38 protein-coding genes are annotated in these 42,665 nt (G+C 60.3%); 14 read left to right on the forward strand and 24 right to left on the reverse strand.

What is annotated here, in order from left to right; genetic code table 11:
• Positions 1–390 precede the first annotated feature (390 nt).
• Genes thiO through BM132_RS27085 form a run of 7 tightly spaced genes read right to left on the reverse strand, consistent with a single transcriptional unit; the run spans position 391 to position 7,176 of the window.
• On the reverse strand, positions 391–1,491 hold the full coding sequence (gene thiO, locus BM132_RS27055) for a glycine oxidase ThiO (protein WP_092403393.1): 1,101 nt from the start codon (positions 1,489–1,491) through the stop codon (positions 391–393).
• A 54-nt stretch (positions 1,492–1,545) separates the two neighbouring features.
• Positions 1,546–1,947, reverse strand: coding sequence for a type IV pilin protein (locus tag BM132_RS27060; protein ID WP_092403395.1), 402 nt, complete (start codon positions 1,945–1,947; stop codon positions 1,546–1,548).
• A 10-nt stretch (positions 1,948–1,957) separates the two neighbouring features.
• Entirely contained in the window at positions 1,958–5,059 is a 3,102-nt protein-coding gene (locus tag BM132_RS27065; RefSeq protein ID WP_092459936.1) for a pilus assembly protein, read from the reverse strand.
• Positions 5,046–5,525: a pilus assembly PilX family protein gene (locus BM132_RS27070; RefSeq protein ID WP_092459938.1), complete on the reverse strand. Its 480-nt coding sequence runs from the start codon at positions 5,523–5,525 to the stop codon at positions 5,046–5,048. The genes BM132_RS27065 and BM132_RS27070 overlap by 14 nt, the downstream gene beginning before the upstream one ends.
• Positions 5,526–5,534: 9 nt before the next feature.
• On the reverse strand, positions 5,535–6,248 hold the full coding sequence (locus BM132_RS27075) for a PilW family protein (RefSeq protein WP_092459940.1): 714 nt from the start codon (positions 6,246–6,248) through the stop codon (positions 5,535–5,537).
• Positions 6,245–6,706 (reverse strand): type IV pilus modification protein PilV, encoded by a 462-nt coding sequence (pilV, locus tag BM132_RS27080; RefSeq protein ID WP_092403403.1) that lies wholly within the window; start codon positions 6,704–6,706, stop codon positions 6,245–6,247. The genes BM132_RS27075 and pilV overlap by 4 nt, the downstream gene beginning before the upstream one ends.
• Entirely contained in the window at positions 6,703–7,176 is a 474-nt protein-coding gene (locus BM132_RS27085) for a GspH/FimT family pseudopilin (RefSeq protein WP_092459942.1), read from the reverse strand. Before BM132_RS27085 ends, pilV begins: the two co-directional genes overlap by 4 nt.
• A 219-nt stretch (positions 7,177–7,395) precedes the next feature.
• On the opposite strand from BM132_RS27085, the gene BM132_RS27090 reads away from it, so the two are divergent.
• On the forward strand, positions 7,396–7,911 hold the full coding sequence (locus tag BM132_RS27090; RefSeq protein ID WP_143092397.1) for a GspH/FimT family pseudopilin: 516 nt from the start codon (positions 7,396–7,398) through the stop codon (positions 7,909–7,911).
• Here BM132_RS27090 and ispH read toward each other — a convergent pair.
• From ispH to murJ, 6 genes are all read right to left on the reverse strand, one after another.
• Positions 7,888–8,835, reverse strand: coding sequence for a 4-hydroxy-3-methylbut-2-enyl diphosphate reductase (ispH, locus tag BM132_RS27095; protein WP_092459944.1), 948 nt, complete (start codon positions 8,833–8,835; stop codon positions 7,888–7,890). The genes BM132_RS27090 and ispH overlap by 24 nt on opposite strands.
• Before the next feature lie 134 nt (positions 8,836–8,969).
• Complete coding sequence (fkpB, locus tag BM132_RS27100; RefSeq protein ID WP_092403409.1) at positions 8,970–9,407, reverse strand: FKBP-type peptidyl-prolyl cis-trans isomerase; 438 nt, start codon at positions 9,405–9,407, stop codon at positions 8,970–8,972.
• Positions 9,400–9,924, reverse strand: a complete 525-nt coding sequence (gene lspA, locus BM132_RS27105; RefSeq protein WP_092403411.1) for a signal peptidase II — start codon at positions 9,922–9,924, stop codon at positions 9,400–9,402. The genes fkpB and lspA overlap by 8 nt, the downstream gene beginning before the upstream one ends.
• Positions 9,917–12,748, reverse strand: coding sequence for an isoleucine--tRNA ligase (ileS, locus tag BM132_RS27110; RefSeq protein WP_092403413.1), 2,832 nt, complete (start codon positions 12,746–12,748; stop codon positions 9,917–9,919). The genes lspA and ileS overlap by 8 nt, the downstream gene beginning before the upstream one ends.
• A 13-nt stretch (positions 12,749–12,761) precedes the next feature.
• Positions 12,762–13,700, reverse strand: a complete 939-nt coding sequence (gene ribF / locus BM132_RS27115; RefSeq protein WP_177218225.1) for a bifunctional riboflavin kinase/FAD synthetase — start codon at positions 13,698–13,700, stop codon at positions 12,762–12,764.
• A gap of 129 nt (positions 13,701–13,829) precedes the next feature.
• On the reverse strand, positions 13,830–15,368 hold the full coding sequence (gene murJ / locus BM132_RS27120; protein ID WP_092459952.1) for a murein biosynthesis integral membrane protein MurJ: 1,539 nt from the start codon (positions 15,366–15,368) through the stop codon (positions 13,830–13,832).
• A 254-nt stretch (positions 15,369–15,622) separates the two neighbouring features.
• Here murJ and rpsT point away from each other — a divergent pair, with 254 nt between their 5' ends.
• Positions 15,623–15,901, forward strand: a complete 279-nt coding sequence (gene rpsT / locus BM132_RS27125; protein ID WP_003185593.1) for a 30S ribosomal protein S20 — start codon at positions 15,623–15,625, stop codon at positions 15,899–15,901.
• A gap of 209 nt (positions 15,902–16,110) precedes the next feature.
• On the opposite strand, the gene BM132_RS27130 is transcribed toward rpsT, so the two are convergent.
• The 5 genes from BM132_RS27130 to rplU all read right to left on the reverse strand — a co-directional run bounded on the left by BM132_RS27130 (position 16,111) and on the right by rplU (position 20,032).
• A complete protein-coding gene (locus BM132_RS27130) occupies positions 16,111–16,575 on the reverse strand; it encodes a CreA family protein (RefSeq protein WP_076386392.1) in 465 nt (154 codons plus the stop codon).
• Between the two features lie 9 nt (positions 16,576–16,584).
• Positions 16,585–17,703 (reverse strand): glutamate 5-kinase, encoded by a 1,119-nt coding sequence (proB, locus tag BM132_RS27135; protein WP_092459954.1) that lies wholly within the window; start codon positions 17,701–17,703, stop codon positions 16,585–16,587.
• 307 nt (positions 17,704–18,010) lie between these two features.
• Positions 18,011–19,234 (reverse strand): Obg family GTPase CgtA, encoded by a 1,224-nt coding sequence (gene cgtA, locus BM132_RS27140; RefSeq protein WP_047230163.1) that lies wholly within the window; start codon positions 19,232–19,234, stop codon positions 18,011–18,013.
• A 190-nt stretch (positions 19,235–19,424) separates the two neighbouring features.
• Positions 19,425–19,682, reverse strand: a complete 258-nt coding sequence (rpmA, locus tag BM132_RS27145) for a 50S ribosomal protein L27 (protein ID WP_003205738.1) — start codon at positions 19,680–19,682, stop codon at positions 19,425–19,427.
• A gap of 35 nt (positions 19,683–19,717) precedes the next feature.
• Positions 19,718–20,032 (reverse strand): 50S ribosomal protein L21, encoded by a 315-nt coding sequence (gene rplU, locus BM132_RS27150; RefSeq protein WP_003176051.1) that lies wholly within the window; start codon positions 20,030–20,032, stop codon positions 19,718–19,720.
• A 239-nt stretch (positions 20,033–20,271) separates the two neighbouring features.
• On the opposite strand from rplU, the gene BM132_RS27155 reads away from it, so the two are divergent.
• From BM132_RS27155 to BM132_RS27165, 3 genes are all read left to right on the forward strand, one after another.
• On the forward strand, positions 20,272–21,240 hold the full coding sequence (locus tag BM132_RS27155; RefSeq protein ID WP_076386394.1) for a polyprenyl synthetase family protein: 969 nt from the start codon (positions 20,272–20,274) through the stop codon (positions 21,238–21,240).
• Positions 21,241–21,479: 239 nt separating this feature from the next.
• Entirely contained in the window at positions 21,480–21,821 is a 342-nt protein-coding gene (locus BM132_RS27160; protein ID WP_076386396.1) for a zinc ribbon domain-containing protein YjdM, read from the forward strand.
• A gap of 205 nt (positions 21,822–22,026) precedes the next feature.
• A complete protein-coding gene (locus tag BM132_RS27165; protein WP_092459955.1) occupies positions 22,027–22,284 on the forward strand; it encodes a PA4570 family protein in 258 nt (85 codons plus the stop codon).
• A gap of 125 nt (positions 22,285–22,409) precedes the next feature.
• Here BM132_RS27165 and BM132_RS27170 read toward each other — a convergent pair whose 3' ends face one another.
• The 4 genes from BM132_RS27170 to BM132_RS27185 form a co-directional block, all read right to left on the reverse strand.
• On the reverse strand, positions 22,410–23,027 hold the full coding sequence (locus tag BM132_RS27170; RefSeq protein ID WP_025215564.1) for a BamJ family beta-barrel-assembly machinery protein: 618 nt from the start codon (positions 23,025–23,027) through the stop codon (positions 22,410–22,412).
• A 205-nt stretch (positions 23,028–23,232) separates the two neighbouring features.
• Positions 23,233–23,721 carry a TIGR00645 family protein gene (locus BM132_RS27175; RefSeq protein WP_025215565.1) on the reverse strand — a complete coding sequence of 163 codons (489 nt, stop codon included), beginning with the start codon at positions 23,719–23,721 and terminating at the stop codon, positions 23,233–23,235.
• Between the two features lie 132 nt (positions 23,722–23,853).
• A complete protein-coding gene (locus BM132_RS27180; RefSeq protein ID WP_092459956.1) occupies positions 23,854–24,195 on the reverse strand; it encodes a PA4575 family protein in 342 nt (113 codons plus the stop codon).
• 316 nt (positions 24,196–24,511) lie between these two features.
• Positions 24,512–26,950, reverse strand: a complete 2,439-nt coding sequence (locus tag BM132_RS27185; protein ID WP_092403429.1) for a Lon protease family protein — start codon at positions 26,948–26,950, stop codon at positions 24,512–24,514.
• A 275-nt stretch (positions 26,951–27,225) separates the two neighbouring features.
• On the opposite strand from BM132_RS27185, the gene BM132_RS27190 reads away from it, so the two are divergent.
• From BM132_RS27190 to BM132_RS27200, 3 genes are all read left to right on the forward strand, one after another.
• Positions 27,226–27,714, forward strand: a complete 489-nt coding sequence (locus BM132_RS27190; RefSeq protein WP_047230156.1) for a DUF3015 domain-containing protein — start codon at positions 27,226–27,228, stop codon at positions 27,712–27,714.
• An 89-nt stretch (positions 27,715–27,803) separates the two neighbouring features.
• Complete coding sequence (locus BM132_RS27195) at positions 27,804–29,657, forward strand: Lnb N-terminal periplasmic domain-containing protein (RefSeq protein ID WP_092459957.1); 1,854 nt, start codon at positions 27,804–27,806, stop codon at positions 29,655–29,657.
• A gap of 103 nt (positions 29,658–29,760) precedes the next feature.
• Entirely contained in the window at positions 29,761–30,252 is a 492-nt protein-coding gene (locus tag BM132_RS27200) for a GreA/GreB family elongation factor (protein ID WP_092459958.1), read from the forward strand.
• A 189-nt stretch (positions 30,253–30,441) separates the two neighbouring features.
• Here the strand turns inward: BM132_RS27200 and ettA are convergent, their stop codons facing one another.
• A complete protein-coding gene (ettA, locus tag BM132_RS27205; RefSeq protein ID WP_047230152.1) occupies positions 30,442–32,106 on the reverse strand; it encodes an energy-dependent translational throttle protein EttA in 1,665 nt (554 codons plus the stop codon).
• Positions 32,107–32,377: 271 nt separating this feature from the next.
• On the opposite strand from ettA, the gene BM132_RS27210 reads away from it, so the two are divergent.
• The 6 genes from BM132_RS27210 (at position 32,378) to BM132_RS27235 (ending at position 41,535) form a co-directional block, all read left to right on the forward strand.
• The gene (locus BM132_RS27210) at positions 32,378–36,226 is read left to right on the forward strand and encodes a bifunctional diguanylate cyclase/phosphodiesterase (protein ID WP_092459959.1); all 3,849 of its coding nucleotides are present in this window, start codon (positions 32,378–32,380) and stop codon (positions 36,224–36,226) included.
• 213 nt (positions 36,227–36,439) lie between these two features.
• The gene (gene glyA / locus BM132_RS27215; protein WP_047230150.1) at positions 36,440–37,693 is read left to right on the forward strand and encodes a serine hydroxymethyltransferase; all 1,254 of its coding nucleotides are present in this window, start codon (positions 36,440–36,442) and stop codon (positions 37,691–37,693) included.
• Positions 37,694–37,893: 200 nt separating this feature from the next.
• Complete coding sequence (locus tag BM132_RS27220) at positions 37,894–38,424, forward strand: hypothetical protein (protein WP_092459960.1); 531 nt, start codon at positions 37,894–37,896, stop codon at positions 38,422–38,424.
• Between the two features lie 291 nt (positions 38,425–38,715).
• Positions 38,716–40,029: a C4-dicarboxylate transporter DctA gene (locus tag BM132_RS27225; RefSeq protein WP_092402385.1), complete on the forward strand. Its 1,314-nt coding sequence runs from the start codon at positions 38,716–38,718 to the stop codon at positions 40,027–40,029.
• A gap of 59 nt (positions 40,030–40,088) precedes the next feature.
• Positions 40,089–40,793 (forward strand): FadR/GntR family transcriptional regulator, encoded by a 705-nt coding sequence (locus BM132_RS27230; RefSeq protein WP_092459965.1) that lies wholly within the window; start codon positions 40,089–40,091, stop codon positions 40,791–40,793.
• A 22-nt stretch (positions 40,794–40,815) separates the two neighbouring features.
• Positions 40,816–41,535, forward strand: coding sequence for a GntR family transcriptional regulator (locus tag BM132_RS27235; RefSeq protein WP_371264168.1), 720 nt, complete (start codon positions 40,816–40,818; stop codon positions 41,533–41,535).
• Here BM132_RS27235 and yjiA read toward each other — a convergent pair.
• Positions 41,527–42,495: a GTPase gene (gene yjiA, locus BM132_RS27240; RefSeq protein WP_092459966.1), complete on the reverse strand. Its 969-nt coding sequence runs from the start codon at positions 42,493–42,495 to the stop codon at positions 41,527–41,529. The genes BM132_RS27235 and yjiA overlap by 9 nt on opposite strands.
• Positions 42,496–42,665: the final 170 nt, after the last annotated feature.

Raw genomic sequence — 42,665 nt, forward strand, 5'->3', positions numbered from 1 at the left:
TACACCCGCAAGAAACAGGCCGGCTGTCAGGCCGCCTCGCTTTTGATTTTGATCTGGGGCGCCCCGTTAACCACGCTGGCCGAACGTAGGTATTGCGCAGTGGGCATCTCGGCATGGAGGCCGAGGTAGCCGCGCTGGGCCATGGATGGCCCTTCGCGGCGGGCCCACGGAGCAATGCCGGAGTGAGGGCACACCGAGCCTCAGCGAGGTGCCGAGTGGTGGGGCAAAGCGCTTTTGGTTACTTTTGGCGCTCTTCCAAAAGTGACCCGCTGTAAGAGCGGAACCATAAGCCGCCGTTACCGCAGCAATGGATATGTACCCAGCCAACAAAATCCTGGCCGGCTGTCAGGCCGCCTCGTCACCCAGCTCAACCCAAACCAGAGCCGAACCTTACAACCGCCCCGCCGGCGCATACGGCACAGGATCAATCACCGGCTCACGCCCCAGCATCAGGTCAACAAACAACCGACACGACGCCGGAGCCAACACCAACCCATTGCGATAATGCCCACAATTCAACCACAACCCCGAAAACCCCGGCACTTCACCAATATAGGGAATGCCCTCCGGCGATCCAGGCCGCAACCCGGCCCAATGCCCGACCACCTCGGCGTCGGCCAGCGCCGGAATCAACTGCTGCGCCGAAGCCTTCAGGCTATCGAGCGCTACATCGGTCGGGGTCTTGTCGAAACCCTCACGCTCCAGCGTACTGCCCACCAGAATATGCCCGTCGCGACGAGGAATCGCATAACGGCCCTTGGCCAGGACCATGCTCGATAAAAAATCCGACGCACACTTGTACAAAATCATCTGGCCTTTGACCGGCTCAACCGGCAATTTCAGCCCCAGCGTCTTGAGCAGTTCACCGCTCCACGCGCCCGCCGCCAAGACCACCTGTTCGCCACGAATCTGTCCTGCCGAGCTTTCCACCCCCACCACACGCCCACCGTCGCGGATGAACCCGCTGACCTCGCAGTGTTCATGCAAGGTGACATTGGGCAGCGCCAGCAAGGCAGCCTTGAGGGATTTCACCAGCCGGGGATTACGCACGTTAGCCACGTCGGCCATGTAGATCGCCCGGGAAAAACCCGCGCCCAGCACCGGCACCGCATCATGCACCGCAGAGATATCCACAGCCTCCAACGGGCGCCCTTCTCGCTCAGCCCAGGCCAAGGCTTCGACCTGATCGTCCAGGTCCAGCCAATACAGGCCAGTGACATGTACTTGCGGATCAATCCCGGTGGCCGCGAACAAACGCTGCCCCAGCTGTGGATAAAAGTCCTGCGACCAGTGGGCCAGTGCGGTGACCGCCGGGCTGTAGCGCCAGGGGTATAGCGGCGAAACAATACCGCCGCCGGCCCAGGACGATTCCTGGCCGACATTGGAGCGGTCCAGCAGCACCACATGCTGCCCTTCGGACGCGAGATTGAACGCCGTCAGCAGGCCGATAACTCCGCCGCCGACAATCACCACTTGCTGTTGCCTGGTCATGTTCTATTTCAACTCACAAGACAGAGGGCGCAGGACAGCACCCGAAAAATAAACTCAGCGACCCCAGCAATCCTTGGCGGTCAGCCCGGCAGTGGCGTTGATGATGCTTCGTGCGCCTGTGTTGTTGATTGTGAAATCACCGCACTTGTCGCTTGCCATGGACGAGCCGCTGTTGCGCACCGCGGTCAGGGTGAAACTCTGGTCCAAAAGCGTCTGGGTAATGGTGTAGAAATCATTCCCGCTGCTCAGCCCGGTCGCGTTGGTGTAGACGCCGGTCTTGGAATAATGACGCTCAAGGATCTGCGCCTGCTCTGATAACAGCCCGGCAACTTCAGCGCGCCGCCCCTTTTTCATGTATTCGGTCAGGCTCGGATAGCCGACGGTGATCACGATACCGATGATGGCGATCACGATCATGATTTCGATCAAGGTGAAACCCCGGTTGGATCTGCGCATACCTTATCTCTCACTGTATTTGCCGCCACATGATGCGGCGACTGCCGCCGACGGATTTTCCCAGCAGGTCGGTGATACCGCCACCGGAGTCGTTCACGATCATGTTGGTGGCCCCGTTGGCACTGACGACAGCGCTCAAGGTCGGGATCCCCCCCGTGAAAATCACCCCGCTGGAGATCGTGTCGAGGCTGTTGAGCAGGCCGTCACCGTTGGTGTCGAGCACCGCGTAATTGAGCATCTTACCGTTGAACGCATCTACCTGGATCAGTTTGCCGGTACCGAAGCTGGCGCAGGGGTCGGTGGTGTCCACGGCGGCCGTGGTGAAGACTATTCGCCCGAGCACCAGACTGGCCGGGTTGATCACCCGCTCCCCAGTCAATGCGTTGTTGTACACCAAGGGTAAATACCAACCTTTTCTCGCAGGATACGTCACGTCGGTCTGGCTGGTCGTCACGAATTGCCCGGTGCTGCCTGAGAACACCCCCGTGATCGACTGGGCTTGCAGGTTCGAAACTGTGATTTGTCCGGTACCGCCGACGGCGTCCCAGATCGAATAGAACCCCTGCAGATCCTTATTGAGCTTATCCACCGCTTCGTTGAATTTGCCCGTGCCGAAAAAAACCTGGGTCCCGCCCTGGGGGTTGTCCGCCAGCAGCGGCTGGACGGTGATTGGCTGGGTTGCACCACCGGGCGCGGTGAACAATGGCTGCCCGGCAAATGCAACGCCCCAGGTGGTGGGGGAAGTGCCACTGAGGTCGAACTTCCACATCCGCCCTTTCAAGTCGCCACCGTACGCGGCCTGCACCACGTTCTGGGAGTTGACCCGAAGTTTGACCGAAGACAGACCGTTACCCGTCTCGCTGTTATTGACCGTGATTTTCCTGATCAGCGAGCCATCACGGATATCCACCACGTACAGCGCCGCCACGCCGGTGTTGCTGCCATAGCCATTGGCGATGAACGCGGCCCAACGACCATCGGCCAGACGCGCTACTTCGGGACGCGCATAGGCGTAGCCCAGGTCATTGAAGACGTTGGCCGTATTGGCGACGGTCGGCGCGCTGATTTCCCACAACGCCCGAAGCGTATTGCCTGCCGCCGCATCGAACAATTGCACCGCATAGAACGCTTTGCCCCCGGCTCCGGTCCCGCCCAGGGCCACTGTCTTCCAGGCACTGCCCAATTGCGCATCGAACACGCCGATCTGCCCATCCACCAGGAATTTGTGGCTCACGCCATTGATGTAATTGGTGTCGGCGATGTCCCGCAGCGAGGGCAGGACGCTCGACGGCATGTAGGCGTAACGCCGGGTGCCGTTGGTGCTGTTGATGACGCTGAAGAAACCGTCGTTGGCATTCACCACAAGATTGGCGTTCATGTTCGCCGCCTTGGTGGCCAGGTAAGTGCTGTAGCTGGTGTCGTTCAGCAGGTCCGAGGCGGTCTGGTCATTGGGCGATGCCAGCACCAGCGGCGAGTTGATGATGTCGCCCAGCAACACGCTGCGCACCTTCAGCCCGGTTTTATTGACGCCTTTGCTCCATTCCACCAGATCGGTGCCGGTGATCCCCGTGGGCAGGCCCTGGCTGAGGCTGGTTTGCTGAGCCGGTGAAAAGTTGCCGTAGGCCAGGGTTACCGGCGTGTTGGTCGCGGTGTTCCAGGACTGATAGGTCGGTGCCGTGGCACCCGGCACGATGCTGGTGTTGGTGGTCCACTGCACGGCCGCCGTATCGACCGTTCCCGCCGAAGTAAAACCGAATGCCCGGATGGTGCCCCGCCAGTCCTTGGGGTCATAGGTGGTCTGGTAATAGCTGGAGGTGGTGGACAACGTTGCACCGTTGGTGGTGCCGCCGCCCCCCGATCCAGCCTTGGAGGTGATGTCGCTCAAGGCCAATGACAAGGCTGAGTTCAGGCCTTCGCTGTCGGACGCTGGATAATATTTACCCGCGCCGTAGCGAGCGGCGTCGGACAGCATCGTATTGGTGACCGCAAAACCCACAGTGTAGGTATTGAGGTACTGCCGGGGGAAATCCGTGGCATTCCAGCTCTGGCCGGTGGCATCGGTGCCGGTGGAGCGCATGTCGATGTCGAAAGCGAACTTGGCGATGTCGTCCAGGTAAAGCGTATCGCCCTCGGCGTCACCGTTGCGGTCAGCCCCATCGTTGGTACTGATGCCATCCCAGTTCGGCAGACGGGATCCACCTAGCGGATCGTTGGAGGGAAAGGTACGGTCGTAGGTGGGCAAGCCGTCGGTGATCACCACTCCGAAATTCTTCTGGCACCGATACTGAATCGGGCTGGTGTAGGTACTGGGGGTACTGTTGTGGTACGGCGCCATGCCCCTGAAATAACGGGTGACCTCGTAATAGCTTTCGGCCAATGGCGTATTGGCGACCGCGCCCAGACCGTTGATGGCGTTGATCAGGGCACTGTAGTTGGCGTTGGCCTGGGTCTGGGTCACGCTGCCACTGACGGGTGACAGATCGCTGACGACACGGGCAATGTAGCCCCCCGGGCCGGAGTTGCTGAAGTTGGGCGGGTTGAAGGTGGCAAGACCAATGCGCAGGGCACGGTTGTTGGCGACCAGGTCGTTGGAGACATCCCGTGCCACGTTGATTCGATAGTCCCTGGGGATTGAGCCGTTGGTGTAGTCCCGGTTCGAGCCGTTGGCCAGGGTTACCAGATACGCCAGATACTTGGCCGTGTACCGGGTGTTCTCGTCACCCACCGGGTCAGGCAGCCGCAGACAGACCCGACCAACGTTGCTGCGGTAAAAACCGTACCAGCCATTTGAACAGCCGCCACGGAACAGGCCCACCAACAAAATATTGGCGTCGTCCATATCCAGCTCGAAGATGCTGTTGCAGTTACTGTTGGAGGCGCATGCATAGGTGCGCAACTGAGTGGCAGAGGGATCAAACCCCGGCGCCCAAATGATGTTGTTCATACTCCCCGAGTCATCGATCAGCAGCATCACATTGGGGGTGACTGCGGCGGCACTCAGCAAGGGGGAATCCGAAGGTGTGAAAGCATAGGCCGGTGCAGCCAGATACAGGCTCAGCAGCACGCCCCAGAACGCCTGCCTCCAATCGCGACGCACCTTAATATTTCGCATAGATGCTCTCCACGACGCTGCGCTGGTTATTGCCTACCACAGCCACCGCCGTGATCCGGTACAGCGTTGCCGATGTATTGATCGGCACGTTGACCGCCGTGAGCGTGGTGCCCAGGTTCTGCACGCCGTAAAACCCGCCAGGGACGGCGATCCAGGTCACCCCCGACGATGAATTGCGCCCGGCCGCCGTGAGGGTTGCCGATTCAGCCGGGGGCGCACACTGGGTCGCAGTGGTGCACACCGGCAGGGAGTAGGCCTCGGCCTGTACCGCGCTTTCACCAACCCGCAGCGCTGCCTCGGCCACCTGGAAGGACTGGTTGCGCAGCATGACGCTACTGGTCATTTTTTCCTGAAGGGTAGCGCTCTGCATCGACGACAGGCCGATCAGCGTCAGGAGCAGCAGGAAAACCAGGCTGACCAGCAATGCCATACCGCGCTGGTGATGCTTGATGGGCGTCGAATTCATCAGTCGCCCTCACAAGAGCCGGTTGCGCAAAGCGGCAACCACGTTGAAGGTCTGCTCACGCACGTTGTTCTTCGGGTCAAAGAGCGTGAGGGTCAGGCGCACGCTGCGGATCAGGGCCGGATCGGTCGGGTTGCGGCTGTAGCTCGATGCCGCGATGTCTGTCGCGCTGCTGGCCACACCAAATGTCACATCGAATGCCCGGACGTTATCCACCAGTACCGCCTGGGTCGGGTTGCCAGCCCCGGTGCCCATCAATAACTGGTTATTGCTGAAGCTGTAGATCAACCGCCGTATCGGAAACGCCATTTGCCCGGCCGCCGGTAGCCGCGCCCCGGTATAGGCGGTCGCCGTGTTGCGACAGTCCGAGATCACGGTCCAGGTCGGCACGCCGCCACTGTTGCCGACATCCGTCGTCACCAGGGTCAGCTTCAGATTGGCATTGTCCCAACTGATCGGCGTGACCTTGCTGGCATTGAAGTCCCCCGCCGAGGACGCGTCGAGAACGCTCTCCAGACAACCGAACATGCCCACCATGCGAAGCTCCTGGACCATCTTGCTCAGGGCGAACCGCGCATCCTCCTGCATCACCGCCGCTGCGCTCTGACTGACGTAGGTATTCTTGGCGGCGATGAAAATCTGCACCACACCCAGCACGACAATCAGACTGAGCACCAAAGCGATCATCAGCTCAATCAGGCCGAATCCTCGGCAACGCCTGTTCATGGCGTCGCCCCTGGTGGGTCGACGGCGACGCGACTGGTCAGCACGAAACTGCGTCGCGCCTCGGCGGCGTTGGTCGTGTTGGCGGCCCGGGCGTCGTCCCAAGAGATGGTAATGGTGTAGACCCGCTGGTGCAGGGCAACAGTGCCGGTGGCCGTGGCGCCGCCGAAGCTGACGATGTTGGTCTTGAAATCGTAGAGATCCTGGTCCCGGGCTACGTTGAGATTGGGTGAACTGGGCGGCGTGACCGTGTAATCGGCGCCGGAGTTGGCGCGAATGCGGTCCAGCATGTCGTAGGCGATGAAGCTGGCCTGACTGGTCATGCGCGAGCTGTCGGTATATTTGAGCGCATTGAGCTGAACCATCGCCGCTCCCAGCAAGCCCACGCCAAGAATCAGCACCGCCACCAGCACCTCGATCAGTGTCATGCCCTCCTGTGCCTGTTTACTGCAACCCTTCATCCGCAACTTCCACCCAATACGATTCGTCCATTGAGGCAAACACTCAGCGTCCTGCTCTGCGCCCCCCTTACATAATTGAAAGTCACCGGCGTGGCCGGTGCCGACAACCCGCCGAGGTTGTTGAAATCAATGTTGGTCACCTCTGAGGTTAGCGTCAGAGTCGCGCCGCTGCTCATCGCCGGAACAACCCGCAATACATTGGGCTCAGCGCCAGTACTGTCATACACCGTCAGCTCGCTGCTCCATACGCTGCCCTGGGCCGTGGGGCGAATCCGTATGGTGACACCACGGTCGATCGCTGTCATCCGGGCGAAGTTCAGTGCCCGGCGCAGATCGCCAATATCGGTATCGGCCTTGGTGCCCTGCACCGAACCGGTAAGGGCCGGTACCGCCAGGGTGATCAGGAGCAGCAGCACGCCAAGGGCTACCAGCACCTCAATCAGCGTGAAACCTTTTGTACGAAGATCCATCGATGCCCTCCGTCGCCGTCGGCTATACCTGCTTCTACACGCTAGAACAAACCACTGCGTGTGGCGAGGGAGCTTGCTCCCGCTCGGGCGCGTAGCGGCGGTTATTTTGGGGCTGCTGCGCAGCCCAGCGGGAGCAAGCTCCCTCGCCACAACATGCTCCTGTCACACTGAGTTTCTTGCACTATCGCACCGCTTCACATTCTCCAGGGAGGAGATGTCATGCACCAACAGGGCTTCAGCCTGATCGAACTGCTCATGGGACTGGCGATTGCGGCAATTGTTCTGTCGTGGGCCGGCGCTGGCTACAAAGAGCTGATCGAATCCATCGAACGCGAGGACACCGCCCAGTTACTGATCAGCGGGTTGCGCAGCGCGCGCAGCGAAGCCATCGCGCGCAACCGGACGGTTGTGCTCAGGGGGATAGACAACGATTGGGGCCGGGGCTGGCGAATGACCCTGGACAACAAGGAGAAGACCGTACTGATGGAGCGCAGGGCAAGCGCTCGGGTGGTCGGCAACCAGCCGGTGAGACGCAGAGTGAGGTTCAGCAACCGGGGGGAAGCCTTGCACCCCGGCGGCGCATTCCAGGCAGGCACGCTGCATGTCTGCGCCAAACGTGGGCCGGTCAGCCACCATCAGGTGATATTGGCGCCCTCCGGCCGCGTCCACCTGGAAAGCGTCGAAGCCGAGCAGGCGCTGTGCGAAAAGGACTTAAAGCAAGGAGCGCACGCGTAGTTCCTTGGGCATGGAGAAAGTGACGTTCTCCTCGCGACCGGACAATTCATCGGCAGCGGTTGCACCCCAAGCCTGCAGTTGCTGGATCACGCCGCGCACCAACACTTCCGGCGCTGAAGCACCGGCGGTAATGCCGATACGCTCGACGCCATCGAACCAGCTGCGCTGCATGTCTTCGGCACCGTCGATCAGGTACGCCGGAGTGGACATGCGCTCGGCCAGCTCGCGCAGGCGATTGGAGTTGGAGCTGTTCGGGCTACCGACTACCAGCACGACATCACACTCGTCGGCCAGTTGCTTGACCGCATCCTGACGATTCTGGGTGGCGTAGCAGATGTCATCCTTGCGTGGCCCACCGATGGCCGGGAAGCGCGCACGCAGGGCGTCGATCACTCGACTGGTATCGTCCATGGACAGGGTGGTCTGGGTGACAAACGCCAGCTTTTCCGGGTTACGCACCTGCAGCGCGGCGACGTCTTCTTCATCCTCGACCAGATAGATCGCGCCACCGTTGCTGGCGTCGTATTGGCCCATGGTGCCTTCGACTTCCGGATGGCCCTCGTGGCCGATCAGGATGCACTCACGACCGTCACGGCTGTAACGGGCCACTTCGATATGGACCTTGGTCACCAAGGGGCAGGTCGCGTCGAATACCTTCAGGCCACGGCCGGCAGCTTCGGTACGCACTGCCTGGGACACCCCGTGGGCACTGAAGATCACGATGACGTCGTCCGGCACCTGGTCCAGCTCCTCGACGAAGATCGCCCCGCGGCTACGCAGGTCTTCGACGACAAATTTGTTGTGGACCACTTCATGGCGCACATAGATGGGCGGCCCGAAAACTTCCAGGGCGCGGTTGACGATTTCGATCGCCCGGTCCACGCCGGCGCAGAAGCCACGGGGGTTGGCGAGTTTGATTTGCATGCTGTGCCTCGTGTCTGTGGGAGCGAGCCTGCTCGCGATGCGGTGGATCAGTCAACTCGACGGTGGCTGTGGCTCAGCTATCGCGAGCAGGCTCGCTCCCACAGGTAATGTGGGGGCGGTCATTGCCGTTAAATTCAGAGCGCCTTGACCTCGATGATTTCCACTTCGAAATTCAAGGTCTTGCCCGCCAGCGGGTGGTTGAAGTCCACGGTCACCTGAGCGTCGTCGAAAGCTTTCACCACACCTGGCAGTTCCGTGTTGGCCGCGTCGTTGAAGATCACCAGCAGGCCTTCGGACAGTTCCATGTCCTGGAACTGGGAGCGTGGCATGGTCTGCACGTTTTGCGGATTGGGCTGACCAAAGGCGTTTTCCGGTGGAACCACCACAGTGCGCTTGTCGCCGGCCTTGAAACCGAAGATCGCCGCCTCGAAGCCTGGCAGCAGGTTGCCGTCGCCAACCTTGAACACGGCCGGAGCCTTGTCGAAGGTGCTGTCGACGGTGTCGCCGTTTTCCAGGTGCAGGGCGAAGTGAAGCTTCACTTCAGTGTTTTGAGCGATACGCTGCTCAGTCATGGACGGCTTCTCCGGTTTTCTTGCTCTTGAACATGTCCAGCGCGAGCATCACAGCACCCACGGTAATGGCGCTGTCGGCAAAGTTGAACGCCGGGAAATACCAGCGGTTCTGCCAATGCACCAGGATGAAATCGATCACGTGGCCCAAGGCAATCCGGTCATAAAGATTACCCAGCGCGCCCCCGAGCACCAATGCCAGCGCCACGGCCAGCCAGGTCTCATCGCGGCCCAGGCGTTTGAGCCAGACCACCAGCACGCCACTGACCACGATGGCGATCAGGGCGAACAGCCAGCGCTGCCAGCCCGAACTGTCGGCCAGGAAACTGAACGCCGCGCCCGTGTTGTAGGCCAGGGTCCAGCTGAAGTAGTCGGGAATGACCACGATCTGCTGGTACATGGTCAGCGAGTTCTCGAAGTAGTACTTGCTGGCCTGGTCAATGACCAGCACCAGCACGCTCAACCACAACCAGCTCAGCCGGCCGAAACGGCCCGCTGCGTTAGGCGCCACATTAGGCATAGTGACGAACCTCACCGGTGCCGCTGATGTTGTCGACGCAACGACCGCAGATTTCCGGATGCTCCGGGTTCACGCCGACGTCTTCGCGGCAGTGCCAGCAACGGGCGCACTTGGTGTGGTTCGACTTGACGATCTTCAGCTTCAGGCCGCTGACTTCAGTGACGACCGCATCGGCCGGCGCCTGCACCAACGGGGCGACACTGGCGGTGGAAGTGATCAGCACGAAGCGCAGCTCATTGCTTAGCTTGGCCAGGTCGCCCCCCAGGGCTTCTTCAGCGTAGAGAGTCACTTCGGCCTGCAGGTTGCCACCCACGGCCTTCGCCGCGCGCTGGATCTCCATTTCCTTGTTGACCGCCGCCTTGACCGCCATGATCCGGTCCCAATAGGCCCGGTCCAGCTCGAAACCTTGCGGCAGTTCGGTCAGGCCTTCATACCAGGTGTTGAGCATCACCGACTCGTTGCGCTCGCCCGGCAGGTACTGCCACAGCTCGTCGGCGGTGAACGCCAGGATCGGCGCGATCCAGCGCACCAGCGCTTCGCTGATGTGGAACAGCGCGGTCTGGCACGAACGGCGCGCCTTGCTGTTGGCGCCAGTGGTGTACTGGCGGTCCTTGATGATGTCGAGGTAGAAGCCACCCAGCTCCTGCACGCAGAAGTTATGGATCTTGGAGTAGACGTTCCAGAAACGGTACTCACCGTAATGCTCCTGCAATTCGCGTTGCAGCAGCAGGGTACGGTCCACGGCCCAGCGGTCCAGCGCGAGCATTTCCTCGGCCGGCAGCAGGTCGGTGGCCGGGTTGAAGCCGGTCAGGTTCGACAGCAGGAAGCGCGCGGTGTTACGGATCCGTCGGTAGGCGTCCGCGCTGCGCTGCAGGATCTGTTCGGAAACGGCCATCTCGCCGGAATAGTCGGTGGAGGCGACCCACAAGCGCATGATGTCGGCGCCCAAGGTGTCGTTGACCTTTTGCGGCGCGATCACGTTGCCCAGGGACTTGGACATCTTGCGCCCGGACTCGTCGACGGTGAAACCGTGGGTCAGCAGCTCGCGGTACGGTGCGTGGTTGTCGATGGCGCAACCGGTCAGCAGCGACGAGTGGAACCAGCCGCGGTGCTGGTCCGAACCTTCCAGGTACAGGTCGGCACGCGGGCCGGTTTCGTGGCCCATCGGGTGCGAACCGCGCAGCACATGCCAGTGGGTGGTGCCGGAATCGAACCAGACGTCCAGGGTATCGCTGATCTTGTCGTACAGCGGCGCTTCGTCGCCCAGCAGCTCGGCGGCGTCCATCTTGAACCAGGCTTCGATGCCTTCGACTTCGACGCGCTTGGCCACCATTTCCATCAGCTCGACGGTGCGCGGGTGCAGTTCGCCGCTTTCCTTGTTCAGGAAGAACGGGATCGGCACGCCCCAGTTGCGTTGGCGGGAGATGCACCAGTCAGGACGGTTGGCGATCATCGAGTGCAGGCGCGCTTGGCCCCAGGCCGGCACGAACTTGGTGTCCTCGATGGCTTTGAGGGAGCGTTGGCGCAGGGTGTCGCCAGTGGCTGGCTGCTTGTCCATGCCGATGAACCATTGCGCGGTGGCGCGGTAGATCAGCGGGGTCTTGTGGCGCCAGCAGTGCATGTAGCTGTGTTCGATGACGGTGGTGTGCAGCAGCGCGCCGACTTCGGTCAACTTATCGACGATGGCCGGGTTGGCTTTCCAGATGAACTGGCCACCAAAGAACTCCAGCGATGGCACATACACGCCATTGCTCTGTACCGGGTTGAGGATGTCGTCGTTGACCATGCCGTATTTCTTGCAGGTCACGAAGTCGTCAACGCCATAGGCCGGCGCGGAGTGAACCACACCAGTGCCTGCGCCCAGCTCCACGTAGTCGGCCAGGTACACCGGCGACAGACGATCATAAAACGGATGACGGAAATTGATCAGCTCCAGCGCCGAACCCGGGGTGGTGGCCAGCACCGAGCCTTCGAGGTTGTAGCGGGCCAGGCAGGACTCGACCAGTTCTTCGGCCAATACCAGCAGCTTGTCGCCAACATCGACCAGGGCGTAGTTGAATTCCGGGTGAACGTTCAACGCCTGGTTGGCCGGGATGGTCCACGGGGTGGTGGTCCAGATCACGATCGACGCTGGCTTGCTCAGCTTGCCCAGGCCAAAAGCGGCGGCGAGCTTGTCTTCATCGGCGATCGGGAAGGCGACGTCGATGGTCGAGGATTTTTTGTTTTCGTACTCGACTTCCGCCTCGGCCAGGGCCGAACCGCAATCGAAGCACCAGTTCACGGGCTTGAGGCCCTTGAACACGAAGCCGCCCTCGACGATTTTCGCCAAGGCACGGATTTCGCCGGCTTCGTTTTTGAAGTCCATGGTTTTGTAAGGGTTGGCGAAGTCGCCCAGCACGCCGAGGCGGATGAACTCGGACTTCTGCCCTTCGATCTGCTCGGTGGCGTAGGCACGGCACAGCTCGCGGGTCTTGTCCGCGCCCAGGTTCTTGCCGTGGGTCACTTCAACCTTGTGCTCGATCGGCAGGCCGTGGCAATCCCAGCCCGGGATATACGGCGCGTCGAAACCCGACAGGGTCTTGGAGCGCACGATCATGTCCTTGAGAATCTTGTTCAGCGCGTGACCGATGTGGATCGTGCCGTTGGCGTACGGAGGGCCGTCGTGCAGGACGAACTTCGGACGATCCTTGCCAATCTCGCGCAACTTTCCGTACAGGCCAATGCTGTCCCAACGCTGCAGAATCTGTGGTTCGCGCTGAGGCAGGCCGGCCTTCATAGGGAAGGCGGTGTCCGGAAGGTTTAGCGTGGCTTTATAGTCGGTCATTTAAGGCTCTTCATTAGCGATTGGCGCTGGTTGCGACAAGGGCACGGGCGGCGGCGATATCTGCATGGATCGCCGTCTTGAGCGCCTCCAGAGAGGCAAAACGCTGCTCTTCACGCAGCTTTTGGTGGAAAACCACCGTCAAACGCCGGTCATACAGATCGCCGGCAAAATCCAGAACATGTACTTCGAGGTGGGCCTTGCCATCCCCCTGGACCGTGGGCCGGACGCCGATATTGGCGACACCGGGCCAGGTCTTGCCGTCGATCTCGACACTCACCAGGAACACCCCGGTCAGCGGCACACGACGACGCTTGAGTTGCACGTTGGCCGTCGGCGTGCCCAATTGGCGCGCCAGTTTCTGCCCGTGCAGGATCCGTCCGGCAATCCGGTACGGCCGGCCGAGCAAACGCTCGGCCCATTCGAAGTCGGCAGCCGCCAGGGCATTGCGGACCTGGGTACTGCTGACGCGCATGCCATCCATCTCGACGGTCTGCGCCGCTTCGACAGTGAAGCCCCGGGCCTTGCCGGCCTGTTGCAGGTAATCGAAATCCCCTGCCCGGTCGCAGCCGAAACGGAAGTCATCACCGACCTCCAGATGTTTTATATCCAGACCGCCCACCAGGATGGTCTCGACGAATTCGGCGGCACTGAGCTTGCTCAGGCGCTGATTGAAGGCCAGGCACAAGACCCGGTCAACGCCTTCGGCGGCCAGCAGATGCAGCTTGTCCCGCAGCCGGGCCAGACGGGCCGGCGCGGTGTCCGGGGCGAAAAATTCCCGGGGTTGCGGCTCGAAGATCACCACGCAACTGGGCACGCCCAATTCCTGGGCACGCTCGCGCAACCGCGCCAGGATAGCCTGGTGGCCACGGTGAACACCGTCAAAGTTGCCAATAGTGGCGACACAGCCCCGATGCTGGGGGCGCAGGTTGTGGAGGCCTCGAACCAGCTGCATAACGCGCTTCTTGCTCATAAAGTGGCCGATTATAACCACACCCGGCGGCCGACGACAGGCAACACCGTAACCCAAAGTGATCGAGCCGACAAAACCACTGCCCGGCCCGGGATTATCGAGGGTAAACCCTCAGCTCAAGCCCTTGCGGTTGAAGTCGCGCAGGCGGAAGCCCATCAGCAGCAGCATGCCGAAATACGCCACCACGCCCGCGACGACCAGCACTCCCAGGCGCAGGAAACGCTCGAGCATCTGCCCTTCGCCCCAGGCTGGCATGAAATGCATCACCCCCAGCAACACCGCCGACATCACGCCCACGGCCACCAGCAGCTTGAGGCCGAACTTGCCCCAGCCCGGTTGCGGCTGATACATCTTCTGCTTGCGCAATTGGTAAAACAGCAGCCCGGCATTGAGGCAGGCGCCAGCACTGATCGCCAAGGCCAGGCCGGCGTGGGCCAGCGGGCCGATCAGCAACAGGTTGAACAGCTGGGTCATCACCAGGGTGAAAATGGCGATTTTCACCGGCGTGCGAATGTTCTGCTGGGCATAGAAACCTGGCGCCAGCACCTTGATCACAATGATACCCAGCAAGCCCACCGAGTAAGCGATCAATGCCCGCTGGGTCATCAGGGCATCAAATGCATTGAACTGACCGTACTGAAACAACGAAACGGTCAGCGGCTCGGCCAGGATGCCCAGCGCCAGGGCACAGGGCAACACCAGCACGAAGCACAGGCGCAGGCCCCAGTCGAGGATGCGCGAGTATTCCTGACGGTCCTGGCTGGCGTAGGTCTTGGCCAGGGTCGGCAACAGGATCGTGCCCAGGGCCACGCCCAACACGCCGGACGGCAACTCCATCAGGCGGTCGGCGTAGTACATCCACGACACCGAGCCGGCCACCAGGAACGAGGCGAAAATGGTGTTGATGATCAGGGAAATCTGACTCACCGAAACCCCGAGGATCGCCGGCAGCATCTGCTTCATCACTCGCCATACGCCGCTGTCACGCAGATTCAGACGCGGCAGCACCAGCATGCCGATTTTCTTCAGGTGAGGCAGTTGATACAGCAACTGCGCCAGGCCGCCCACCAGCACCGCCCAACCGAGGGCCATCACCGGGGGATCGAAGTACGGTGTCAGGAACACCGCAAATACGATCATGCTGACGTTGAGCAGGGTCGGCACGAAGGCCGGTACCGAGAAACGGTTCCAGGTATTGAGGATCGCCCCGGCCAGAGATGACAGGGAGATCAGCAATATATAAGGAAAGGTCACCCGCAACAGGTCCGTGGTGAGCTGGAATTTTTCCGGGGTATCGGTAAAACCCGGTGCCGTGGCCCAGATCACCCAGGGTGCGGCGAGCATGCCGGCAGCCGTGACCAGCGCCAGCACCAGCGTCAGCAAACCCGTGACGTAAGCAATGAATGTGCGGGTCGCCTCGTCGCCCTTCTGACTCTTGTATTCCGCCAGGATCGGCACGAAGGCCTGGGAAAATGCCCCTTCGGCGAAGATCCGCCGCAACAGATTGGGCAACTTGAAGGCGATGAAGAAGGCATCGGTGGCCATCCCGGCACCGAATATCCGAGCAATCAGCGTGTCACGAACGAACCCCAGGACGCGTGAAAGCATCGTGATAGAGCTGACGGCAGCCAACGATTTGAGCAGATTCATGAAAAGAGTTTTTGCCTGTCGATAAACAGCAGGCGAACAACGCGCCCACTTATGCGATACTCCGCGCCGCTAAACAGTGCAGAGCCAAAGCCCGCGAGTTTACAGGTCGCACGCCGGAAAGAAATCATCCGGTGCGTTGTACCTGCCATTCAGCGGAACGTGTCACCCGCCCTTGACAAGACATCAACTCATCGGCATGATTCGCGGCCTATTTTGTTTGCTATTTCCTAAAAAGTCTTTCGAGGAGCTCGACGGTGGCCAACACACCTTCCGCCAAAAAACGTGCAAAACAGGCTGAGAAGCGTCGCAGCCACAACGCCAGCCTGCGTTCCATGGTCCGTACCTACATCAAAAACGTAGTTAAGGCCATCGACGCAAAAGACGCTGAAAAAGCACAAGCTGCTTACGTTCTGGCTGTGCCAGTTATCGACCGTATGGCCGATAAAGGCATCATCCACAAGAACAAGGCTGCTCGCCATAAGAGCCGCCTGAATGGCCACGTAAAGGCCCTGAACGTTGCCGCTGCTGCCTAAGCGACGCGCTCGTTAAAAAACCGACCTCCGGGTCGGTTTTTTATTGCCTGGGATTTAACAGGCACCGCACGAACAATGTGGGGGCAGACCTCTGTGGGAGCAAGGCTTGCCCGCGACAGCATCGCCTCAGCATTAAGACAGACCGAGGCGCCTGCATCGCGGGCAAGCCTTGCTCCCACACAACCTCTCTCACAATGAGTTTGCCCGAACTATTGAGTACGAGCCCACGGCAGGATCGGAATCGCCGTCACCGCATTCTGCGGACTGCCTTCGATCACGCGGTCGCTGTAGACCAGGTACACCAGCGTATTGCGCTTTTTGTCGAGAAAACGCACCACCTGCATGGTCTTGAACACCAGCGATGTGCGCTCCCTGAACACTTCCTCACCGTCCTTGAGCTCGCCCTTGAAGCTGATGGGACCGACCTGACGACAGGCAATGGACGCCTCGGCGCGATCCTCGGCCAGGCCCAGGCCACCCTTCACCCCACCGGTCTTGGCCCGAGACAGATAACACGTCACACCATCCACCTTCGGATCATCGAAGGCCTCAACAACGATCCGGTCATTCGGCCCGACAAACTTGAACACCGTCGACACCTGGCCAATTTCCTCGGCCGAGGCCAGCAGCGGCAATGCCACCAGCAATCCGATCAATCCTTTTGCCAAACCCATGATTTTTCCTTAGACAAGAATCAGGTTGTCACGGTGAACCAGCTCTGGCTCGGCCATGTAACCCAACAGACCGACAATTGCATCAGACGATTGACCGATGATTTTTTGTGCCTCGAGCGCGCTGTAGTTGGCCAGGCCGCGAGCGATTTCGCGACCATCCGGCGCCACGCACACCACCATTTCGCCGCGACGAAAACTGCCCTGGACCAGCTTCACACCCACCGGCAGCAGACTTTTATTGCCTTGGGACAGCGCCGACACCGCCCCCGCATCCAGCACCAGCGTGCCACGGGTTTGCAGATGTCCGGCCAGCCATTGCTTACGCGCCGCCAGCATGCCGCGCTCAGGGGACAACAATGTGCCGATGCGCTCGCCCGCCTTGAGGCGATCCAGCACCCGCTCCAGCCGCCCACCGACAATGATGGTGTGGGCCCCGGAACGAGCAGCCAGACGGGCGGCGCGTAGCTTGGTCTGCATGCCGCCACGCCCCAGCGCGCCACCGGTACCGCCCGCCACCGCGTCCAGCGCCGGATCATCGGCACGCGCCTCGTAGATCAGCTTGGCATCAGGATTGTTGCGCGGATCGGCGTCGAACATGCCGTCGCGATCCGTCAGAATCACCAGCAGATCCGCTTCCACCAGGTTCGCCACCAACGCGGCCAGGGTGTCGTTGTCGCCGAAACGAATCTCGTCGGTGACCACGGTGTCGTTTTCGTTGATCACCGGGATGACTTTCAGCTCAACCAGCGCTCGCAAGGTGCTGCGGGCATTGAGGTAGCGCTTGCGATCGGACAGATCGTCATGGGTCAGCAGAATCTGCGCCGTGTGGCGACCCAGCTCGGCAAAGCTCGACTCCCAGGCCTGCACCAGGCCCATCTGACCGATGGCGGCAGCAGCCTGCAATTCATGCATCGCGCTGGGTCGCGATGTCCAGCCCAACCGACTCATGCCAGCTGCTACAGCCCCCGAAGAGACCAAGACCAGCTCGACGCCGGCTTCATGCAAAGCCACCATCTGCTCGACCCACACCGCCATCGCCTTGCGATCCAGGCCCTTGCCATCCGCCGTCAGCAATGCGCTACCGATCTTCACGACCCAGCGCCGCGCACCCGTCACCTTGCTCCGCATTATCTTCAACCTTTGCCAGCGAACGGCGCGACCCAGCACCGCCCATGGGATTATTCGTATTTGCGTTTTACAGATACCAAAACGCCGCTCGAATGAGCGGCGCCTTGGAAACTGGCTGGTTGCGATGATAACACTGCACTGGATCAGTTAAACCTGCCCCCCATGCAGTCACCAAAAATCCCTGTGGGAGCGAGCCTGCTCGCGATAGCGGTGTGCCAATCAACATCAATGCGACTGATCCAACACCATCGCGAGCAGGCTCGCTCCCACAGTTCTTTATCTTTGGCTACGCGACATCAACGCAAGATCAGTCGCGAACGTAGATGATTTCCGGACCGTCTTCGTCATCCACGTCTTCTTCGTCCCAATCGTCGTCACCGATGTCATGGACCGACTTCACGCCGCTGCGACGCAGGGCACGCTGATCATCCAGCGCTTGCAACTGAGCACGCGCCTCGTCTTCGATACGCTGATCGAGCTCGGCCAACTCTTCCTTGTAGGCAGGGTCATTGGCCAGGCGATCGGCACGATCTTCCATATAACGCATGATGTCGTGGCACAGGCGCTCGGTGCCCTCTTTGGCAATGGCCGAGATCACGTAGACCGGACCTTCCCACTCCAGGCGATCGACGATTTCCTTGACCCGCTCTTCATGCTCTTCTTCGAGGATCTGGTCGCACTTGTTCAGCACCAACCAGCGGTCACGCTCAGCCAGGGCCGGGCTGAACTTGGTCAGCTCACTGACAATGACTTCTGCCGCATCAGCAGCACTGGTTTCATCCAGCGGCGCCATGTCCACGAGGTGCAGCAACAACCGGGTACGGGACAAGTGCTTGAGGAAGCGAATCCCCAGGCCGGCGCCATCAGACGCGCCTTCGATCAGCCCTGGAATGTCCGCAACCACAAAGCTCTTCCAGCGATCGACACTGACCACACCCAGGTTCGGCACCAAGGTGGTGAACGGGTAATCGGCCACTTTCGGCTTGGCCGCCGACACCGAGCGAATGAAGGTGCTCTTGCCCGCGTTCGGCAGGCCCAGCAGGCCCACGTCGGCCAGCACTTTCATTTCCAGCTTCAGGTCGCGCTGTTCACCCGGCTTGCCTGGCGTGGTCTGGCGTGGCGCACGGTTGGTACTGGACTTGAAACGGGTGTTACCCAGACCGTGCCAGCCACCATGGGCCACCAGCAGACGCTGGCCAGCCTTGGTCAGGTCGCCAATGACTTCCTGGGTGGCGGAGTCGATCACCGTGGTGCCGACCGGCACGCGCAGGATCAGGTCTTCGCCCTTTTTGCCGGTGCAGTCGGTGCTGCCGCCGTTGGAGCCACGCTCGGCATCGAAGTGCCGGGTGTAACGGTAGTCCACCAGGGTGTTGAGGTTTTCATCGGCGAGCATATAGATCGAGCCGCCGTCGCCGCCGTCGCCACCGTTCGGACCACCGTTCTCAATGAATTTTTCTCGACGGAAACTCATGCAACCATTGCCGCCGTCGCCGGCTTTTACTCGAATCGATACTTCATCAACAAACTTCATGACACACGCCTCTCGCCATACGGACGAGCCAAAAAAACAAGACATAAGACTCTTGCAAAAATGAGCGCAGCGACCTGATGACACGCCCCAACCGCAGCGCCGACAGCCCATACAAACAGTTTTGCAAGAGACTCACCCCACAAACGAAAAAGCCCCGTCGCAAGACAGGGCTTTTCCAGCGGTCTCGCAATTAAGCTGCGATAACGCTTACGTAACGACGACCGAAGGCGCCTTTTACTTCGAACTTGATCACGCCTTCGACTTTAGCGAAGAGGGTGTGATCCTTACCCATGCCTACGCCGTAGCCAGCGTGGAATTGGGTGCCGCGCTGACGCACGATGATGTTGCCCGCTTTGATAGCCTGGCCGCCATACATCTTGACGCCAAGGCGTTTGGCTTCTGAGTCGCGACCGTTACGGGTACTACCACCAGCTTTTTTGTGTGCCATGAGTTCAATTCTCCTAGTGAGGAATTAGGCTGAAATTAAGCCTGAATACCGGTGATTTTGATCTCGGTGTACCACTGGCGGTGGCCCATACGCTTCATGTGGTGCTTACGGCGACGGAACTTGATGATGCGGACTTTATCGTGACGACCTTGGGAGATCACTTCAGCCACAACGGTAGCGCCAGCAACGACTGGAGCGCCGATATTCACGTCATCGCCATTGGCGACCAACAGAACGCGATCAAAAGTCACGGATTCGCCAGTAGCGATTTCCAGTTTTTCGATCTTCAGGTATTCACCTGGGGCGACCTTGTATTGCTTGCCACCAGTAACAATTACTGCGTACGACATGGTATTTCTCCGATAATCCTGCTCACCCAGCGCTTTATAAGAAGAGGTATTGGCTGGCATGGCTGCATGGGCTGGAAGGCCCGGATGCAATTGCGTAAGGCAGGTGCTGCCCAGGAAGTTCAGGGTGCGCGATTGTACGCAAGCCGCAAGCGCCTTGCAAGAGGCCGTCCATCGTGCCTTGACAGGCCCAGGCGTGGGTCCTAGCATGCCGCGCAACCCTTCTGGAGCACCTGTCGCTGATGCAACCCCAAGCTTTCTACCGCGCGGTGGCGGACGATTTTAGCGCCGTCGACGGCATCATCAAGAAGCAGCTGACTTCCCGAGTGCCGCTGGTATCGAAAATCGGCGATTACATTACTTCGGCCGGAGGCAAACGCCTGCGGCCTTTGTTGGTGCTTTTGTGTGGCAAGGCCCTGGGTCGCGAAGGCGACGACATGCGCCTGCTGGCCGCCACCATCGAATTCCTGCACACCGCGACCTTGCTGCATGACGACGTGGTCGATATGTCCGGCATGCGCCGTGGCCGCTCGACCGCCAACGCCATGTGGGGCAATGCCCCAAGCGTGCTGGTGGGCGACTTCCTGTATTCGCGCTCGTTCGAAATGATGGTCGAACTGGGCTCGATGCCGGTGATGAAGATCCTGTCCCAGGCCACGCGCATCATCGCCGAAGGCGAAGTGCTGCAGTTGTCCAAGGTGCGCGATGCCAGCACCACCGAAGAAACCTACATGGAAGTCATCCGCGGCAAGACCGCGATGCTCTTCGAAGCCTCGACCCACAGCGCCGCCGCCCTGGCTGGCGCCAGCGCCGAGCAGAGCGAAGCGCTGCGCACCTTTGGCGATCACCTGGGTGTAGCCTTCCAGCTGGTCGACGACCTGCTGGACTACAAAGGCGACGCCGAAACCCTGGGCAAGAACGTCGGCGACGACCTGGCCGAAGGCAAGCCGACCCTGCCGTTGATCTACACCATGCGCGAAGGCACCCCTGAGCAGGCGGCGCTGGTACGCCAGGCGATCCAGAAAGGCGGGATCGAAGACCTGGAGAGCATCCGCGAAGCGGTTGAAGCCTCCGGCTCGCTGGACTACACCGCAAAACTGGCCCGTGACTACGTCGCCCGTGCAATCAAATGCCTCGACGCCCTGCCAGCCAGCGAATACCGCGATGCGCTGGTGGAGTTGAGTGAGTTTGCGGTGGCCCGTACTCACTAACATCCTTGGGGCTTTTTTGTGGCGAGGGGATTTATCCCCGCTGGGCTGCGAAGCAGCCCTAAAAGTCATTCCCGGTGCTCCAGGCAGATTGGGTTGAGCGCTGCTCTTGGGGCTGCTGCGCAGCTCAGCGGGGATAAATCCCCTCGCCACAATTCGCTGACACACGCTGCTCCCCCTGCTTGCAACAAAACCCTATATAATGTGCGCCCTTTTGCCCTCCTGATACCCAAGGAACTTTAGTGAGCACGTTGCCTCCCTGCCCGAAATGCAATTCCGAATACACCTACGAAGACGGTACTCAACTGGTCTGCCCGGAGTGTGCCCATGAATGGTCTGCCAGCGGTGAAGCTGAAACCGCGTCCGATGAGACGGTGAAGAAGGATTCGGTCGGCAATGTCCTACAGGACGGCGACACCATCACCGTGATCAAGGACCTGAAGGTCAAAGGCACGTCGCTGGTGGTCAAGGTGGGCACCAAGGTCAAGAACATCCGCTTGTGCGATGGCGATCACGACATCGACTGCAAGATCGACGGCATCGGCCCGATGAAACTCAAATCCGAGTTCGTCAGAAAAGTCTGATACGGCTGCATTCCATCCCATGCCCCGCGTGTGGGATGGAGCTTCACCCTCCCCGCCTCAGCCCCATTTCTCGGGCGTTAGCCAGGTGCCAGCCGCCTTGAGCTAGCACAACCCATCGTCAGAAAAACAATCGTAACGCCAATAGAGCCTTGCTATTTAGCGAATAAGAATTATTCTCATAACGCCCATCAAGGAGATGAGAACCATGACTTATTTGATCGATGCCTGGCTGGACCGCCCACACCCTTACCTGAGAATCCTGCATCGGGAAACCGGGGAAGTTTGCGCGGTACTTGAAGAAGAAGCCTTGAACGAATTGCAGGATCAGGGGGATCTGGACCTCCACAGCCTCAATTCCAGCGAGCCGCTGGTGCTCAAGGAACTGGTGCGCAATCTCTTCCTGTTCTGTTACGCCCGGGCATTGCGCCCTACGGGTGATTTCAGTGGCAGGTTTCACGGATGAATGCGCAAACCCTGTGGGAGCGAGCCTGCTCGCGATAGCGGTGTGACATTCAACATCATATTGACTGATCGACCGTCATCGCGAGCAGGCTCGCTCCCACAAAAGCCTGCTTAAGTGTTGATGCCTTACAGAACGTCCAACAGCTCGACGTCAAACACCAATACGCTGTGCGGCGGAATGCTGCCAACGCCTTGAGCGCCGTAAGCCAATTCGCTCGGCACGTATAGGCGCCATTTGCTGCCGGCGTTCATCAGTTGCAGGGCTTCGGTCCAGCCCGGGATCACGCCGCCCACCGGGAATTCGGCTGGCTGGCCACGATCGTAGGAGCTGTCGAACACAGTGCCGTCGATCAGGGTGCCGTGGTAATGGGTACGCACCTGATCCTCACGGCTCGGCTTGGCGCCTTCGCCCTGAGTCAGCACTTCAAATTGCAGACCCGAGGCCAGGGTGGTGATGCCTTCGCGCTTGGCGTTTTCAGCCAGGAATGCACGGCCTTCGCCAGCGGCAGCTTCTGCCTTGGCAGCGGCTTCGGCCTGCATGATTTCGCGGATGACTTTGAAGCTGGCGGACATCTCGTCCTGGCCCACACGGCTCGGCTTGCCGGCGAAAGCGTCGGTCAGGCCGGCCAGGATCGCGTCCAGGCTAACGCCCGGTGGCGGGTTGTCGCGCAGTTGGTCGCCCAACTGACGGCCAATGCCGTAGCTGACGCGGGTTTCGTCGGTGGACAGGTTAACTTCGGACATGATGCTGCTCCGCTGTGCGGACGGCTCGGGAATTTGCCGTGCTCGACACAGCGCCTCCCGGAGCGCCCGGAACCAAAAGGGCGAGCAGACTAGCACAGATGCTGTGGCGGGTGATCAGCCACCTCATCAAAGCGCCGCCGCCAAAAACGACAACGCCCGCCTGCTTTGCAACAGACGGGCGGTGCGCCAAGGCGATGAACGGACCTCAGTGCTTGGTCAGTTTATCCAGGTAGCCCATGGCAAACGCCGAAACCACGAAGGTCATATGGATGATCACGTACCACATCAGGTGCTCGGGATCGACGTTCTTGGCGTCCATGAAGATGCGCAGCAGGTGAATCGAGGAAATGGCAACGATCGAGGCCGCAACCTTCATCTTCAGCGAGGACGAATCCATGGTCCCGAGCCAGTTGAGCTTTTCCTTGTCGGAATCGATGTCCAGTTGCGAGACGAAGTTTTCGTAACCGGAAATCATCACCATCACCAACAGGCCGCCCACCAGCGCCATGTCGATCAGCGACAACAGTACCAGAATCAGTTCGGACTCGGCCATGGCAAACACATTGGGAATGACGTGAAAAACTTCCTGGAAGAATTTCAGCGCCAGAGCCAGCAAGCCGAGGGACAGCCCGAAATAGATCGGCGCCAGCAGCCAACGGGAGGCGTACATTGCATTTTCGATAAAGCGTTCCATTGAATCTCACACCAGGGCTGAAAAATCGCGGCGAGTATATCAGTCACGCCCCGGGTCATAAACGCCAAGCCCATCCGTGACTTCAGCCCTTGTGGCAAAACCGTACTGCCAGCCCCCGCACGATGACGGCTTTCAATGCAGCGGGCGAAACTCGAAGCCGTCGACGTTGCGACAACGGCCTCCATTGATTTCCCGTAACTGGGCCTGCATGTGCAGGCTCCAGATCTGCGGGTCGTCGGCCAGCTCATAACCGTGCAGTGTCAGGCTTTGCACAATGGTGTCGAGAATGGACTCAGCGGCATTCGGGCCGGGAAAAGGGCCTTGAGCCTTGATGGCCGAAGGTTGTTCGCCAGCCATTCCGGCGGCGAAGAGCAAGGTCCACATACCGGTATCTCCCGCCAGTGGACGGATGGCGCATTCGATACGGGTGACAAGGCCCAGGCATTGACGAGTGAGGCAAAGGTTGCGCGACATGGCGGCGCCCCTCGATAGATCCGGTATTCAGCCTCAGGAAGAGGCTGTTTCGATCCGATGATGGCTCTCGTTATCCTTGAACTGAGGATAGAAGAAAAGTTCCGGCCGCAAGTCCCGCCGAGACCAGAATGCGCCGAATGGTCATAGTGTGAATATTGACGCCAAAACGGCGGCACTTTTTAAGCATCACCGCAAACAATTGTGGGAGCGAGCCTGCTCGCGATAGCGGCGTGTCAGTCAATATTCCATTGGCTGTCATACCGCTATCGCGAGCAGGCTCGCTCCCACATGGGCACTCGCAGCGATCAGGGAAGCATCAAGCCGGCTTGGCCTCCGCCAGCGCCTGTTGCGCCAGTTCCTTTTCCGCTTCCTTGATGTCGTCTTCGCTGATCATCTCCGCGATCACCCGCAGCCGCTCCACCACCCGGGCATTGACGCTACCTTCGGGGAATTCACCGTTTTCATCCGGCTCGCCGGCCGGTTCGCCCACCAGCAGGCTCAGGGCTTCGTCGGCCTGACGCACCGCATAGACGTGGAACTGCCCGGCGCGCACGGCGGTGAGCACTTTCTCGTCGAGCATCAGGGTGGCGACGTTGGCCTGGGGGATGATCGCCCCCTGCTCGCCTGTCAGCCCACGGGCTTCGCAAAGACGGAAGAAGCCTTCGATCTTCTCGTTGACCCCACCCACCGCCTGCACTTCCCCAAACTGGTTGATCGAGCCGGTGATAGCGAAACACTGCTTGAGCGGCGTCTTCGACAACGCTGAAATCAGCGTACACGCCTCCCCCAGGGAAGCGCTGTCGCCGTCTACGTAGCCGTAGGATTGCTCCAGGGCAATGCTGGCCGAGATCGCCAGAGGAAACTCCTGGGCGTACCGGCTGCCCAGGTAACCGGTGAGGATCATCACGCCCTTGGAGTGGATCGGTTGGCCGAGGTTGACCTCTCGCTCGATGTCGACAATGCCGCTGCCGCCGGGGTAGACCGTGGCGGAAATCCGCGCCGGCACGCCGAACGCCGAATCACCCACCTCCAGCACCGTCAGCCCGTTGCACTTGCCTACCGCCGCGCCGTCGGTGTCGATCAGGATGATCCCCGCCAGCATGTCGTCGAGGATCCGCGCCGAGACGCGCCCGGTACGAGTGGCCTTGGCCTTGAGGGCGCGCTCGATGTGACCGGCGTCAGTCATCTCGTCACCGGCCAATTGACGAATGAAATCCGCCTCGCTGACCAGTTGGAAAAGATCGCCAATGCGCGCCGACAAACGCCCCTGATGTTCGGCCAGGCGCGCACTGTAGGTGGCCAGGCGCGCCACCGCATCGGCGGTCAGCGGGGCCATGCCCTCCTCCGAAGTACGGGTCTTGAGCAACTGGGCGAACTGCTCCAGGCTCTCATCCCCCATCGGAATGTCTTCGTCGAAATCCACCAGCACGCGAAACATTTCCTGGAAGTCCGAATCCAGATCCTGCAAGGCGTAGTAGAGCTGGCGGGCGCCGATGATCACCACTTTGACTTGCAGGGGGATGTGCTGCGGGGTCAGGGTGACCGTGGCCAGACGACCCAACTCGCCCAGTGGCGACTCCATTTTCAGTTTGCGCGATTGCAGGGCACGCTTGAGTGCATCCCACACGAACGGCTCGCCCAGCATTTTTTCTGCTTCGAGGATCAGGAAACCACCGTTGGCCCGGTGCAACGCCCCTGGGCGCAGTTGCCGATAGGTGGTGTAGAGCGCGCCCTGGTCAGTGCTGTACTCAATGCGTCCAAACAGGTTGTCGTAGGTCGGGTGCGGTTCAAACACCACCGGCGCGCCACCGCTGGTTGGGTGCCCTACCATCAGGCTCGGGGCGTATTGCTCCTCCAGCAGCTTGCGGGCGATGGCGTCAGACTTGCTGTCGTCCACCAACTGCTCGACCACCGTCTTGAGCAAGTACACCTGCATGGCTTGCAGGTAACCGCAGACCGCGGCGTTCTCTGCGTACTTTTCCGACAGCGGCGCCAGCAACGGCTGCAGGGCCAGGGTGATGGTTTCTTCGTTGAGGTGACGCATCTGGTTGCTGGACTCGCGCTTCCACTGCGGTAGGCTGGCAAGCTCTTCGTTCAGGCGTTCTTCCAGACCCGAGATGTCGTCATGAAAACGCTCGCGCTCAGACTCCGGCAACTGGGCGAATTCCGCCTCGTCCAGGGCCTTGCCCTCGCTCATCGGCGTGAACGCGATGTTGCTGCTGTCACGGTACAGGGCGACATCCTTTTCCAGCGCCAGACGTTCGATGACATCCAGGGCGCGGTCGTAGCGCTGGTTAAACGCACGGTCGATGGCGCTTTTTTTCTGTTGATAGGACGGGTGCTCGAACACTGCCGGGAACGTCGCCAGCAGGTTGTCGATCAGGCCGTTGATGTCGGCGATGAACGCGCCCGCCGTACCCGATGGCAGCTCCAGGGCGCGGGGTTCGCGGGGCTCATCGAAATTATTGACGTAGACCCAATCCGCCGGGGTCTGCATACGCTTGCCTTCGGCCTTGAGATAACGCTTTACGAACGAAAACCGGCCAGTGCCGGGCTCTCCCATGACAAATACGTTGTAACCGGGGCGCGGCATGGCCACGCCGAACTGCAATGCTTCGACCGCACGCTCCTGGCCAAGCACACCGCGGAAGGGTTCCAGATCATTGGTGGTAGAGAAGCTGAACTGTTCAGCGGAAAACGGGCGGGTCAGCGCTTCGGGCGCTAGACGCAAGCTGGCAGCAACAGGATCAGGCATCGGGCTTCCTTACATCAGGCGGGGCAGATAGCGGCATTCTGGCGCTGCCTGCACCTGACTGGCAAGAAGCGCCTCAGGCCAAAGCATAGTCCAGGGGTCACCCCTGAGCCCGAGCCCGTCAATTCATGACACTGCAGTTACTTTTTGCAAAATGTCACGGAACCCCAGGATCGTGCCTAAACTCCAAACTGCGCGGCTGGAACAATAACCGGCCCACTGGCGCCAGCGGGTGCCAGACCCTGTCCATTGGTATGCACATAAAAGAGAACATAGCTATGAAACGGATTCTTCTCGGTACTCTCTTCACCGCTGTATCCCTCAACGCCATGGCTCAGGCGCCAGGCGGTCCGGATTGCGGCTGGGGCAACATGCTGTTCGAAGGTCAGCGTGGCACCCCGGCTCACTTCCTGGCATCCACCACCAACGGCACCTCCGGCAACGCCACCTTCGGCATGACATCCGGTACCAACGGCTGCTCGACCAACGCGGCACTGACCTACGGTGGCAAGTCCTGGCTGGCCATGAACGGCATGATGAACGAGCTGTCCGAAGACATGGCCAAGGGCCAAGGCGAAGCGCTCACCACCTACGCCGTAGTACTGGGCGTGGCGCCGGAAGACCGTGCGCATTTCTCCGCTGTCACTCACGAGCACTTCCAGCAGATCTTCAGCAAGGCTGATGTGACCGCAGAAGACGTGCATACCAACACCCTGGCCGTGCTGAAAAGCGACCCACGCCTGGCCAAGTACGCCACTCCAGCTTAAGCTCGACACCACTCGCTCCTCTCGGGGAGCGGGTTTTCTTTTTGGGGCCCCTTCCGGTCTTTATTTTTCGACTGTCCAAGTAGCCAACTATGCTCAAACGCCTTGCCTGGCTGGCGCTCTGTGTGTGCGCCCCGTTGTCCGCCGCACCTCATGTCGACCCTCAGCGCTTGCAGCAATTGGCCAACGACCGTTTCTGGATTTCCCTGGGCCACTACGAAACCGCCAAGCTCGGCGGCTGGCGCAGCTATATCAGCGACAAAAGATTTTTCCTCGCTCCCGACGGCAACGAACATCCCGATCATGAACTGACCGCCACGGTGCAAGCCCTGTACGGCCCGGCCAGCGCTGGTCAGCAACACGCCCAATGTGTGTACCCGGCGCGTACACGCTGGCTGAAAGCGCAGCTCAACCTGACCGATCTGCCGACGGTTGATTGCCACGAATTCACCCAATGGTTCAAGGATGTCGCGCCCCACAGCGCGGTGATGATTTTTCCGGCCGCCTACTTGAACAGCCCTTCTTCGATGTTCGGCCACACCCTGCTGCGCATCGACCAGGCCGATGTGCAAAGCGACAAGACCGCGCTGCTCAGCTACGCGATCAACTTCGGTGCCTACATCGAAGGCTCGGACAACAGCATTCTTTATGCCTGGAAAGGCCTGATGGGCGGTTACCCGGGCCTGTTCGCCCTGGTGCCCTATCAGGAGAAACTCTCCGAGTACCGCAGCCTGGAAAACCGCGACCTGTGGGAATACCGCCTCAATCTGAGCCAGGTGGAAACCGAGCGCATGGTCGAGCATGTGTGGGAACTCAAGCAGGTGCAGTTCGACTATTTTTTCTTCGATGAAAACTGCTCCTATCGCCTGCTCGAACTGCTGCAAGTGGCCCGTCCCAGCCTGCGGCTGACCGAACAATTCCCGTTGACGGCGATTCCCACCGACACAGTGAAGGCGGTGAAAGAAGCCGGGCTGGTGGAAAGCATCGAGTACCGGCCCTCCCGTGAGCGGGAATTGCTCAGCCGCGCCGAACCGCTCAGCGACGACGAGCAACAATGGGTGCTGAAAGTCAGCACCGATCAGAAACAACTGCAAACCTCAGCATTCAAGGCATTGCCTCGCACCCGCCAGGCGCTGATCATCGACGCGGCCTATCGCCTGGAGCGCTACCGCGCCAACGGACAGGAACGCGACCCGCAGCGCGCCCAGCGCAGTTTCGAACTGTTGCGGGCGATCAACCAGAACCCCGCGCCGGAACTCGACATCCCGCGACCGGGCCTGCCCGAGGATGGCCACGAGTCGCGCACTTGGCAGGCCGGCCTCGGCACGCGTGGCGACCGGGCGTTCGGCGAATATGGCCTGCGCATGGCCTATCACGACCTCAACGACAACGCCGAGAGTTTCCCGTTGGGCGCACAGATCGAGATCCTGCAACTGAAGCTGCGCCAGTACGAAGGCAATGACTGGCAGGTGCAACAGCTGGACCTGGCAACCATTCGCTCGCTGACTCCGCGCAACGAGCTGCTGCAACCGCTGTCCTGGCAAGTCACCGGCGGCTTGGAACGGGTGCCGGGCAAGCACGACGACGAAACCCTGGTCAGCCACGTCAATGGCGGAGCCGGCGGCACCTGGGCACTGGGCGACGACATGCTGGGGTTCGCCTTGGGCACGGTACGGGTCGAACACAACAACGACTTCGCCCAGTTCATTGCTCCCGCAACGGGCTTCAACACTGGCGTGCTGTGGAAAAACCCGCTGGGCAACTTGAGCCTGGAGGCCAAAGGCGACTATTTCATCAACGGCGAAGTGCGCCGTAGCGTGAGCCTGAACCAGCAGTGGGAACTGTCACGCAACCTAGGGCTGCGCCTGAGTGCCCAGCGCGAGTTCAGCCATCTGGCGTCACCGGAGAATGAAGTGATGCTGGAGGTGAAGTGGTATCACTATTGACCAAAGCGTCTACCCGTCCACAAAAAGCGACGAGACGTTTTTAGACATCCAGCGAAACCAAAAGCCTGCGACCATGGCCCAAACTCCAATAGAGGAGAACGCCATGAGTCGCGCCTTCGTCAATGAGGACAACGCCGCTGCCCAGGCCGATCAACCGGTCGAGCGTCAGGTCAGCGTGCAACCCAATTACGTCACGCCCGCCGGACTCGCCCAATTACAGGCCCGGGTCGCTGAGCTGCAGGCGCTGCACAGCCAGCAGGTGGCCAGGGGAGAACTGGCGGACAAGCAGCGAATCGCGGATATCGAACGGGATTTGCGCTACTTCAATCAGCGCTTGCAAAGCGCGCAGGTCGTTACGCCGACTTCATTGGATCAGGTGCGGATCGGGCATTGGGTGACCTTTGTCGACGAGCACGATCACGAGCAGCGGGTGCAACTGGTGGGTGAGGATCAGGCTGATGCGGCCAAAGGGTTGATCAACTGGGGGTCGCCGTTGGGCCGGGCTCTGCTGGGGACGAAAGTGGGCGATGAAGTGGTCTGGAAACGGCCGGTGGGGGATTTGGCCATTGAAGTGGTGGCGATAGAACCGGGGTGATCTTGCCGGCCTCATCGCGAGCAGGCTCGCTCCCACAGGAGTCGAGCCCCACCGTGCATCTTGTGCCTGACCCAAAACCATTATGGGAGCGAGCCTGCTCGCGATGGCGGTGGGTCAGGCAACCTTTTGCTGACTGATCCGACGCTATCGCGAGCAGGCTCGCTCCCACAGGGTTTGTCGCTTGCCTGATCAGGCCAGCTTCTTGTGCCTTACGCGATGCGGCTGGGCAGCGGCTTCGCCCAAGCGTTTCTTGCGGTCGGCCTCGTACTCGGTGTAGTTGCCTTCGAAGAACACCGCTTGCGAGTCGTCTTCGTACGCCAGGATGTGGGTCGCCACGCGGTCGAGGAACCACCGATCGTGGGAGATCACAATCGCGGCGCCCGGGAAGTCCAGCAGGGCTTCTTCCAGGGAGCGCAGGGTTTCGACGTCGAGGTCGTTGGACGGTTCGTCGAGCAGCAGGACGTTACCACCCTCCTTCAAGGTCAGTGCCAGGTGAAGACGACCGCGTTCACCGCCGGACAGGTCTTTGACGAACTTCTGCTGGTCGCCGCCCTTGAAGTTGAAGCGCCCCACGTAAGTGCGCGACGGAATTTCATAGTTGCCGATGCGGATCTGGTCGGAACCGTCGGATATCTGCTGGAACACGGTCTTGCTGCCGTCCAGGTCTTCGCGGCTCTGGTCGACACAGGCCAGTTGCACGGTTTCGCCGATTTCGATGGTGCCCGAATCCGGTGTTTCCTTGCCCATCAGCATGCGGAACAGCGTGGATTTACCCGCACCGTTACCACCGATCACACCGACAATGGCGCCTTTGGGCATGGCGAACGACAGGTTGTCGATCAGCACGCGGTCGCCGTAGCCCTTGGTGACGTTCTTGAATTCGATGACCTTGTCACCCAGGCGCGGACCGGCCGGGATGTAGATCTCGTTGGTTTCACTGCGCTTCTGGAATTCCTGGGACTGCATTTCCTCAAAGCGTTGCAGACGTGCCTTGGATTTGGACTGGCGGGCCTTGGCGCCTTTGCGCACCCACTCCAGTTCTTCCTTCATGGCTTTTTCATGGGCCGACTGCTGCTTGGATTCCTGGGCCAGACGATCGGACTTGGCTTCGAGCCAACCCGAATAGTTGCCTTCGTAAGGAATACCCGCGCCGCGGTCCAGTTCCAGGATCCAGCCGGCAACGTTGTCCAGGAAGTAACGGTCGTGCGTGATCGCGACCACAGTGCCCGGGAAATCGTGCAGGAAGTGTTCGAGCCAGGCGACGGAATCGGCGTCCAGGTGGTTGGTCGGTTCGTCGAGCAACAGCATGTCCGGCGCCGACAGCAGCAGGCGGCACAAGGCGACGCGGCGCTTTTCACCACCGGACAGGTGTTCAACCTTGGCATCCCAGGCCGGCAGGCGCAGCGCATCGGCGGCGACTTCCAGCTGGCGATCCAGGTTGTGGCCATCGCTGGCCTGCAGGATCGCTTCGAGCTTGGCCTGTTCGGCGGCCAGCTTGTCGAAGTCGGCATCCGGCTCGGCATAGGCCGCGTAGACCTCGTCCAGACGCGCCTGGGCATCCTTGATCACGCTGACCGCCTCCTCGACCACTTCACGTACGGTCTTGGTCGGATCCAGCTGAGGCTCTTGAGGCAGGTAACCGATGTTCAAGTCCGGCATCGGACGGGCTTCACCGTCGAATTCGTTGTCGACCCCGGCCATGATTTTCAGCAGGGTGGACTTACCCGAGCCGTTGAGGCCCAGTACGCCGATCTTGGCCCCGGGGAAGAACGACAGTGAAATGTTTTTCAGGATTTCCCGCTTCGGCGGAACAACTTTGCTCAGCCGATGCATGGTGAAGACGTATTGAGCCATGGTGAACCTAGCGTCAGTGACAGGTGAAAAGAACGGGCCAGGCCATGCGCGGCGCCGGCGCTTGACGGTGATCAATGCCGGCGGGCAGGTTAAGCCTGGGGGATCGGAGCTTGCGCGCTCTTGTTTGACCGGCAAAGCTACCTCAACCATCGGTCAAGGTCCAGCCACCAGGGGCTGGCACTTTGCCACAAGTCAAGGCATGCTAGCCGCCCTTTGGGCGTCCGGCTTATAGTGCACGTCGCGCCAGTCCAGCAAACTGCAGGATTACAGCTTGTCCAATGTCACGCCGACCCTGTCCCCACGCGCACCGACTGCTGCGAGCGGCTCGCCCCTGCGCGGGACACTGAAAAGTGCGCTGGCCACGTTGGTGCTGTTGTTACTCGGGCTGCTCTTCTGGCAGTTGCTTGACCAGTTGCGCGAAACCCAGCAGCAACAGCGCCAGTACACCATCGATTACACCGCCGACCTGGCCGCGCAAGTCAGCCTGAACATGGCCTTGAATGCGCAAATCGCCCTCAACCTGCTACCGATCGTCGAACAACCCCAGAGCGCCGACGAACAGCAGGCTTTGCTGCGCAAACTCCGACAATCGTTGCCCGAGCTACGCAGCCTGGCGTTGCTGAGTCCTTCCGGCCGGGTGCTCAGCGACAGTGATCCGGCCAGCCACGATGCCGATTACCTGGCGCAGCTGGTACAGCGCAGTCATGCCCAGGCGCACTATTTCAGCAATGCCGAGGACGGCTCCGTGGTGCATCTGTTGTTGCACCAGGCCAGTGGCAGCAGCCGTGGCTATTGGGCCCTGCGCCTGACACCAACCTTCTTCTCGACCCTGACCAAGCAGGCTGATACAGGCATACGTCCACTGTGGCTGGTGGAAAACCGGCTCAACCAGCAGATCATCAGTCGGGATGAAAGCCTGCCCTCGGCCAACCCTACCCGGCTGTCCCCGGATGATCTGAGCAACACCGTGCTGACCGTGCCGCTGAGCAGCAGCGACTGGCAATTGCGTGGACTGTTCGACCGGCACCAGGTGCTGGAGCAATTGCTGCCGGCCTTCATCGGCAAATGCCTGCTAGGTCTGGCGTTTTCAATGCTGCCGGTGATCGCGCTGTTGAGCATGCGTCGTCGTCAGCGCCAGTTGCACGAGGGTCGCCGACGCTACCAGGATATTTTCGAAGGCACCGGCGTCGCGCTCTGCGTGCTGGACCTGTCGAGCCTCAAGGCGTTTTTTGAAAGGGCCGGCCTGCGCAATGGCGACCAGTTGCGCGCCTGGTTGGCCATCCCTCACCAGCTTGAACAACTGCAGCAGGAGGTTCACGTCACCGAGGTCAATCAGATGGCGTTGAAGCTGCTCAACGTCAACTCCTGCGAACGGGCGTGGCAACTGTTGGTCGGCAATGCAGCCCAGGACAACAATCCCGTGGGTTCGAAGCTGCTCGAAGCGCTGCTCGACCCGCACAAGCAACTGGAGCTGGAAATCCAGCTGCAGGACGCCCATGGCCGCGATCAACACCTGTGGCTGGTGCTGCGTCTGCCGGAAAAACAACAGGACTACAACGCCGTCATTCTGAGCATCAGCGACATTACCAGCCGCAAGTTGATCGAACTCTCGCTGCTCGAACGCGAAGGCTTCTGGTCCGATGTGGTGCGCACCGTGCCGGACCATCTCTATGTGCAAGACGTGATCAGCCAGCGGATGATCTTCAGCAACCATCACCTGGGACAGACCCTGGGATACGACCGCACCGAACTGCACCAGATGGGCGAATACTTCTGGGAAATCCTGCTGCACAGCGAAGACGCCGACCACTACCACAACTTGCGCCAGGCACAACGCCAGGCCGGGTATGCGCACCTGCTGCAATGCCAACTGCGCTTTCGCCATCGCAATGGCAAATGGCGGCGCTTCGACATTCGCGAACAAGCCCTGGCCCGGGACCGGCACGATCAGGTGACACGCATCATCGGCGTAGCCAAAGACATCACCGAACAGATCGAAGCCAGCGAATCACTGCGCGACAGCGAACAACGTTACCGGATGCTCGCCGAAAGCATCAGCGACGTGATTTTCTCCACCAACAGCACGCTTTCGCTCAACTACGTCAGTCCCTCGGTGCAAGCGGTGCTGGGTTATAGCGCTGACTGGATATTCCAGAACGGCTGGCAATCGACCATCGCCAACCCGCAACAACTGACCGGCATCTACACCTTGATGGATCGGGTCAGCAAAGCCCTCGACAAGCCTGAGCAACTGGCCGAGTTGCGCAACCAGATGCAGACCCAGCTGTTTCTGTTCGACTGCCTGCGCGCCGACGGGCGCAAGATTCCCATCGAGCTGCGACTGGTACTGGTATGGGATGAACACGGCGCGTTTGAGGGCGTGCTGGGCGTAGGCCGTGATATCAGCCAACAAAGACGCGCCGAAAAAGACCTGCGTATGGCCGCCACGGTATTCGAGCATTCAACTTCGGCGATTCTGATCACCGACCCGGCCGGTTACATTGTCCAGGCCAACGAAGCCTTCAGCCGCGTCAGCGGTTATGCGGTGTCGCAGGTGCTGGACCAGTTGCCCAACATGCTGACCGTGGACGAACAACAGGAAGCCCACCTGCGCTACGTGCTCAAGCAGTTGCAGCAACACAGCACCTGGGAAGGCGAGGTCTGGCTCAAGCGCCGCAATGGCGAGCACTATCCGGCCTGGGTCGGCATCACGGCGGTGCTGGACGATGAAGGCGACCTGGCCAGCTATGTGTGCTTCTTCAGCGACATCAGCGAACGCAAGGCCAGCGAACAGCGCATCCACCGCCTGGCCTATTACGACGCGTTGACCCACCTGCCCAACCGCACGCTGTTTCAGGACCGCCTGCACACCGCGCTGCAATCGGCGGAGCGCCAGAAAAACTGGGTCGTGCTGATGTTTCTCGACCTCGACCGCTTCAAGCCGATCAACGACTCCCTGGGCCACGCCGCCGGCGACCGGATGCTCAAGGAGATGGCCACGCGGCTGCTCGGCTGCGTGGCCGACGACGACACCGTGGCGCGCATGGGCGGCGACGAATTCACCCTGCTGCTGCAACCGCGTTCCAGCCGCGAAATGGCGCTCAACCGGGCGATCAACGTGGCCGAGCAGATCCTCGCCAGCCTGGTCCGCCCCTTCGTACTGGAAGGTCGGGAGTTCTTCGTCACCGCCAGTATCGGTATCGCCCTGAGCCCTCAGGACGGCAACGAGCTGAGTCAGCTGATGAAGAACGCCGACACGGCCATGTATCACGCCAAGGAGCGCGGCAAGAACAACTTCCAGTTCTACCAGGCCGACATGAACGCCAGCGCCCTGGAACGACTGGAGCTGGAAAGCGACCTGCGCCACGCTCTGGAGCAGAACGAGTTCGTGCTGTATTACCAGCCACAGTTCAGCGGCGACGGCAAACGTTTGACCGGCGCCGAGGCCTTGCTGCGCTGGCGCCATCCACGACGCGGGCTGGTGCCGCCAGGGGACTTCATCCCGGTACTCGAAGAGCTCGGCTTGGTGGTGGACGTCGGTGACTGGGTGATCAGCGAAGCCTCTCGGCAGCTCAAGGCCTGGCACCAGGCCAAGGTCCGAGTGCCGAAAGTCTCGGTCAACATTTCGGCCCGGCAGTTCTCCGACGGCCAGCTCGGCACGCGCATCGCCAACATTCTGCGTAGCACCGGCCTGCCGCCGGCCTGCCTGGAACTGGAACTGACCGAAAGCATCCTGATGCGTGAAGTCAGCGAGGCCATGCAGATTCTGGCCGGGCTGAAAAACCTGGGCCTGAGCATCGCCGTGGATGACTTCGGTACCGGTTATTCGTCCCTCAACTACCTCAAGCAATTCCCCATCGACGTGTTGAAAATCGACCGCACCTTTGTCGATGGCCTGCCATCCGGCGAACAGGACGCCCAGATCGCCCGGGCGATCATCGCCATGGCCCACAGCCTCAACCTGGCGGTGATTGCCGAAGGGGTCGAAACCCACGAACAACTGGACTTTCTGCGCGAACACGGCTGCGATGAAGTCCAGGGCTACCTGTTCGGCCGCCCGATGCCGGCCGGCCGGTTTGAAGCGCAGTTCAGCAATGATGCGCTGTTCATGCTCGACTGAAAGCTTGTGCTGGCTGGGCGGGCCTCTTCGCGAGCAAGCCCGCTCCCACAGGGGGAACGCATTTCAAAATGTGGGAGCGAGCCTGCTCGCGATGAGGTCAGTACAGGCAGCGTGAATCCCATTCGTCCGCGACATGACGTCCTTTCATATGCCTTCCAAAACCGGTTGGGTTAGAATGCCCCCCTTTTCTGCCCCCGATCCTTGAGGACCGCCATGTTCAGCCGTGATTTGACTATTGCCAAGTACGACGCCGATCTCTTTGCCGCCATGGAGCAAGAAGCTCAGCGCCAGGAAGAGCACATTGAGCTGATCGCTTCGGAAAACTACACCAGCCCCGCGGTGATGGAAGCTCAAGGCTCGGTACTGACCAACAAGTACGCCGAAGGCTATCCAGGCAAGCGCTACTACGGTGGTTGCGAGTTCGTCGACGTGGTCGAGCAACTGGCCATCGATCGCGCCAAGGAACTGTTCGGCGCCGACTACGCCAACGTTCAGCCCCACGCCGGTTCCCAGGCCAACGCCGCCGTCTACCTGGCGCTGCTGTCGGCCGGTGACACCATTCTGGGCATGAGCCTGGCCCACGGCGGTCACCTTACCCACGGCGCCAGCGTCTCGTCCTCGGGCAAGCTGTACAACGCCATCCAGTACGGCATCGACGGCAACGGCCTGATCGACTACGACGAAGTCGAGCGCCTGGCGCTCGAGCACAAGCCGAAAATGATCGTGGCCGGTTTCTCCGCCTACTCGCAAATCCTCGATTTCCCGCGTTTCCGCGAAATCGCCGACAAGGTCGGTGCCTACCTGTTCGTGGACATGGCGCACGTTGCCGGCCTGGTTGCTGCTGGCGTCTACCCGAACCCGGTGCCATTCGCCGACGTCGTCACCACCACCACCCACAAGACCCTGCGCGGTCCACGTGGCGGCCTGATCCTGGCTCGTGCCAACGCCGACATCGAGAAGAAGCTCAACTCCGCCGTATTCCCGGGCGCCCAGGGTGGCCCGCTGGAACACGTGATCGCCGCCAAGGCGATCTGCTTCAAGGAAGCGCTGCAGCCTGAGTTCAAGGCTTACCAGCAACAAGTGGTGAAAAACGCCAAGGCCATGGCCGGCGTGTTCATCGAGCGTGGCTTCGACGTAGTGTCCGGCGGCACCGAGAACCACCTGTTCCTGCTGTCGCTGATCAAGCAGGACATCTCCGGCAAAGACGCCGACGCAGCACTGGGCAAGGCGTTCATCACCGTGAACAAGAACTCGGTGCCCAATGACCCACGCTCGCCGTTCGTCACCTCCGGCCTGCGCTTTGGCACCCCGGCCGTGACCACTCGTGGTTTCAAGGAAGCTGAGTGCAAGGAACTGGCTGGCTGGATCTGCGACATCCTGGCGGACCTGAACAACGAAGCGGTGATCGACGCCGTTCGCGAGAAGGTCAAGGCGATCTGCAAAAAGCTGCCGGTATACGGCGCTTAATCAGCCCCGCTAAACCTCAGTAGAAAAGGCCTCCATTGAAAGATGGGGGCCTTTTTCATGGGCGCAGACAACTGACTCAAACAACTAACCCCGTACTTATCTAACGTCTTGCAATACACACACCACCACCAAGAGCCGATAAATCAATAACATCGCGCCCTAACTGCACACTTCCTAAACCCAACGAGGAGTTGAATCACATGGACAGTGATCAATCTTTTAACGCAACACTTCGAATGTTTGACACCCATGTCAATCTGCTTGAAATACTTCATGGCAAACCGGCAATGGCCACCGTGAGCTTATTCAGCGGTGGCTTTTTTACCGGTCGCCCACAAACCCATGACCACTCCAGCCTGCTCGGCATGCGCCCCAAAAATCAGGGCCACTCCAGCAACCCGTTGAAATTGCATTTGCGACACACCTCGGACGGCTACAACCTGGTCATTAAAAACACGGGGGAACATGAAAACAAACTTATCGGTAAACGCTGGCTTGAGGTTCTGGGCGCACAGGACTCCGACACGGATGATCCGATGCTCTTTACCCTCGTTGATCATCAGAACAACGCCATTACCCGGAAGAATATTTCCACGCCGCATTTACCCGTCTCGCTCATGACAAAAAATAAAAAATATATCGGCGGATTGAAAGTTCGAGGCTCGCCTTACCTTTATCTCGCCGAGACAGAAGAAAAGTCGAAAGTGACGTTCATCCTGAGTGTTCTTTAAAGAATCTATCGATAACGTTGTGGCGAGGGGCTGATCCCTCGCCACAGGGTGCTGTGGCACTGCTTGCCACCGACAACTTTTTTCACCGCAACAAACGGCTCAAGCACAAGGGTTTCGCCCCAACTGGTAAGACCGGTCATGCCAGATCTCAGCAAATCAGCTTGCACAGCCACCAAAACCACACCTAGACTGCGCCTGCACTGGACAAACCGGTAAGACCACAATAATGAAGTCCTGACGCCAACAGCTCTATTGACGGCGAAAAAGGACACCGAACCAGGAATCCCTCCCATGCTCAAATGGTGCTCGCGTTCGATCTTCCTTCAAGTTGTCCTCGGATTGGTGCTCGGCATCGTCTGTGGACTGACCCTTCCCGAATACTCCGCACAGCTCAAACCCCTCGGCGACGGCTTTATCAAGCTGATCAAGATGCTCATCGGCCTCATCGTATTCTGCGTGGTAGTCAGCGGTATCTCGGGGGCCGGAGACCTCAAGAAGGTCGGGCGCATCGGCCTCAAGTCGGTCATCTACTTCGAAGTATTGACCACCATTGCGCTGGTCATCGGTCTGGTGCTTGCCTTCAGCACCGGCATCGGCAGCGGTGCGAACATCCATCTGGAACAACTCTCCAGCGCGGACATGGGCGATATCGCCCAGCGTGGCGAGCATCTGGTCACCACCACCCAGTTCCTCATGAACCTGATCCCGACCTCGGTGCTCGGGGCCTTCGCTGAAAACAACATTCTGCAAGTGCTGCTGTTCTCCGTGCTGTTTGGCAGTGCGCTGAACCTGGTGGGCGATGCAGCGTCCGGCATCTCGCGGTTGATCAACGAACTCAGCCACGTGATCTTCCGCATCATGGGCATGATCGTACGTCTGGCCCCCATTGGTGTCTTCGGAGCCATTGCCTTCACTACCAGCAAATATGGCCTGGACTCGCTGCAACACCTGGGCAGCCTCGTGGGCCTGTTCTACCTGACCTGCATCGCCTTCGTTGCGCTGATTCTCGGTCTGGTGATGCGTGCCTCGGGCCTGCCGATGTTGCCGTTTCTCAAATACCTGCGTGAAGAGCTGCTTATCGTGCTCGGTACCGCCTCTTCCGACGCCGTGCTGCCACAGATCATGCGCAAGCTCGAACACCTGGGAATCGGCAGCTCCACCGTCGGCCTGGTCATCCCGACCGGTTACTCGTTCAACCTGGACGGCTTTTCGATCTATCTGACCCTGGCGATTGTGTTCATTGCCAACGCCACCGGCACACCTCTGGCGATGAGTGATTTGCTGACCATCCTGCTGGTGTCATTGATCACCTCCAAGGGCGCCCACGGAATTCCCGGCTCGGCGTTGGTGATCCTGGCTGCCACGCTGACGGCGGTCCCGGCGATCCCGGTGGTAGGTCTGGTGCTGGTACTGGCCGTGGATTGGTTCATGGGCATCGGCCGAGCCCTGACCAACCTGATTGGTAACTGTGTGGCCACGGTAGCGATTGCCCGCTGGGAAAAAGATATCGATGTGCCTCGGGCGCGCAAGGTACTGTCCGGCCAACAAGGTTATGCCTTCCAAACCAGGAAGCCAGTAGGCACTGCCCATCAGCAGCAATTCTGAAAGACTGCGGTGCCGGTCCGCGAACCGGCACCGCCTGATTGATTTTCGAGGAGTCACCCGTGATCAGTTCATCAACCGTCGTCAATTCCGTGGTGGAGAAACTACGTGCCGCCCTCGCCCGGGGCCAATGGCGCTCGGGCGAAATGCTGCCCGGCCAGCGCGAGCTGGCCGAGCAATTGGGCATCAGCCGACCAAGCCTGCGTGAAGCGGTGATTGTCCTGGAAACCCTGGGTCTGGTGCGTTCGATGCCCGGCAAGGGCGTCGTGGTGCTGGAGGCCAGCTTCGCCGACACCGCCAGTGAAGGCAGCGCCATGGCCGGCGCGAGCCTGGAGGACGTGCTGCAACTGCGCTACACCCTGGAGCCTTTCATCGTTGGCCTTGTGGCGCAATCCATCAGCAGCAAGGAGGTCGGCCAGTTACGCCTGACCCTCATGGACATGCGCGAAGCGTTGGAGGCCAACGACAGCGACGCCTGCGCCAACGCCTACATTGCCTTCCATGAAGAGTTGTTTGCCTTGACGTCCAACCCGATATTTCAAAACGTGGTCCAGCAGACCAGCAACGCGCTCAAGCAAAGCGCCGATGTGTTGCGCAATTCACCCCAGCATCTGGCCGAACGCCTGGAGGAAAACGAAGCAGTGGTGCGCGCCATCCGCGGCAAGAACAGCGCCCAGGCCAGCACCGAAATGCGCCGGCATATCCTCAGGGAAGGCCAGCGCATGGGCATCGAACTGAACATTCCGGACGACAACCTCGGCACTTGAGCCACGCCCTGCGGAGACCGCCATGAACATCCTCATGCCCCACCCGAATCAGCCTGAGCGCAACGTGCTCGCGTCCCTGTCGCCGCCCGGTCGGATCGGCAAACCGTCGGTGGACGATATCTACCCGCAGATTTTCGACGCCATCCTCGAACAACGCATTGCTCCGGCCAGCCGTTTCACCGAGGAAAGCCTGGGGGACGTGTTCGGGGTCAGCCGCAGCATCATTCGCCGTGTCCTGGCGCGCCTGTCTCACCAGCAAGTGGTGATCCTGCGGCCCAACCATCGGCCCCAAGTGGCGGCACCGGACCTGGAGCAGACCCGGCAAATCCTGCATGCCCGGCGCCTGGCCGAGCAGACCCTGGTGCGCCTAGCCTGCAAGGCGCCGCAACCCAAGGACCTGCAGCGCCTACTCGATCTGGTAGAGCACGAGCGCCAATGCCTGGATCGCGGCGAGCGCGGCCCGGCGATTCGCCTGTCCGGCGAGTTTCACCTGCAATTGGCGGCCATGGCCGGAAACGCGCCGTTGGCGCAGTTTCTCGGCAGCCTCGTGCCATTAACCTCGCTGGCCCTGGCGCGGCATGAGGTCAAGTCCCGCAGGCATTGCGCCTGGCAGGAGCATTTGGCGATCGTAGACGCGATGGAACGTGGCAACGTTGATCAGGCGTTGCAACGGATGAGCGAGCACCTGGACCATCTTGAGCAAAAGCTGCTGATGGCCGCAGGCACCGGGACGTCAAAGTAGCGCAGCTTCGAAGCCTGCACGGATCTTCTCTTCGGGCAACTCGTCGGCGATGAACACAATGACGCTCTCCCGGGATTCGTCGGGTGCCCATTCGGTGTCCCAATCAAAGCCATACAGTTTGAGTACGCCCTGGAACACCAGTCGACGGGATTCGCCAGCGATGTTCAGTACCCCCTTGTAGCGCAGCAGCTGTTTACCATGCGCCTCCAGCAACTGGTTCATGAACTCGCTGAGCTTGTCGATATCCAGCGGTTTATCGGTGCGAAGCACGAGGCTGCTGATGCGGTCTGCGGTGTTTGCCTTGCCCACCGGTCGCAGGCTGAACCCCGCCCCCAGGTCTGCGTTGAGATTGAAGCCGCGGATGTCGAGCAGTTCGGCCAGATCGATCTTGCCGTGTTCCACCACCCTGATCGGTGCCCTTCGGTTGATCCGCGTCAGTCGTTCGCTAAGGGCTTGGACATGGGCGGCGTCCACCAGATCGGTCTTGCTCAGCAGCAGACGGTCGGCAAACCCGACCTGGGCCTGGGCGATGGCCTGGGTCAGGTGGATCTCGGCGTGAGCGGCGTCCACCAGGGTCAGGATGCCGTCGAGGATGTAGCGCTCGCGCAAGTCCTCATCGATAAAAAATGTCTGGGCCACAGGGGCCGGATCGGCCAGACCGGTGCATTCGATCACCAGGCGATCAAAGGCAATTTCGCCGCTGTCCAGCCGTTCGAGTAGCAGGTACAGGGCTTTGGTCAGGTCAGTGTGAATGGTGCAGCACACGCAGCCATTGGCCAGGGTCATGACCTGCACCGGCTCATCGCCCAATAGCTGGGTATCGATGCCAGCATCGCTGAATTCATTCTCGATCACGGCGATTTTCAGGCCGTGCTCGGCCTTGAGCAAATGACGCAAAAGCGTGGTCTTGCCGGCGCCGAGGAAGCCGCTGAGGATGGTGACCGGGATGGGAGAGGACAACGTGATTCTCCTGTTGCGAAATTAAAAGAAGAGCACAAAACCAAGATGGAGGCGAGGCAAACTGTTCCGACGCCTTCGCGAGCAAGCCCGCTCCCACAAGGTTCTGTGGTGTATGAAAATCCCGAGGCCATCCTAAAACAACTGTGGGAGCGAGCCTGCTCGCGATAGCG

The organism is Pseudomonas sp. NFACC45, from assembly GCF_900113505.1.
Classification (GTDB): Bacteria; Pseudomonadota; Gammaproteobacteria; order Pseudomonadales; family Pseudomonadaceae; genus Aquipseudomonas; species Aquipseudomonas tehranensis.

Bases quoted from the DNA above. Each gene is read 5' to 3' on its own strand.
- thiO (WP_092403393.1), bottom strand. From the start codon at position 1,491: ATGACCAGGCAACAGCAAGTGGTGATTGTCGGCGGCGGAGTTATCGGC.
- BM132_RS27060 (WP_092403395.1), bottom strand. From the start codon at position 1,947: ATGCGCAGATCCAACCGGGGTTTCACCTTGATCGAAATCATGATCGTG.
- BM132_RS27065 (WP_092459936.1), bottom strand. From the start codon at position 5,059: ATGCGAAATATTAAGGTGCGTCGCGATTGGAGGCAGGCGTTCTGGGGC.
- BM132_RS27070 (WP_092459938.1), bottom strand. From the start codon at position 5,525: ATGAATTCGACGCCCATCAAGCATCACCAGCGCGGTATGGCATTGCTG.
- BM132_RS27075 (WP_092459940.1), bottom strand. From the start codon at position 6,248: ATGAACAGGCGTTGCCGAGGATTCGGCCTGATTGAGCTGATGATCGCT.
- pilV (WP_092403403.1), bottom strand. From the start codon at position 6,706: ATGAAGGGTTGCAGTAAACAGGCACAGGAGGGCATGACACTGATCGAG.
- BM132_RS27085 (WP_092459942.1), bottom strand. From the start codon at position 7,176: ATGGATCTTCGTACAAAAGGTTTCACGCTGATTGAGGTGCTGGTAGCC.
- BM132_RS27090 (WP_143092397.1), top strand. From the start codon at position 7,396: ATGCACCAACAGGGCTTCAGCCTGATCGAACTGCTCATGGGACTGGCG.
- ispH (WP_092459944.1), bottom strand. From the start codon at position 8,835: ATGCAAATCAAACTCGCCAACCCCCGTGGCTTCTGCGCCGGCGTGGAC.
- fkpB (WP_092403409.1), bottom strand. From the start codon at position 9,407: ATGACTGAGCAGCGTATCGCTCAAAACACTGAAGTGAAGCTTCACTTC.
- lspA (WP_092403411.1), bottom strand. From the start codon at position 9,924: ATGCCTAATGTGGCGCCTAACGCAGCGGGCCGTTTCGGCCGGCTGAGC.
- ileS (WP_092403413.1), bottom strand. From the start codon at position 12,748: ATGACCGACTATAAAGCCACGCTAAACCTTCCGGACACCGCCTTCCCT.
- ribF (WP_177218225.1), bottom strand. From the start codon at position 13,700: ATGCAGCTGGTTCGAGGCCTCCACAACCTGCGCCCCCAGCATCGGGGC.
- murJ (WP_092459952.1), bottom strand. From the start codon at position 15,368: ATGAATCTGCTCAAATCGTTGGCTGCCGTCAGCTCTATCACGATGCTT.
- BM132_RS27130 (WP_076386392.1), bottom strand. From the start codon at position 16,575: ATGGGTTTGGCAAAAGGATTGATCGGATTGCTGGTGGCATTGCCGCTG.
- proB (WP_092459954.1), bottom strand. From the start codon at position 17,703: ATGCGGAGCAAGGTGACGGGTGCGCGGCGCTGGGTCGTGAAGATCGGT.
- cgtA (WP_047230163.1), bottom strand. From the start codon at position 19,234: ATGAAGTTTGTTGATGAAGTATCGATTCGAGTAAAAGCCGGCGACGGC.
- rpmA (WP_003205738.1), bottom strand. From the start codon at position 19,682: ATGGCACACAAAAAAGCTGGTGGTAGTACCCGTAACGGTCGCGACTCA.
- rplU (WP_003176051.1), bottom strand. From the start codon at position 20,032: ATGTCGTACGCAGTAATTGTTACTGGTGGCAAGCAATACAAGGTCGCC.
- BM132_RS27155 (WP_076386394.1), top strand. From the start codon at position 20,272: ATGCAACCCCAAGCTTTCTACCGCGCGGTGGCGGACGATTTTAGCGCC.
- BM132_RS27165 (WP_092459955.1), top strand. From the start codon at position 22,027: ATGACTTATTTGATCGATGCCTGGCTGGACCGCCCACACCCTTACCTG.
- BM132_RS27170 (WP_025215564.1), bottom strand. From the start codon at position 23,027: ATGTCCGAAGTTAACCTGTCCACCGACGAAACCCGCGTCAGCTACGGC.
- BM132_RS27175 (WP_025215565.1), bottom strand. From the start codon at position 23,721: ATGGAACGCTTTATCGAAAATGCAATGTACGCCTCCCGTTGGCTGCTG.
- BM132_RS27180 (WP_092459956.1), bottom strand. From the start codon at position 24,195: ATGTCGCGCAACCTTTGCCTCACTCGTCAATGCCTGGGCCTTGTCACC.
- BM132_RS27185 (WP_092403429.1), bottom strand. From the start codon at position 26,950: ATGCCTGATCCTGTTGCTGCCAGCTTGCGTCTAGCGCCCGAAGCGCTG.
- BM132_RS27190 (WP_047230156.1), top strand. From the start codon at position 27,226: ATGAAACGGATTCTTCTCGGTACTCTCTTCACCGCTGTATCCCTCAAC.
- BM132_RS27195 (WP_092459957.1), top strand. From the start codon at position 27,804: ATGCTCAAACGCCTTGCCTGGCTGGCGCTCTGTGTGTGCGCCCCGTTG.
- BM132_RS27200 (WP_092459958.1), top strand. From the start codon at position 29,761: ATGAGTCGCGCCTTCGTCAATGAGGACAACGCCGCTGCCCAGGCCGAT.
- ettA (WP_047230152.1), bottom strand. From the start codon at position 32,106: ATGGCTCAATACGTCTTCACCATGCATCGGCTGAGCAAAGTTGTTCCG.
- glyA (WP_047230150.1), top strand. From the start codon at position 36,440: ATGTTCAGCCGTGATTTGACTATTGCCAAGTACGACGCCGATCTCTTT.
- BM132_RS27220 (WP_092459960.1), top strand. From the start codon at position 37,894: ATGGACAGTGATCAATCTTTTAACGCAACACTTCGAATGTTTGACACC.
- BM132_RS27225 (WP_092402385.1), top strand. From the start codon at position 38,716: ATGCTCAAATGGTGCTCGCGTTCGATCTTCCTTCAAGTTGTCCTCGGA.
- BM132_RS27235 (WP_371264168.1), top strand. From the start codon at position 40,816: ATGAACATCCTCATGCCCCACCCGAATCAGCCTGAGCGCAACGTGCTC.